This is a genomic window from Acinetobacter sp. SH20PTE14, assembly GCF_021391555.1.
Classification (GTDB): domain Bacteria; phylum Pseudomonadota; class Gammaproteobacteria; order Pseudomonadales; family Moraxellaceae; genus Acinetobacter; species Acinetobacter amyesii.
In genome coordinates, this window is sequence record NZ_CP090067.1 from 3,281,171 (window position 1) to 3,338,841 (window position 57,671).

Sequence of the window (57,671 nt, forward strand, 5' to 3'; positions counted from 1 at the left end):
TTTTTACGTGACCACACAGAAATTATTCCACGCAATAAAGCGCGCATTGCTGAGTCCATGGGCCGCTTTGTTCAGGAAAATTTTCTTTCACCACAAGTGGTTGAAAAAAGTTTAGCGGAGACGGATCTCTCTCTTGCCGTCGGGAAATGGTTGGCCAATCCGCACAATAATGCGCAAGTGACTCAAGTCATTCAGCAAACGGTACCGAAAATTTTCGAATTTGTCGGTCAGGAACAAATTGGACGATTTATCCAAAATAACAGCGTGCAATGGGTACGCAATACGCAAGTCAACCATCTTGCCAGTGAAATGCTGCGAGCAGTTTTAGAAAATGATTTCCATCAAGATGTCCTGCAACGTGGATTAGATTTAGCCCATGACTGGATGTTACAGCACCCTGAACAAACCCGTGATTTATCACGTCAGTTGTTTAAAGAACTCGGTGTTTGGAAGCTCGCCAAAGGTGCAAGCTGGATCGGCATTGATGTACAACAACGCACCATTGATTCATTGGTGAGCCGTGTCGAATCTATGTTGGCCGATCCAGAACATCCTTGGCGTCGAAAAATTGAAGAAATGGCACAGCAGCTTATGCAGCAACTGGCAGACAATCAAAGTGTAGCCAGCCAACGCCTGAACAGTACCAAAGATGCCATGCTCGATAGTCCACAAATGTTGAATTTTATCAGTGGTGCAGTGGTGATTTTATGCGACGCGATTCGTTCTGATTTAGAAAAACCCGACTCTGGGATTGCACAAAACCTACGTGTCGCCATTCAACAAGTGGGCGAAAATATTGTCTCTAATGTCGCTGTACGCCAATTGCTGAATGAAAAAATGAGTGATATTGCCATCAATCTCTCCGATCAATATAGCGAAAAAGTCATTCGGTTTATCAGTGAACGTATACATGAATGGGATTCACGTGAAATGATCGATAAGATCGAAAACGAAGTCGGTGGCGACTTGCATATGATTCGAGTCAATGGTGTCGTGGTCGGTGGTTTTATTGGCCTCGCACTGGGGATTATTCGTGCCTGTGTAGAATGGCTGCTTTAGCCGCCTGCAGCAGTCCTCCTCAAAGGAGATTGGCCGCAGGTTTGAGCTTTATGCGTAGAACCGTTAAACTTTGCCGATCCGAAAATTTAATAGAACAATAAAATCTATGCATTTACCTGCCATCTATACACTACCATTCATTCTAATCATCAGTAGCTTAAGCGCTTGCCAGACCATTTCCAAAACCAGTAGCACAGTCAGCGACAAAGTGATGGGCATGCTCGGTAAAGAAAAAGCCCCTGAAATCGATAAAAAAGGCACAGTCGATATCAGCAAAAGTACCCAACAACAGTTAGAAACCCTACTAACCAATATGCCGAAAAATCAGTGGATCTATATTGAAAATGATCAACAAGGCACATCTACCCTCAAAAATAAATCGGCAGACAATTTCACCTTGAGCCTCAAATTGAATTGCAAAATCAGCACTCAGCGCCCAACTTTCAGTATAAGCAACGCGGATGGCCAAGAGATCCTAAAAGCACATGATACAAATGTGGGGCAAATTCAAATTCTGCTCGACAATAAAAACTTTGGAAATCCGTTTGAGACAGCCCATCAGCAAAAGTTCCAAAGCTTTAAAACCGCTGTCGCTCAGGCCAAAGTCATTAAAGTGTTTAATTCCTCAAAACTCTATACCTTCCAAAACAACAAAGCCGAGTTACTCTCTAAAGCAGTGAGTTGTCGCGATAGCCTATAAATATTTAAAGCGAAATGCAGTAAGTCACCATTTTACTCAACTGTGACTTACATGCAGGCTTATTTTGCAGGTGGCTGTGGCCCTGACATATCAACCAGCAGGCCTGTAAACTTTCGAACAAATGGCAATAAAATCAGTACAATGGGAAAAGCAATTGCCCATGAAATCATCCAATTATGCAGCCATAGAGTCACAAATCCCTCAAACCAGCCTAAATTTCTGAGCATATTAATAAACGAAATAATACCGCTCATGAGACAGGATAAAATAAACGGCACGATAATCAGCGCCCAGCGTGCAGCTAACTTCGGCACATTGCCAAAAATTTTAGGGGTGGGTTGTGACATGTCCATATACTCAAGCAGTGATCCTGAATCGCTAAACTACTTATATCGTTTTACTTCGATATAAGCAATGCTTCACTTTTATCGAATATTTTTTATTCGCAACAAATGGGTTCACCTAAAGAGCCTGAAATTTGCTATATTTACCGTTTTTCTGCGACATTTATTTTTCGACTGATTATGAATACGGCAATACAAGCAGCGCTCGATCATGCAGTGCAATCCCTTCAAGCTGAAGGTGTACTCCCAACTGACTGGAACAATACTAGCAATTTGACCCGAACCAAAGACCGAAGCCACGGTGACTTTGCGTCAAACATTGCCATGATTGCCTCTAAAGCTGCAGGTATGAAGCCGCGTGATTTAGCCGAAAAAATTCTGGCAAATCTTCCAGAAGTCGCAGATATCAGCAAAGCAGAAATTGCAGGTCCTGGCTTTATTAACTTCTTTTTAAATGCTGACCAACGTTTTGCTGTCTTAGACCAAATTCAAGCTCAGAAAGATCAGTTCGGTCGCACACAGGCCAATGCTGAAAAACGTGTTCAAGTGGAATTCGTTTCAGCCAACCCAACGTCTAGCCTACACGTTGGTCATGGTCGTGGCGCAGCTTACGGTATGACCGTTGCCAATCTTCTTGAAGCAACAGGTGCCAAAGTTGACCGTGAATACTATGTCAACGATGCTGGTCGTCAAATGGATATCTTGGCGACATCAACTTACTTGCGTTATTTAGAATTGACGGGTCAACAACTGGTCTTCCCTAAAAATGCATATCAAGGCGACTACGTTAAAGAAATCGCACAAAGTATTATCGACAAAGATGGCGATGCTTATGTACGCCCTGTTGCCGACATCTACAAAGATGTGCCAGAAGATGTGCAATATGCCGCTGAACTCGATAGCGAAGGCAATAAAGTCGTTGTTTCAGGCGATAAAGAAAAACACATTGATGGCCTAATTCATAATTCACAAAACCATTTGGCTGCGGGTTACCGTGTGTTCCATCAAGCTGCGCTGAAAGCCATTCTCGATGACATTAAAGATGACCTCGGTGAATTTGGCGTGACTTTCAATCAATGGTTCAGCGAAGCAACCTTGACTGAAAAAATTGATGAAGCATTACAAATGCTCGATCAACGTGGTTTCTTATACGAAAAAGATGGCAACATCTGGTTCAAATCAACTGAATTTGGTGATGAAAAAGACCGTGTTGTGAAACGTCGTAATGGTCAGACTACATACTTCGCATCCGACATTGCTTATCACTTAAATAAACTACAACGCGGCTATACAGATATCGTGGATATCTGGGGTTCAGACCACCACGGTTATATTGCACGTGTGAAAGCAGCGATTGATGCGCTTGGCTATGATTCTAAAAAATTGACGGTGCTTTTGGTTCAATTTGTGAGCCTATGGCGTGGCGGCGAGATGGTTCAAATGTCATCTCGTTCAGGTCAATTCGTAACTTTACGTGACTTACGTAAAGAAGTGGGCAACGATGCTGCTCGTTTCTACTACGTCATGCGTAAATCAGAACAACACATTGACTTCGACTTAGACCTTGCTGTGTCTCAAAGCAAAGACAATGCGGTGTACTACATTCAATATGCGCACGCACGTATCTGCCGTATGCTCGAAAAAGCCGCTGCGACAGACGTTCAATTCTCTGCTGAAGCTGCGCGTCAATTTGCAGCTAAACTTGAGTTAGAAGCTGAAACTGAAGTTCTTGCTAAACTTGCGGCTTATCCTGAAATTGTGGTGCGTGCTGCAAACAGCTATGAACCACACCAAGTGGGTAACTACTTGAAAGAGTTGGCGGCGTTGTTCCATGGTTGGTACAACGAAAATAAAGTCTTGGGTGATGATGCAGAACTGACTCAAGCGCGCTTATTACTGTCTGTAAACGTACAGCAAGTTTTACGCAATGGTCTTGAATTATTGGGTGTGAGTGCGCCTGAATCAATGTAAGCCATTATTAGCATACGTTAGAATCCGTCCATGTATGACCATATACATTGACGCCTATACAGGCTCTTTATGAGCCTGTATTTTCATGGATATTCAGTCATCTTTTAATGAAAACTTGAAGATGTTGAAATTGTGAAAATTAAACATAAACAGCATGACAGTCATGTAATATATAATAATCAGAACTTGGTTTTGGGTCAGTTCCTACTAGGTTCGTAACAATTACAATTAAAGAGGTTTCCTCGTGTTTGGAAAAACGCAACGCGGTATATCAGAGCGGCCGAATCAGCCTAAAAAACCATTGATTCCTGCATGGTTAGGTACACTTGTGATCATTTTAATCGTGTTGAGTTTCTTGGTGGCCTTGATGTTATGGAAACCATGGGAGCCGGTAAAACCGAAAGGTCAAATTACCTCTGAACACTACCAAGAAGAAACCAATAAAGATTACCGTTTTTATGATCTGTTGCCTCAGCAACAAGTCACCCCGATTCCAGATCAAGCTGTGCCTGAAACAGATACCAAAGAAACCGTGGTGATCGTTGAAGCACCTGAAACGGCTACCACTACACCGACTGAGCCGGGTATTGAAGCCACAGAAACAACACCTGCCCCTGCAAGCTATATTTTGCAAGTGCGTAGCTATGATGACCCTGACCAAGCCGATGCCCGTCGTGCAGAAATTATTTTAAATGGCTTATCTGCCGATGTGATCCAAAGTAATGAAAATGGCAAAGTTTGGTATCGCGTCGTGTCTGGCCCCTATGATTCACAAGAAGCTGCTGTGATTGCACAGCAAACTTTACGTCATAGCAGTATCGACTCGATTGTCGTAAAACGCTAAATTTTGCAATTAAAAAAAGCGCCTGATGGCGCTTTTTTTTATTCATTCCTTTAATAAAGGGAGGTTAGAAGGGATTCTTTTTTGAATACATCAGCTTAGCTCAAAAACCTCTCCCTAACCCTCTCCTAAAGGGACAGGGAATTCATTAAATGGTATGCCCTAAAGCTTCGCCCATCACCACAGTCGAGTTGGCTTTAAAGGTCGCATCCCATTGCATTTTGTTTTCTTCAAACAACACAACCGCTGTTGAACCTAAATAGAAACGGCCCAATTCTGCACCTTTTTCTAAGAATAAATCGTGTTGATTCAGTTCCAAACGCCCTGTCGGTTTAACTTTACCTGTAGCCACGGTTTCAATACCTGCCACGATCATTGCGCCCACCAATACAACCGCCATACGACCAACTTCTGTATCAAATAAGCAGACCATGCGTTCATTACGAGCGAATAAACCTGGAATATTTTCAGCAGTGGTTTGGTTTACAGAGAATAATTCACCCGGTACATACAAGGTTTCTGTCAATGTCCCTGCAAATGGCATATGTACACGGTGGTAGTCTTTTGGTGACAAATAAACCGTAGCAAACTGCCCATTTTTAAACGGCTCTGCCAATTGTGGATCGGCAATCAGGTTTTCAACGGTGAACTTCTGCCCTTTGGCCTGAAATACGTCACCATTTTCAATTTTACCTAGTTGTGAAATCGCACCATCTGCGGGTGAAACAACACTGTTGGCATTTGCATCAACTACACGTACGCCTTCTTTTAAAGAACGAGTGAAAAATTCATTGAATGATTTAAATTTCAGGGCATTACTTTGCTCAGCAATCGACATGTCGATGCCATACTGTGCTTTAAATGCGGTAATCACAGCATTTTTCACCACAGGGTTTTCGCTTGCAGCCAATTTACCGACGATACGTGATAATTTGTGCTGTGGAACAACACGCTGAGCTTGAATAAAAATTTGTTTTTTTAACTGAGATGTAAGGCTCAAGACGGCAACTCTCCGGTGATCACAGGACTATCGAGTCGGTTGCCCCACTCGCTCCACGCACCATCGTAAGCTCGAATATTCCAACCGAGTAAACGTCCTAGTATATAAGCTAGGCCCGACCGATGATGGGACTGACAATATACCACCACAGGTTCGTTTAAATTGAATCCCAATTGTTCTAAGCGTTGTTGTGTGCGTTCTAAAGGATGCAATTTTAAATGATTTTCTCGGTTAAGGGCAGTACTCCATTCGAAATGTCGTGCTCCCGGAATGTGACCGCCGCGTCGCGCAGCCAAACGTAGGCCTGTATATTCATCTTCGGTACGGCAGTCCCATACTTGGATCTGCTCCTGCTGCACACGAGCCAATAGCTCATCATAATTTGTTTGATACTGAGCACGCGCCTCTGCACTTACTTCAACCAATGGGCTCACGGGTTCAAATTTCTCAATTTCAGACGAGGTCGGTAAGCCTGCCCCAAGCCAAGCATGGATGCCACCATTGAGGAGACTGGTATTTTCAAAACCGAGGCAATGTAAGTTCCAAATCAGTCGACCAGCCCATGCCCCACCTTCATCGTCATACACTACTACATGATGTTCTGGACTGATATTCAGATAGCTGATGAGCTGTTCTAAACCGGCTTGGTCAGGTAAAAGCCCCATCGCTTGTTCTTCTTGGCGCACTAACAGTTTCGGCTGCACATGGAGTGCATGTGGAATATGCAATTGGTCATAAACCGAACGACGACTCAAATCGACGATCCGTAGTTTTTCATTACCAAGATGTGGAACCAATTCTTCCGCTTCAATCAGCAGACCAAAATTCAGTGTAGATGCTGTCATCGTTGTTCGTATTGTATTTTGTGCGATTAAATTCGATCTTAGCATAAGTCATTTTCACTATTATTCTGAATTTTTGCATTCCTTTAGCAATATTTTAGATATAAAAAAGCCGAATCATTGATTCGGCTTTTTTAGTTTTATCTAATGCTGTGTTTAAGCGCTAACTTCAGAGATGTCAAACACCTGACGTAGATACGCTAAGAAAGTATCATTATCCGTCATGGTTTTACCCGGACTATCTGAAATTTTTGCCACAGATTGACCATTACATTCAACCAGTTTCAGTACGATATTCAGCGCAGTTTGTCCCATATCATTGGTCAAGTTGGTGCCAATACCAAAGCTAACTTGGAAACGGTCTTTAAAGTAATTGTGTAAATCCCAAGCTTTTTCAATGTTCAAGCCATCACTGAAAGTCAGCATTTTGGTTTTACTGTCAATTTTAAGCTTTTTGTAATGTGCATAGGCTTTATCGCCCCATTCATACGGGTCGCCACTGTCATGACGTAAACCGTCGAATAGTTTGGCAAAGTACAAATCGAAGTCACGTAGGAACGCATCCATACCGACAACGTCCGTTAAGGCTATTCCTAAGTCACCGCGGTATTCCTGCACCCATGTTTCTAGCGCAGACTTCTGGAAGTTACGTAGACGAACATCAAGCGCTTGGAATGCTTGTAGGAACTCATGCGCCATCGTACCAATTGGAGTAATGTTCAAGTCTTTGGCAATCAGAACATTACTTGTACCGCGGAAAATATACGGTGAAGCCTGATTTAATTCTTCAATTACATGCTTTTGCCATGCATAACTATAACGACGACGCGTGCCAAAATCAGAGACCAAGAATGGTGGATCATTTGGATTTTGCCGTGCTTCATACTGCTTCAGCAAGGCAACCTTATGTTGTAAACGGCGCTCACCTTCGGCTAAAACTTCTGGTGTACGAATACGTTGGAAATATAATTCATTGACGATGGCTAAAACAAAGATTTCAAACATCATCGCTTGAACCATTGGGCCTTCTACCCAAATGTCGAGTCGACCTTCATCATCAATACCCGCTTTAATAAAACGGCGTTTAAGCTGAAATAATTCAAGATAATCAACAAAATCGCTTTTAATAAAACGTAAACTGCGTAAATACTGCAATTCATCTTCTTTAAACTTCAACTGACAAAGCATGTCGAGCTGCATGTTTAAATCATCCAAAATTTCAACCAGTGGATAGGCTGTATCGTCCAAGTTACGGCAGCGAAAGTGATACACACTATGGGTTTGCGGAAATTTGTGTAACACCACCTGAAGCATGGTGAATTTATACAGATCTGTGTCTAATAAGGATTGGATGATTGGAGACATAAAGACTTTCAGTTTTTATCAACTCTTTGCATTAAAGCATACTTTATTGATAAAAAGCCGATTGATTTAGTGGAATAACTTATAAATCACCGCGATTCATCGACTTTTTTCAATTTTTTTGCTGAAGCTGAGCGCGATCAAGCTCACTATTTTTTGAGTAACTGTCGATATTTTTCTTCTTGACCAAATTCACGCGCAAACTGTTCTGCAGTCTTTTGCCCCGTTTTTTTGGCATTTGCATCGCAATCCACTTGGCGTAATTGTTTTGCAATCGCCCATTCTAATTTAAACATGGCACCCATCAATGCGGTGTTGCCTCTATTGTCACGTGCGCAGCGGTCTGCACCGTGTTCCAGCAAACGAGTCACAATATTTTGATGACCATAATAGGTCGCCATCATCAGTGGTGTAAAACCCGAAGCATTGCGCACATCGACCGGAAAACCGTGCTTAAGAAATTCATTGATGACTTCTTCATTGCCAGTTTTGGCTGCAGCAAAGAAGATTGCGATCAATTCCTGTTGTGGGGTCATCTGATCGCTTGCAGTTGCTTTAGCGGGGGAGATATCTTCCGCGATTGCCACGTTTGTAAATGCGGAACCAAACGCTAGAAGACTGGCTAAAGTCAAATGTTGCATAACTTTCATGATGAACTCCAACAGAAATCGAATGTAGAATTGAATTAGAAATAATTCATTTCATAAAAATGAATATTTAAGGAGTGCCTATGAAACTCCCCCTAGGGTGCAGGAAAGGTATGGAGCTTCATAGGACTTTTTTGAGGTAACGTTCTAGACCCTAGTTACCAATCCTTCAGACTGATCGAAATTAGTCTTTCAGTTGTGCTGCTTTAGCTTTTACAGTTGCAAGGTTACCGTTTACTGCTTTAGTCATACGCATACCGTAGTCTGCATCTGCTTTGTAGAAGTAAGACAACATGATGTGCTTGGTTTCAGAATCTTTTACGTTGCCAAGATCCGCAGCCAAGTTCATGATTAAATCGTCTTTTTCTTTAGCAGAGTATGAACGGTAAAGCTCACCCGCTTGCTTGAAGTTTTGCTCTTTGGTACAGATCTGTTGAACTGTGCCTGTCAGCGGAGTTTGAACAGCGCGTGCTTTCTCAGTGGCAGCTTTAGGCACTTTACGGCTTGGCTCGTAGTTCACGTCAGAATCACGCTCGTTAACATTCATGTAGCCATCTTGGTTGTTGTTGTTAACAGCAACAAGCGGACGGTTGACTGGAATTTGCTGGTGGTTCGCGCCTAAACGGTACATTTGAGTATCTGAGTAAGAGAAGATACGACCTTGTAATAGACGGTCTTCTGAAGGCTCGATACCTGGAACTAAGTTACCTGGAGCCAATGCCACTTGTTCAGTTTCATTGAAGAAGTTTTTCGGCATACGGTTCAGCGTTAACGTACCGACTTTAGTTTCTGGAACTAGGTTCGTCGGCCAGATTTTTGTTGGATCAAGCGGGTCAAAATCAAAGCTGTTTAAATCTTTAGGATCTAACACTTGGATATAAAGATCCCATTTCGGGAATTTACCAGCGTTGATGTTGTTATAAAGATCGTTAGTCAAGTGATTAAAATCTTTACCTTGTTGCTCAGCAGCTTCTTTAACGTTCAGACCTTTCACGCCTTGTTTAGAGCGGAAGTTGAATTTAACGTATTTGTATTCGCCTTTGTCGTTATAAAGCTTGTACGCATGTACACCAAAGCCGTCTTGTTCGCGGTAGCTGGTAGGCACGCCTTGGTTACCATACACATAAGTCAACATGTTGGTTGCCCATGGCTGGCTAGACAAGAAATCAAATACGCGGTTTGCGTCTTGAACGTTGTTGATTGGGCTAGGCTTCATGGCATGGATGAAGTCTGGGAATTTGATCGCATCACGGATGAAGAATACTGGAGTTTGGTTACCCACTAAGTCCCAGTTGCCTTCTTGTGTATAGAACTTGATCGCAAAACCGTGCGGGTCACGTAAAGTTTCTGGAGAACCTTTACCGTGAATTACAGTCGAGAAACGTAAGAAAACTGGAGTCTTAGTACCTGCTTTGAACAATGAAGCAATGGTGAGATCAGATAAATCTTTAGTTGCAACGAATTCACCATAAGCACCTGTACCACGGGCATGTACCACACGCTCAGGAATACGCTCACGACCAAAACGTTGTAATTTTTGAACCAATTGTACGTCTTGAAGTAGAACTGAACCATTTGGACCCGCAGTAATCGAGTTTTGGTTATCGCCTACTGGTGCACCATTGTCTTTAGTTAATGGCGCTGCTTGAGTTGCCGCTGTTGCTGTTGCTAACATCGCAACCAATAAAGAACGCTTAAACATCGTCTTAATCTCTCTGTTAAATACCTTTCCTGCCCCGCAAAGATACTGATATTTAATAAATAGATAAAACAGATTATTTTTATAAATTCAATCGCATTATTAGATTTATAAAAAATATACATTTCATTTTCAAATGTTTGAGCCCAAAATTTTCTAAACATCGCTTCGAAAGAATGCTGTCTTTGCTACAATCCCTGCCCTATGTTCAATTTTCTACTCGGAAGAATTTATGCGGGCCTTGTTACAACGTGTTTTGGAAGCCAAAGTGGTAGTCGATGGTGAGATCACGGGTGAAATTAATCACGGTATTTTGGTGTTTTTAGGACTTGGCAAAGCTGACGATTTAGAAAAGGGCAAAAAACTGATCGATAAGATCTTGAAATACCGTTTTTTTGATGATGAACAAGGCAAGATGGGCTGGAATGTCAGTCAAGCTGGCGGCGGTATCCTCTTGGTGTCTCAATTTACTCTGATGGCACAAACGCAAAAAGGCCTGCGCCCTGATTTTGGCCCTGCCATGCCGCCAAGCGATGCCAAAGCACTGTATGAACAGCTGGTCGATTACACCAAGCGCCAATATGACCATGTACAAACAGGTATCTTTGCTGCCGACATGAAAGTGCATTTAGTTAATGATGGGCCGGTCACTTTTAATTTAGAAATTGAATAAAAACTAAGTAATAAAAAAGCCCTCAAAAGAGGGCTTTTTTTTAATCCTCCCGCTTAAGGAGGAGAACAAGGCGTAAATCTTACTTACCTGTTTTTTCTTTAATAAACGCACGTGCGATTTTGATTTTTTCTTTAACCGGTTTTGGAAGTTTAGGTGGAATTAACTTCGCCACTTGGTTAAACCAAACCAGTAAACCAAAATCACCTTCCATTTTAATACTGCCATTTTGCATACCCGTCATGAATGCAGTGGGGTCACCTTTCATTAGGGTTTTCACGCCCTGTTCACTGTCCGCAAATTGCAAAATAAAGTCTGCTTTTTCAGCATCGCCTGAAACAGTATCAATCTGTCCATTATTTACAATAATTTGACGTGCAACACCCAAATCTGTACCGATTTGAATACGGAATTGACGTTCATGAACCAATTCAATGAATTTAGGGCTAGTACGTGCAAGCTGTTTCATACGAAGCGCTAAACCTGCCACGAGTAAATCAAGTGGATCCGTACTGACATCAACTAAAGGTAGTTTTACGACAGGAATTGATGATAGTTTCATGACTTAAAGCCTATTGTAATTGTTGGAAAATTGACTGGTTTCATCCTACCATAACTTGGCTTTTGAGAAGTAAGGCTTTGTATCTCAAATCGGACTAATACGTTCATAAAAAAATGCGCCCTCAGGCGCATTTTCATTGAAATTTTGTTCTGGCACTTATCGGCTCGAACATTGCTGTTCTTCATCATATACAGGCGTGTGCTCTATACATTGGCGCTTTGCCATCGCACGCTCTGCACGGCGGTCTTCACGTAACAATACTAAAGTGAATACCACCATTGCGGCCATTAATGCCGTTAAATAACTATAAGTCACTGATAATTCAAACATGGTTTGTGTACCAAATCGAATTACTTCAATGAGTCCCCACACCAGCATCCCCGCCAGCATAAAACTTAACCAGCGACGATAAGGCGAGAAGAAAACAGCAATCACAGCCGCCGATACCAAGCTCAGGCCAACGATTGTTGCTAAATTCGCTGTTAACATAAAAACCTCCGTCATTTGACAACTGACATCTCTTGTCTTACAGGATGCTGAGCCGTCTCACTACTGTATCTTCAGTAAATAGATTTGGTCGATCTCAATCTCTTGCAAGCATTATGCTGAGTTTTTTGCATAAAAAAAGTCTCGTTTTTTGTCCATGCGACACACCTTGTCGCAACATTATTTTGTCATTACATTTTTTCTTTTTAAAGAATTTCTAGAACAATGATGGCATCTCGTTTCGAGTGTCATTACAAAAAAAACAGCTGGTTTTAGGCTAAAAAAATTAATTTTTCGAATGCTGTTAATCGTTGTTTTTATCGACAATTTTCTTCTACCGTTCATCGGATGAGCTGAATTCTTGGCATAAAAAAACGCAGCCTTTTGGCTACGTTTTTGACTGTGCCTTAAATGGTTTTAAGCACGATTTAAATCTTTATCATGCACACCAAGCAGGTAAAGAACACCATCTAGACCCACGCTTGAAATGGCTTGATTGGCATTTTGACGCACTAAAGGTTTCGCACGGAAAGCAACGCCTAAGCCGGCTAAAGACAACATTGGCAAATCATTCGCACCATCACCGACTGCAATGGCTTGTTCTAATGAAATCCCCATTTCTTCAGCGATTTGTGTCAATAAGAAGGCTTTGCGAGCACCATCCACAATATGGCCTTTCACTTCACCCGTTACCGCGCCATCTTGGACGTCCAATACATTGGCATGGACTTCATCGATACCCAGTTTTGCTTGTAGATATTCAGCAAAATACTGAAAACCACCTGACAAAATAGCCGTGCGATAGCCCAGTGATTTAAGCGTTGAAATCAGACGTTCCGCACCTTCTGTAATGGTCAGACGTTCTGCAATCTTAGGCAATACCGAAGCATCCATACCTTTGAGTAATGCCACACGTGCACGGAAACTTTGTTGGAAATCAAGTTCACCTTGCATAGCACGTTCAGTGATTTCAGCCACTTGAGCGCCAACACCCGCTTCAATTGCCAATTCATCAATTACTTCTTGCTCAATCAGCGTCGAGTCCATATCAAAGCAGACCAAACGACGATTACGACGGTAAGCATTGTCCTCTTGAACGGCAACATCTACCCCAAGTTCAGTAGATAGACGTAAACATGCTGCACGCATCGCAGTGGCATCCAACATTTGGCCTTTTAAACCAAATTGAACGCAGGCACGGCGCGGACCTTCGCTCGATCCATCTAACTCTGGACGGCCAGATAAACGAGTCACAGTTTCGATATTGAAGCCTTGGCTCGACACAATATTTGTAACTGCCTGTAAATGAGACGCCTGTAATTCTGGCGCAAGTGCCGTAACGATATAGCGTGTGCGGCCTCCCTCATTTACCCATTGTTGATATTCTGTTGTAGAGATTGGTTTAAAGCGCACAGTTAAGCCAATATCATGTGCTAAAATCAACATCTCCTTCATGGCTAATGCTGTCGCAGTCTGGTCTTCCGACGAAACAACAATACCTAAAGTCAGCTGATTGTGGATGACTGCTTGTCCGACATCTAAAATCTGTAAGGAATGTGCGGACAAAACCTGCATTAATCGTGTAAATTGATTAGGTTGGTCAGGTCCTAAAAGTGATATAAGAATGATTTCTCGCATGAATTGACTCGGGTCTGAGCTACAACTAATGTAAGAATCATAATCTAAATTGAATAGAAATGCCTTGGAAGTTTACGTTGAATGCGCCTAGACAAGGGCTATTTGCTAGCCTATTAGTAGTTTGTTTTGCTTTGCATACCTTTTTATTGGTATTGGCAACAACCCACCAACTGAACGAAAACCGTGCCAGTCAGGGACAACTGATGACCAGTCAATTGGTTACAGACAGCCTATCTGAGCTTGAGCCGGCCAATACCGTATCATTAGCCTTACTTGCTGACCGCTATGCAACCAACCCGAGCGTGGCTTCCATCCGCATCTTAAATGCCAATAATCAAGTCTTGGCTACAGGCGGTTTGACCAAAACCCGTGACGGTGAAATCTTTGTTCGTGATGCGCTGCAAAACGAAAAGAAAGTCGGAACGGTTGAAATCACCTTAATTAAACCAAGTATTGGTGAAATCTTACGTACGCAATGGGCCGCGATTCTATTTTCATTATTCCTACATGGCTTGTTGTGGTTAGCGTATCGTGCCATTGCTCGCCCTAGTCGTACTGAATATTTAGCGCGAATCAACAATGAATCACGTCTAAAACATGAAATTCAAACGCTAGCGCAGGCTTTAGAACAAGAAAAACATAATGCCGCTGTGGCGATTGCTCAAGCGCAGCAAAATGCGCAAGCCAAAGCAAAACAGCATAAAGACATGAAACCAGTGGTTCTCGACAGCAACAGCTTGGCATTAAATATTCAATTTTATGATCCGAAACAGCTGCTCGATAGCGTCAACAAAACCGTGTCTGTGCCGTATTTTAATCTCTGCCAAATTTTCTTAAATAAAACCACAGAACTCTGTGTTCAACATTATAAATTGAACAGTTCTGACATCAGTACGGTACATAAGTTTGATGAACATGGCGCAACCATCAGCATGACCGCTGACACTCCAGATGCGCTGCGTTGCCTCACCATGATCAGCTCAGTATTCCAATTGCTTTCAGATGTTTTATATAAACGCTACCGTGAAGAAAAACGTTTCGTTTTACAAACCCGTAGCGCGATTTCAAGCTCTGTCGAAGCCATGCAATTGTCTTCTGTGCAAGCGGCTGAACGTTTAGTCCAACAATTGGTTGCTAAAGAAAGTGCCATTCATGTGCCGACAACTTTGCTCAAAGAGATTTCAGATCATTTCCAATTGGTCAGTTTGCCAAATCCGACCAATGTGCTCACTCGTCATGCATTTATGCTCAATGGGATGGACAGTGATGCCGCTGAATTGGCTCAAAACTTCAGAACTGAAATTTTAAAATCCAAACAGTCAAAAGCCTCGTAAAGGTTTGAGCGAAATCAAAAATCCCGACTTAAGTCGGGATTTTTTGTCTTAAACAGTCGAAATTTTCTGTGCAATCAAATATTTTTGCGCATTATGCGGTTCGGCACCTGCTTCAACCGCGACTTTCTCCCATTGCCCATTCGACTGCATTTCCCATGCATTTTGATTATCTTCCAAATAGTTAAGTAAACAATCTTTCATAATGCGTTTTTTCAAACGGCTTTCCAAAATGGGAAAACAGGTTTCGACCCGTGAAAATAAGTTACGTCCCATCCAATCAGCACTGGCACAGTACAATCGTTTTTCGCCTGCATGCTCAAAATAATACACTCGAGTATGCTCTAAGAAGCGTCCGACGATAGATCTCACATGAATATTCTCAGACATGCCTTTGACCTGAGGAATCAAACAACAAATCGAACGGATAATTAAATCTACAGATACCCCTGCTTGCGATGCACGATACAAAGCAGCAATCAGTTGCGGTTCCGTGAGTGCATTGACCTTCACAATAATTCGTGCGTATTTTCCCGCTTGTGCGGCAACAATTTCCTGTTCAATCAGTTTCAGTAATTCAGTATGCAGAGTAAATGGTGCATGCAGTAAGGCTTTCAGCTTCGCCATCTTGCCCATACCGGTCAATTCCTGAAACATGCGATGCACATCTTCGCAAATATCGGGATGCGTCGTCATCAGGCCATAATCGGTATACATCCGCGCATTGCCTGCGTGGTAGTTACCTGTTCCCAAATGGGCGTAGCGTAACAGCTGATTATTTTCACGGCGTACAATCAAAATCATCTTGGCATGGGTTTTATAGCCCACAATGCCATACACCACGACAGCGCCCGCTTCTTGCAATAAGTTGGCCACGGTAATATTGGATTCTTCATCAAACCGCGCCCGAAGTTCGATGACGGCGGTTACTTCCTTGCCGTTGCGTGCCGCCTCCGCTAAAACTTGTACGATGTCCGAATCTGGCCCACTACGATAGAGCGTTTGCTTAATGGCTAATACCTGAGGGTCTTTTGCAGCTTCACGTAATAAGTTGATGACCGGTTGAAAGGAGTCAAACGGATGATGTAACAACACATCTTGTGTTTTTAATACATCAAAAATCGCGGTTTGTTTACGAAAAACTTTAGGAATAATCGGTGTATAGACCGGATATTTCAGTTCAGGTCGATTAAAACTGGTACTGAGACGCGATAAATTGATCGGGCCGTCAATGCGATAGAGCTCCTGCTCACTCAAATCAAATTCATCTAACAAATAATCAATAATGCTTTGCGGACAATCATCTTCAATTTCTAAGCGAACTGCCCGACCAAAACGCCGTGAAGACAATTCATCTTTTAATGCCACCGCCAAGTCATCCACATCTTCAGCCAGAACTAAATCTGCATTGCGTGTCACTCGAAAGGCATAACAGCCCGTCGCTTTCATCCCCGGAAATAGGTCATTGATGTGTTGCTGAATAATGGCGGTCAGGAAAATTTGTGTCTCTGCACTGCCTTCAACCTCGGCGGGCATTTTGATTAAACGCGGCAATGAGCGTGGCGCAGGCACAATTGCCATTTCAATGGCACGACCAAAGGCATCTTTGCCTTCTAGACTCACAATAAAGTTGAGGCTTTTATTGACCAAGCGTGGAAACGGATGCGATGGATCTAAGCTAATTGGTGTTAAAACTGGTTGAACTTCTTTACTAAAATAATGGCTAATCCACGCCCGATGTTTTTCTAAAATATCTTTAAATTGAATAAAGCGAATGCCTTCACTTTGTAATGCAGGCAATACAGCATGATTGAGGGTGTGGTATTGCTGTGCAACCGTGTCATGAATCACTTGGGAAAGTTCATCTAAGACCACTTCAGTCGGAATGGCATCTGGCGTCCGTGCAATCGCATTCAAATCTCGTTGTTTCATCAGCCCCGCAATGCGAATTTCAAAGAATTCATCTAAATTGCGTGAAAAAATGATGAGAAAATTCAAGCGTTCAAGTAATGGTAAACTTGAATCGAGTGCTTGAGCCAAGACCCGCCGATTAAAATCTAAAAGCGACAATTCACGATTATAATAGGTCTCTGATGAATGCTGAAAATGTTGCATACCCTCTCAATGCTGCTTGAAACAGTCTATATCTAAAGTGGTTGCCGGCATGTTAGGCATGCGGAGATGACACTTATGTTACAAATAGCATTAATCAATTAAAAAAGCATGCAATTCCCTAAAACACTGTTCATCAAATCGTAAAATTTATTTTCGACATAAAAAAAGAGGGAGATTACCCTCTTTTTTACTGAATTGTTTTTTATGCAGGCTTGTCTTGTTCCGATGCTTTGGGCTCACTCGTCCGTGCTGCCCAATAGGTTGCCAATGCAGGACCCGAGATATTGTGCCACAAACTAAAAATCGCACTCGGCACAGCGGTCAAAGGTGAAGCAGCAAAATGGGTCGCCGCCAATGCCACACCCAAACCTGAGTTTTGCATCCCGACTTCAATTGATACTGCTTTACAGTCTGCATAGGGCAATTTAAACAGTCGGCTGGCCCAAAAACCCAATAGATAGCCCAAGCCATTATGTAAGGCCACTACCCCAAGAATCAGTAAACCTGATTGCAAAATCTGTGTTCGACTACCCGCAATGATTGCCGCCACAATCGCCACAATTGCCACAACAGAAACCAATGGCATGACCTGTATATAGGCATCCACTCGGTGCTTAAATACAGTTCGAATCATTAACCCCACAATGATCGGAAATAAAACCACTTGTAAAATTGAAACCAACATCGATGCCGCATTAATTTCAATCCATTGGCTTGCCAGCAAATAGAAAATCGCAGGGGTTAAAACCGGTGCCAGTAATGTCGAAACAGAGGTACAGGCAACAGATAATGCGGTATTGCCTTTTGCCATATAGGTGATGACATTAGAGGCCGTTCCACCCGGACAGCAACCGACAAGAATGACCCCGATCGCGATTTCTGTCGGCAGTTGTAATAATTTACACAAGAAAAAAGCCAATCCCGGCATCACAATAAACTGTGCCAAAACCCCGATCATCACAGCTTTAGGGCTTTGCAATACACTTTTAAAATCTTGCAGTGTCATGGTCATGCCCATACCCAACATAATGATGCCTAGCATCCATGGAATATATGCTTTTAACCAAACAAATACATCGGGAAAAAACATGGCGAGCGCTGCAAACAGCACCACCCAAATCGCAAATGTTTTCTGCACAAATTGAGTGAATTTTAAGAAAGCCGACATAGGCATCTTCCATTTAAAAACAGGGACAAAAAAAGGCACACCCTTGTGCCTTTTCTCAACTGAGCCCACTGGGTCATGCCAAAGATAATGCCTGTGCATGCTGCTGCACAATATCTTTCAGGTAAATACGCTTCACCCCATTCGCCAACATGTCTTGCCATGCATGCTGTAAGGAACCCTGTAAATCGATCCCTTTGGTCAAATCAGCAATCACAAAAGTTTCAAAACCAAGCTTACGTGCATCCATTGCCGTCCATGCAACACAGAAATCCGTGGCAATGCCCACCACAAAGACTGTATCAATACCGCGTTCGCGCAAATAGCCCGCCAAACCTGTTGAGGTTTTCTGATCCGCTTCCATAAAAGCAGAGTAGCTGTCGATATGCTGATGAAAACCTTTACGGATAATCAGCTGCGCCGTTGGTAAATTTAAATCAGGATGCAATTCGGCATCCTGTGTACCTTGTACACAATGCGTCGGCCACAATACTTGCGTTCCATAATTCAGCTCTATGCTGTCATAAGGTGCATGCTCAGGATGATTTTCAGCAAAAGAGATATGGTCGGCTGGATGCCAATCTTGAGTCAGCACAATATTCGTAAAGTATTGCCCCAGTTGATTAATCCCTGGAATAATTTGATCGGCATTGGCAACAGCCAACTGACCACCTGGGGTAAAACCATTTTGTACATCAACCACAATCAGCGCTGTATTTTTTTGCATATCTCTCCATCCGTTGTCATGCATTTTCGGCGACTCTACTGATTCGCTCATATTTTAAAAGCCTTAGTATTCAGTCCTGTGCGTAAAAATAAAATGACTGTCCTTCCTGACAATACCGATACTTGGGCAAATGCTCAACCAAACGTTGTGCAAAGCGTGGGTAAATACGGGCTTTTCGCCGAGTCGAAGCATGAAAATAAAAATATCGCGGTTGATGTTGAAAGATATATTTTAATAAATGGCTGCGTGTCTGTTGCATGACCTCAAATGCATTAATATTTTCAGCAACATCTTCTAGGGTAGGTTCATCGGCAAAGGCTAACCACGCATTTTTTCTCGGCTGTTGGCGATGTCTTTGAAATACAGGTTTGAGTTCCAAGATCAGTTCGTATTGATGTAGATACAAACTGAATTCACGTTGATCAACTTTAAAAATTGCGATCAGTTTTCTTGCTGACATAGCCCCTCTACGTTGATTTTTTATTTTCTCATTCTGCTGCATTTTTACATAAAATACGTTTATTTATCTTGGCTTAAAGCATTAGTGCGACTTCTATTGTCGCCATAAAAAAGCCCGCATGATGCGGGCTTTTTTTGATATAACATGTTCCTTATGATGGAATACGACGTACCAATAACAACATAAATATTGCAGAGATTGCGATACATGGAATTGCCGCGGTAATCACCCCTGCCGCACCAAAACCTGCTGCCAATAACTGACCCGCAATTGCAGGGCCTAACATTGCACCGACACGACCAACGGCTGAAGCTACACCAACACCCGTACCACGTAACTGTGTTGGATACACGATACCACCGAAGGCATACAATACACCTTGGCAACCAATCACGAATGCACCGACTAAAGCTGACGCCATGTACATTTGGGTCAATGAACCTGCACCATTCAGCGCAAATAGACCTGCCAAAATACCGCCGTACATCAAAATGATCACATAAGCTTTCTTCCAACGGTCAGTCAACATACCTAAAATGATCGTACCAATGGTTGCACTCACCATGAAGTAGAACTGCGCAGTTGCACCATCTTTACGAGTGAAACCGAGTTCGGTGAACAACGACGGTAACCAGCTCAACATGATGTACACCACCATCAAGGTGAAGAAGTAGCTCACCCAAATTGAGAAAGTACGTAAACGGTTTTCTGTGTTAAAGAGGTTTTTGAAAGCACCTTGTTGCACTTCGCCATTGGCGGTCGCTTGAACCGCTTGATCTTTGGCTTTCAAGAATTCACGCGATTCGGGCAGGAACCAAATCATCAATGGAATCACAACAATCGGTAATAAACCGCCTAAATAGAAAATATTTTTCCAGTTTGCACCGAAGTCCGTCATTGCAACTAATGACAAGATTGCCGCACCCACAGGCATACCACAGTACATCAAACCGACTGCACGACCACGATTTTGTGGCGTTACTGCTTCAGATGCCAAGGTAATTAAAATTGGCATTGCTGCACCTAAACCTGCACCTGCAAGAAAACGTACAGCGAGTAAGCTATGGAAGCTATTTACCCATACCGTACATAAGGTAAAGATGGCGAACATCCCCGTAGACCAAATTAATACTTTTTTACGGCCCATTCGGTCTGCAATCCGACCACCCAACAAAGCACCAGGTAATAATCCTAAAATACCGGCACTAAAAAACACCCCTAGCTGCGAGCTATCCAGCCCGAAATATTCACGAATCCCTGCTGCTGCAATACCTGCAGCCTGAATATCCAGACCTTCGATTACGGCAATAAGGAAGCAGATTGCTACCGTGACAATAGCATGCTTATTATCTGACTTTTCCATTGGAGAATCCTTGTTGTCATCAGCGTTCAAATTAAGTCGCATCATCGCTGAGCCTTATAAAGGATATAACTACCAATAAGTTGAAGCCTTTCGTCCAAAATTGGATTACGTGCATGGTGTAATAGTTTTTGTGCTTTAAGTCACAAAGTCGTAAAAACAATTAAAAATTTATAATAAAAAAATATGAATCGTGCAATGAACAGTCAAATCAAGCGATCTTTTTAAACACTCATAAAAACATGTCTATTTCTATTAGATATAAAAAAGATTATTACCCAAGTTTTTAACAATCATTTATAATAAAACCCGAGCGAATTGATATAGTTTTTAAATCTTTAGTCATTGTTATTTAATCTTAAATTCTGATTAAAAAGCACGGAATACACATAGATCAACCTTTTGCTGATGATTTAATCAATCCCATCAACCATGCCAACCCTCTCGATTGAATAACACATTTTCAAGATTCAGCCCTTGCTGAACAATTTTCAGGCTGCAAAAAAACCGCTATTTTACACTTGATTGTTTTAAGTTTGATTTGTATAAAGAATTTTATGGCTTTGACCAAAGCATATTGTTCTTATGCGTTTGATCAGTCATAATTTGCGTAAGCATTATTCAATTTGGGTATAGCCCAATGAACATGCTACAAATCAAAATTCGAAACCATCCAGAAATCAATATTTCATCTTGTCGGATGGACAAATAGGATAGCTTTTCAAAATGACTCAGCAAGCTCAGACCATTCAAGGTTCAATTGTCGCAATCGTCACCCCAATGTTTGAAGATGGCAGCGTAGATTGGAAGAGCCTCGAGAAGCTGGTTGAGTGGCATATAAAGCAAGGCACTAACAGTATTGTTGCTGTAGGGACTACAGGTGAAGCTTCTACCTTGAGCATGGCCGAACACACTCAGGTGATCAAAGAAATCATCCGTGTGGCGAACAAACGCATTCCAATTATTGCCGGCACAGGTGCAAACTCAACCCACGAAGCAATTGAACTCACCAAAGAAGCCAAAGAATTAGGTGCAGATGCGGCATTATTAGTTACACCATACTATAACAAACCGACCCAAGAAGGCCTGTATCAACACTACAAAGCGATTGCTGAAGCTGTTGATTTACCTCAAATTTTGTACAATGTACCTGGCCGAACCGGTGTAGACATGCACAACGACACCGTGATCCGTCTTGCTGATATTCCACAAATCGTGGGCATTAAAGACGCCACTGGCGATGTTCCTCGTGGTCAAGAACTCATTGAAGGCTTAAAAGGCAAAGATATGGTGGTGTACTCAGGTGATGATGCAACGGCTTATCAGTTAATGGGTTTAGGTGCTAAAGGCAACATTTCGGTTACTGCGAACGTGGCGCCAAAAGAAATGAGCGAAGTGTGTGCAAGCGCTTTGGCGGGTGACGCAGTCCAAGCCGAGCAACAAAACAATACTGTTGCAAATTTACATCAAATTTTATTTTGCGAATCGAACCCAATTCCTGTGAAATGGGCACTTCATGAGATGAACCTGATTGAAACAGGCATTCGCTTACCATTAACACCCCTTGCAGAACAATATCGTACTCCGCTTCGTGAAGCACTCATCACTGCGGGCGTTATCAAATAAAGAAGAGCAAACATCATGCAATTACGTTTAGGACTTAGCCTGGCACTTTCAGTATTTACATTAGCCGGTTGTAGTTCACTTGCCTTTAATAATGGCACACTGGACTATAAACAAACCACAGATGTTGAACCGCTGAAATACCCTGAAGGGTCGATGGTTCGTCCTGCAACGCCTTTGTATCCCGCTCCATCAGTTGACCCACTAGCAATTGAGCATGCACCAAAGCTTGAAAATAAGCGCGGCAATCGCTATGCCCTTCCGCGTCCAGCCGCGGAAAAAAATAATGTCGTTGCAGATTCCTCAACAGACAGTACAAATATTAGCCGCCCTCAACTATTGGTGGATGGAAATCAAAATCCACTGATCAAAGTTGAAGGAAATTCTGCTACAATTTGGCAATACACACTTGCTACCCTCAGCAGCCTTAACCATACCATTGTTGGTCAGAGCAAAAACCGTTACGAAGTAACTGTCAAGGTCGATCAGCAGACCTATGTCTTAAGACTTTCTTCTGTAGGTTCAAGCAATAACATCGCTGTGTTCAATGCCGATAACAGTTTTGCAGACAAAGAAAAAGCTGCAGATCTGTTAGCTCAGATTTACCAAAATTGGCCAGCCTAGTCGTACTAGGCATTTTTTCTCGAAAAAGGTTCCCTCATGTTAAAACAAACCTTGCTCTATACTGGTAAAGCGAAATCTGTTTATGAAACAGATAGTTCTGACCACCTCATCCTAGTTTTCCGTGACGATGCTTCTGCATTCAACGGTGAAAAAATTGAACAACTGGATCGCAAAGGTAAGGTGAACAACCGTTTTAACGCCTTTATCATGGAAAAATTGGCTGCGGCTGGTATCGAAACTCATTTCGAAAAACTTCTTTCTCCAACTGAAGTTTTAGTGAAAAAATTGACTATGGTTCCTGTAGAGTGCGTAATTCGTAACTATGCAGCAGGTTCACTTTGCCGTCGTTTAGGCGTTGAAGAAGGTAAAGAACTTACTCCGCCAACTTTCGAATTGTTCTTCAAAGACGATGCGTTAGGCGACCCAATGGTGAATGAATCACAAGCGATTGCATTAGGTTGGGCGACTGCAGAACAACTCGCTCAAATGAAAGAATTGACTTATAAAGTAAACGAAGTACTTAAAGGTCTATTCGATGCAGGCAACATGCTGCTTGTTGACTTTAAACTTGAATTTGGCGTGTTCCACGACCGTATCGTACTAGGTGACGAATTCTCTCCAGACGGCTGCCGTCTATGGGACAAAGACACTAAGAAAAAACTCGACAAAGACCGTTTCCGTCAAGGTTTAGGCGGTGTAGTTGAAGCTTATGAAGAAGTTGCTGCACGTTTAGGTATCGACCTTTCTGATATCTAAATCGTCCATCGATTATAAAAACCGAGCTCTTTAGCTCGGTTTTTTAATGAAATATTACTCGATTAATCTATGATCGAAAAAACAAATGTTAACGATAAAAATCCTCTGTTTCACATTTAGCCATGTTCACACTAAGATACCTACATACCAGGCAGCACCAGGATCTATAAGTTTCCAATGTGTATGCCGACCAGATTTTCCATCTACCCTCTAGGATGTATCTCCCCAAAGACATCCTATTTTTTCAGCCCAGCTCGCCTTGAGTTGGGCTTTTTTTTGCATGAAATAGACATAAAAAAAGGGCGCCGAAGCGCCTTCCCATTATGATCATTCAAATTATTACTGCTGTTGCATCCAACGTCGTTGCTGCAAACGCTCACCTTCGACTTCACGTTTATTGCGTGCAGACTCATACAGCTTAGTGCCTTTTAGTTCAGGCGGCATATAGTCCTGCATGACAAAATGTTCAGGATAATTATGTGGATATAAATAGTCCACGCCATAGCCTTGCTCTTTCATCAATTTGGTTGGTGCATTTCTCAAATGCAATGGCACGGGTAAATTCGAGGTTTTTTCTGCCAAATCTAAGGCTTTGTTGATGGCCAAATAAGTACTGTTACTTTTAGCACTGGTTGCCAAATACACCGCACATTGCCCCAAAATGATTCGACATTCAGGCATACCAATTGCCTGCACAGATCGGAAACATTCTCCAGCCAACAGTAAAGCATTTGGATTTGAGTTGCCAATATCTTCAGATGCCGCAATCAACATACGACGGGCAATAAAAACAGGATCTTCACCACCTTTGAGCATTCGAGCCATCCAATACAAAGCGGCATCTGGATCACTGCCTCGAATCGACTTAATAAAAGCCGAAACTAGATCATAATGCTGTTCGCCCGATTTGTCATAGCGTGCAATATTTTGCTGCGCAACTTTGACTACCACCGCATTGTTAATGATATTCTCTAAGTCTGGCTCAAACGTACTGGCGATTAAATCTAAAAGATTTAATGCTTTACGAGCATCACCTGCGGCAAATTGAAATAAAGCTTCATATTCTTCGATTTGAATATAACGCTCTTTTAAAAACGAATCTTGCTGAATGGCTTGATCCAATAAGCGCTGAATTGCGTCATTATCCAGAGCATTTAAGGTATACACCTGACAACGCGACAATAAGGCATTATTAACTTCAAATGAAGGGTTTTCTGTGGTTGCACCGATCAGAGTAATTTTGCCCTTTTCAACTGCATTCAGTAAGGCATCTTGTTGTGACTTATTAAAACGATGAATTTCATCAATAAACACCACAGGTGTCAATAAATCTCCACCATCGGCGATGATTTCACGTAACTCTTTCACCCCAGTATTGAGCGCAGATAAACTAATAAATGGTCGGTCAACGGCTTGCGCTAACAATAATGCAATTGTGGTTTTACCTACACCCGGAGGTCCCCAAAAAATAATCGATGGCAAATGCCCTTGGTCAATCATCTGGCGTAACGGTGCATCTTCACCCAAAAGGTGATCTTGTCCAATAATTTGAGATAAATCATGAGGACGCATGCGTTCAGGAAGAGGAATTTGGCTGTCTGACATCTTATTATTTCGTTTCCGGCAATTGGGGACGTTTTTTCTATTCTAACACTGCCTTGGCAGAATCTTTGCTTTATTCGGTATTCAATTTAGGAGGGTGGTTTAATGTCGTTATTTAAGTATCTTGCATGTAAAAAAGCTTAGGCGAATGTTAACTATAATGTAACAAGACATCCTAGCCCTTATTGATCAAATTAAAGTATCATCGGCAAGATATCCCATTTTAGACTTGCCTGACCCAATTGGACAGATTGTATGAAGCAATCAATAAAGCAAAAGCGAATCGTTCAAGTTCAACAAGGCATTGATCTACCTATAAATTTATTTCAAAAAATGCCCCAAGCCAAGAATATACAATTACAAGATAATCAATGCGCTGAATTACGAGAAAAACTGAATAGTCGTAATCAAATGTTAGATGCTAGTGTCGACTGTATAAAATTATTAAGTCTAGACGGTCATGTTCTGCATATGAACCGCGCGGGATGTTTAGCTCTGGGTGTACCTCCAACTGAAACTGAGTTTGGTATGTCTTGGCATAAATTACTGCCTGAAGAAGTCCGTGACGCGTGTTTGAATGCTTTTGCCGAAGCCAAAGAAGGTAAAATATCTCGCTTTGTCGGCATGAGCCAAGTAGCAGATGAACCCTTGGCTTATTGGGATAATATGCTCAGCCCAGTATTCAACGAATATGGCCAAGTCAAAGAAATCCTCTGTGTATCACGTGATATTACGATACAGCGACTTGCAGAAAATAAACTTCAACGCATCATTGAACGAGATGATTTAACAGGTTTATTAAACCGCCGTGCGTTTAGTCGAGTATTTAAAAGCCAATTAAAAGTGGCGCGAGAACATCAGCAACAACTGGGTTTGTTATTAATCGATCTAGATTATTTTAAGCATATTAACGACACCTTAGGTCATAGTGCAGGAGACCATTTACTGCATACCCTTGGGCAGCGTTTTCAGCAATGTTTTGATACAAATATTGTAGTTTCACGTTTAGGTGGCGATGAATTTGCCATTTCTATTCCAAATTTAAAATCGCAACAACAATTACAGAATTTTGCCAGCATCGCCTGTCAGCAAATGGACATGCCCATTTTCTATAATGGGCAAAGTATCAATATTGGTATGAGTATTGGCTGTGCGATCTACCCACGCGATGCACAAAATACCTCCAATTTACTTAAATGTGCTGATATTGCGCTAAATGATTTAAAAAGCAGTGGTCGTGGTGGTGTACGAATGTTCAACCATACTATGTTCAAAACCCTTGAAAATACTACTCGCCAATTAACGCTTGCACGCAGCTTGATTAAGTCCAATCAAATTATTCCGTTTTATCAACCCAAAGTTCGTCTTTCTGACAGTCAAGTTATCGGCTTTGAAGCCTTGTTACGTTGGTATGATAAAGACCAACAATTACAATTACCTTCTCAGATTTTTGCTGCATTTCAAGATTATGAATTGGCTTCACGCATTAGTGAAACAATGCAAATTAAAATCTTTCAAGATATTCAAAAATGGATTGAACTTGGACTGCAACCGCTACCGATTTCAATAAATGCTGCACCTGTCGAATTTTTACGTGATGATTATGCGGAAAAACTACTGAATCGCTTAAAGCAGTTTGGTATATCACCAGATATTATTGAGGTCGAAATTACCGAGCAAAGCCTGTCAGAACGTGGCTCAAATTATGTGATTCGCGCTCTCCATTTATTAAAAGAGCATGGCATACACATTTCTTTAGATGATTTTGGTACAGGTCATTCATCATTAACACGTTTGAGTAATTACCCTGTCGACTGTATTAAGATAGACCGTAATTTTGTGGAACGCATGCATACCGACTGTTCAGCACTTGCCATTGTCAAAGCGATTACCCAAATTGGTGCGAGTGTTTCCCTGAATATACTAGTCGAAGGTATAGAGAATCCGGAACAGGTCGATACCTTAAAAGAATGTAATTGTCATACTGGACAAGGTTTTTACTTTTATCGCCCGCTCAGTTATGACCATGCGATGGAACTTTTGAGTCACTAAAACTTGTGGAGCATGACACGATGACACTGAAGTATTTAGTCAGTGCCTGTCTGGCAGGCCAACCCGTTCGTTATGATGCCAAATCAAATACACAACAAGCGATTTGCCAACTGATGCAGACTCACCAAGTCATTACGGCCTGCCCAGAAATGATGGGCGGCCTGAGCTGTCCACGTTTTCCTGCAGAAATTCAAAATGGTCAAGCCACTGATGTGCTCAATGGTACAGCTCAAGTTAAAGATGTTTTGGGGACAGACGTTAGTGCTGAATTTATTGCGGGTGCTCAACGAATGTTAGAATTGGCCCAATTTCACAAAGTTGATGTTGTTGTCTTGAAAGATCGCAGCCCGTCTTGCGGCAGCCATTATATTTATGACGGCAGCTTTACCCGTACGAAAATTGAAGGCTATGGGGTAACCACAGCACTCCTCAAACAGCACGGTTTTCAGGTTCTGTCAGAACAAGACTTTCTGGCTATGATACAAGATCAACTCTAGATCCAAAATTGAGCGTATCTGTGTCCTTTAGCGTACCCAACGCACAATATAATCTTCAATATCGTCAGGGTTGACGTCTTCTTCACTGATGCAACGCCCTGCGGCAGACTTTCGTGCCTTCAAAATACTGTCACGATTTCCCGTCACTAGATGATGCCAACGTGGTAAATCTTTACCCTCAGAAATTCTACGATAAGCACAGCTCGGTGGTAGCCAATGAAATTGGTGAATCTGATGTGGCGTCAGCTGTATACAGTCTGGAACATGTGATTGACGATTTGGATAATTGGAGCAAGATGCCTTTTCACAATCTAAAAGTTTGCATGCCACTTTGGTGTAGGCAACCTCATGAGTATCTTCATCTTCAAGCTTAATTAAACAGCAAAGTCCGCAACCATCACAGAGTGACTCCCACTCCAAATGGGTGAGTTCAGTCAAAGCATGCTTTTTCCAAAAATGTGGGCGTAGAGTATCGGTCATCTTCTCGCTCGCAACAAAGGTGGCAGGCATATTAACTGAACCTGCACATTAATTCTTTGTTTAAGTTACCGAATATTGAACATTAAATAAACAAAAGACTACATAGTAGGTTTTTTTAGCCTCTTATAATGGGCATACAGAATAAAAAATCACATGGAGATAAAACTATGTTCCGTTGGGCTATTATTTTCGCTGTAATTGCATTGATTGCTAGTCTGCTAGGTTTTGGTGGTGTGGCAGGCTTATCCAAAGACTTTGCTGTTATTCTTTTGGTTATTGCAGTCATCCTTGCAATTGTTGGTTTCCTCTCTCGAGGAAAAGTTTAGGCGACGGATTGTATGTCGTTTTAAACTACAAATTACCCCCTTAGACTCATGGATAAGAAACATACGTTTTTATCATCTTGAGCGTCAATGAAAAAAATAAGAGCCTATGGGCTCTTATTTTTTTACATCCAAGTAAACTTACTACGTTGTATGGTTTTAGCTTTATGGTTTTAAATGACGTGGTCTAAAGCCTGTTGCAATTAAGGCAATACCATAAGCAGCAACACCAATCACACATAAGATGATCACTTCCGCGACACGCATCCACGCAGCTACATCACCGTTGTACCATGTTAAGCCATACCACAGAGCAGCAATCATCACAGCATTGGCTATCGCAAACTGAATCACCAACTTTTTCCAATGCGCACCAAAACGGAAAATATTGCGCTTATGTAAATAAAAATACAGCATCCCTGCATTTACTAATGCGGAACCAGAGGATGCCAATGCCAAGGCCATATGCTCAGCATGCCAATCAATCAGTTTAAAGAATCCAATAAACACCACATTAAGAATGGCATTGGTTGCGACCGCCATTAAACCTACACGTACTGGAGTTTTGGTATCTTGTTGCGCATAAAACCCTGGTGCAAACACTTTAATGAGCATGAATGAAATCACACCGGCACTCATACATTGCAATGCCAATGCGGTCATCTGTGTATCTTCAAAGCTAAATTGACCACGTTCAAATAAGGCCTGAATAATAGGTGTAGAGAGCATGAAAAGCGCAATACTTGCAGGCACACCCACCAAGATAATGACCTTAGCTGCCCAATCTATCATACGGCGGAATTTGTCCTGATCTTGTTCAGCATGGCGTGCAGACAATGACGGTAAAATCACGGTACCAATAGCTACCCCAATCAAACCTAAAGGTAGCTCGGTCATACGTTCAGCACTATATAGCCATGATACTGAACCATCTTGCATAAAAGACGCCCAAATGGTGTTCAACAGTAGGTTGATCTGCGTCACTGAGACACCAAACAGTGCTGGCAGCATCAACTTCATGATCCGATCAACACCTTCGTGTTTGAAGTCTACTTTGGGTGGAATCAGTAATTTTTTACGCCACAGCTCTGGAATCTGAATCGCCAATTGCAAGAATCCTGCCGCGACAACAGACCAACCCAAAGCCATAATTGGCTCAGCCATATAAGGGGTTAACCACAGCGCACCGGCAATCATCGCGACATTGAGTAACACTGGAGCGAACGCAGGTGTACTGAATGAGCCATAACTATTCAAAATACTGCTGGCAAATGCCGTTAGGGACATAAACAGTAAGTAAGGAATCGTTAGGCGGAACATATCGGTAGCTAACGCAAACTTGTCTGCATCACCATGGAAACCCGGTGCATAGATATAAATAATCGCGGGTGCCGCCACCATCGCGATGAACGTCAAACTAGTCATCACCAGACCTAAACAGCCAAAAACACGGCTAATCAGAATCTGGACTTCGGCATGGGTTCGACTGGTTTTATATTCAGTCAATACAGGAATAAAGGCTTGTGAAAATGCCCCTTCTGCGAATAAGCGCCTAAAAAAGTTAGGAATACGAAAGGCAACCACGAAGGTATCGAAGTCTTTACCTGCACCAAATACATTTAACAGGACAATATCCCGTACCAGTCCCAATACACGGGACAACATAGTCATTGCACTGACAATGACTGTCGAACGCCAAAGCGCCATCGGTATTTCTCACTTTTGAAAGTGCGCCTATTGTAATGAAACTCGTCAAGGAATTTCATTGGTTTATTAAACGCAGTATGTATTGTTTATTTGTTTTTAAAATGATGTAGCTGTTGACGAAAAGCGTTCCACTCAAAAAATGGACCCGGATCAGTTTTACGTCCCGGTGCAATATCTGAATGCCCTGCAATATGTTGTTGAATTTTAGGATAAGCCTGTTGTAAACACGCCACGATCTCGGTCAGCACGGCATATTGTGCAGCTTCAAAAGGTAAATCATCACTTCCTTCGAGTTCAATGCCTATCGAATAATCATTACATTCTTTTTGTGCTAAATAGGTTGAGCGACCTGCATGCCAAGCTCGATCATTAAAATTGACAAACTGTAGAACTTCGCCTGTGCGCAGGATCAATAAATGTGTCGATACTTGCATCCCTTCAATAGTTTGAAAATAAGGATGTTTCGACCAATCCAACTGATTTTGGAAAAATTGTTCGATATAACCACCGCCGAACTGAGAAGGTGGCAAACTAATATTATGAATGACGACAAGCTGAATTTCGGTATCTTCAGGACGCTGGTTAAAATTCGGTGATGGAATTTGACGCGCACCTAGCAATTGCCCATCCTGCACCTGAAATGTTGTTGCTTGTGACATAAAAAAAATCCTGTGTCTAAGCCGGCCTGCAATGCTGCAGATCAAAACGCCGAGCCCTACTTGAAAGTTTTAATGCTAAAACTTTCACATTGAAATCTCAATTCAAGTCTGTGAAAGGAGTTAAAAATCGCTCATTTTTAAGGAACAATGCTAATATAACGCGCACATTTTCCTGGGTTAAAAAGATACGGAACTTCTTATGAGCATATCGCAATCTTTGCTTGAACAATCAATCCAAATCAATATTCAACACGCACTACAAGAAGATATTGGCGAAGGCGATATCACTGCCCTGTTAACTCCAGAAGATGAACAAGCCACTGCAACGATTATCAGCCGTGAAGAGATGATCTTGGCGGGTCAGCCTTGGGTCAATGCACTCATTCAGGCTTATGATGCCGCTGTCCAAGTCACTTGGTTGAAACATGATGGTGACCGTGTTGCCGCAGGCGAAGCCTTTTTAAAACTCGCAGGTTCTGCGCGTAGCTTACTGACGGTTGAGCGTCCAGCCTTAAATTTTATACAAACATTATCTGCAGTAGCGACCAAAACTGCTGCCTATGTCCAGCAGCTTGAAGGTTTGCATACTCGTCTACTCGATACCCGTAAAACCTTACCAGGCCTACGTATTGCACAAAAATATGCAGTTGCTGTTGGTGGCGGTCAAAACCATCGCTTAGGTTTATTTGATGCATTTTTAATTAAAGAAAATCACATCATGGCAGCAGGCGGAATCCAACAAGCGATTGCCAAAGCACACCAGATTGCACCGGGTAAACCTGTGGAAGTTGAAGTCGAAACTTGGGATGAACTCAACCAAGCGTTGGAAGCAGGTGCGGATATTGTGATGTTGGATAACTTTAGTCAGCAACAAATGATTGATGCCGTCAAACATGTGAATGGTCGCTGCAAACTTGAAGCCTCAGGCAATATCACCATTGCAAACTTACGTGAAGTGGCAACGACAGGGGTCGATTATATTTCGATGGGTGTTTTAACCAAAGATGTGAAAGCAATTGACCTATCTATGCGCTTTAATGCTTAAACGTTACCTAAATTAAATCCATTTAAAGAAGGGTGCTCATCAGCATCCTTTTTAATACAATTCCTTTTAATCATCATCTTTGTCTTTTGAATCCTCTTCTCGGTCTTCATCCTGATCATCACGATCGTGATCAGCTTTAGCATCCCGATCATCATCATTTTGCTCATTGTCATGATCACGATCTGATGACAAAACAGAGCGCTCTTTATCCTGATCCTTTGAATTAGAACCATCACAAGCACTTATCGCTAAAAGTCCCAATAATGAAAAACCGATCAATAACGCTTTCATTATTTCTCCTTGTTATTGTGTTCTTCACACTGTGCTGAAACTTTGCTGTCAACAATAGCGCTTTTTAGTTTTAATTTGTCAGTTGAAATTACTCATCCGACTTAAAAATAAAAAAAGCACCCGAAGGTGCTTTTATCAACTTAAGCTTTAGTCATATTACCAACCCAAAGCTTCTTGTTGTTTCTTAATTAACTCTTGAATGCCTTTTTCAGCCAATTCAAGCATTTCATTACACTGTGCACGCGTAAATGGTTTGTCTTCAGCTGTGCCTTGAAGTTCAATGAACTCACCTGCTTGTGTCATGACCACATTTAAGTCAGTTTGGCAGTTCGAATCTTCTTCATAGCAAAGATCAAGTAATGCTTCATCTTGATACATACCTACAGAAACTGCTGCAACTAAGCCTTTAAGCGGATCTTGTTTGATTTTTTTATTTTCAAGCAAGACATTCATCGCATCGACCAAGGCAACTGCTGCACCTGTGATCGATGCTGTGCGTGTACCGCCATCTGCTTGAATCACATCACAGTCGATGCTAATTGTATTTTCACCCAATTTTTTCAAATCAACCATGGCACGTAAGCTACGACCAATCAGACGTTGGATTTCTTGTGTACGGCCACTTTGTTTACCACGTGCTGCTTCACGGTCACTACGGGTATGTGTAGAACGTGGAAGCATGCCGTATTCCGCAGTTACCCAGCCTTGACCTTTCCCTTTAAGGAAACGTGGCACTGAGTTGTCGACACTTGCAGTACAAAGAACTTTTGTATGACCAAATTCAACCAATACAGAACCTTCCGCATAACGTGTGTAGTTACGGGTAATTTTTACTTCACGTAATTGATCTAATGCTCGTTGGTCGATACGCATGATGAGTCCTTAATCTGACAAAATTGATTGCGGTACATTATAACAGAAGGTACAGCCAGATTCGGGACGCATTCGTGTGCATTTACAAAATCCATTCAACCAAGTTTTGATAGGCCCGTCGTACGTCATCAGGAAATTTGTTAGACTGAAGCCACGCAATATTCAGGACGAATTGCATGTCGATACGGGAAGAACGTAAGCAACAAAGTCGTAAAGCTATCCTTGATGCAGCGCTTGCATTAAGTACCACAGGCCGTTCTTTTAGCAGTCTGAGCTTACGCGAAATTTCCCGTCATGTCGGCTTGGTTCCTGCTGCGTTTTATCGCCATTTTCAGGACATGGATGAGCTCGGTTTGGAACTAGTCGACCAAATGGCCCTGCACCTTCGGAATGTCCTCAATCAACTGAGTCAGCAATGCTTTCAAGCGCCAGATGCACGAACACGACAGAGTCTGGATTATTTATTTCATGCCGTTGAGCAATTTCCTGAGGCATGGATGTTTCTTATTGCTGAACGTTGGGGTGGTTCAGCATTCTTAAGACAAGCCATTACTCGTGAGTTTAATTTTCTCAGTACCGATTTGGCCCATGCACTAGCTCAAGTTGAAGCGACTCAACATATTCAATCCGAACAAGACCTCAAAGTATTGGGACAAATTTTGTTTGAATTGGCCTTGAGTTGGGCAATGCAATGGATTGACTTACATCGACATGTTGAGCTTCCACAACGTACGGATGCGCTGCAACAATTTCGCCGCCAAGCTCAGACCCAAGTTCAGCTCTTATTTCGTGGCATCTTGCACTGGGATCGATCTTTGGCTCAAATCGCTGATCCGCAAAATTTATCGACCTAAAACGCAAAATGTACCGTCATAAAAAAAGCCGCATCGAGTGCGGCTTTTTTATGACATCTGTTATTTCGCTTTGCGTTCTTTATCAACAAGGAATTTCACGATTTCAACAGTACGTGCATCTTCACCTTGTACGATGTATTTACCATTGACGGTAATCGCAGGCACGCCGCTCAATTGATATTGAGCCGCTAAGTTTTTCGCTTGAGCAATTTTTGAAGACACAGCAAATGATTTAAATGTGCTGTTAAATTTCGCTTCAGGAACACCATAACGGGTGTAGAACTTAGCAAATGCGCCTTGTTCTAAGATATTTTTCTGACCCACATGAATGTCATGGAACAATTGTAAATGTGCTTTTTGACGAACACCCAATGCTTCCGATGCATAGTAAGCACGTGCGCCTTGTTCCCAAAGTGGGTTCATTGCTGCAGGTGTACGGACAAAACGTACATCTTTAGGCAATTGCTTTAACCACGTTTGCATATGCGGTTCTAATGTAAAACAATGTGGGCAGCCATACCAAAAGAACTCACGGACTTCGATTTTACCCGGACGTTCGACTTTAATCGGTTTTGGAATAACTGTGTAATCAGTCCCCGCGACAAATTGCGCTGCCATCGCACTGCCAGAAAAAGCCAAAATAGCTGTTGTAATCGTGCCTAAAAGGAATTTTTTCATTGAACTTATCGTCCTCAAAATCATTATGATTAGTTTATGGCAACACTATAAATCAAATCTGTCGATTTCGTTTTCATTCTGTGAACTTTTTTAAGGCTTTTATCGCTTTTTTTTCAGGACGCGCTACACTAACTCCCATAAACTTTTTTCTAAAATATAAAGACTTGATTGAGGTGCAACCGATGTCGCAATTGAATGTTGATCCACAAGAAATTGCCAAATTTGAAGCTTTCGCAGCCATATGGTGGGATCAGCATTCTGAGTTCCGCCCTTTGCACATGATTAATCCTCTGCGTTTGAACTGGATTGATGAGCATTCAAATGGTATCACTGGCAAGAAAGTATTAGATGTGGGCTGTGGCGGCGGTATTTTAGCTGAAAGCATGGCACGTCGCGGTGCGCAAGTATTGGGTATCGACATGGGCGAAGCGCCATTAAATGTTGCACGCCTACATGCCGAACAAGAAAATGTGCAAAATATTGAATATCGCCAAGTGCCTGTAGAGCAATTGGCAGAAGAACAAGCAGGTCAATATGACGTCGTTACCTGTATGGAAATGCTCGAACATGTACCTGATCCAGCATCAATTATTTTAGCGTGTCAAAAACTGGTAAAACCGGGTGGTCATGTATTCTTCTCGACCATTAACCGTAATCCTAAAGCCTATTTGTTTGCGATTATTGGTGCGGAATATGTTTTACGCATGTTGGCGAAAGGCACTCATGATTATTCAAAGTTTATTAAACCTTCAGAATTAGCTCATGATATTCGTCAAGCCGAGTTAAAACTCAAAGATATGACAGGTTTACATTATAACCCGATCACCAAACGCTATTGGCTCGCACCGAATGTGGATGTGAACTACATGGTTCATACGGTGAAAGAAGCCTAATGAAAGCTGTACTCTTTGATCTTGACGGTACACTGATTGATACCGCGGCTGATTTTATTCGTATTATTCAAGACATGTGCCGTGACAAAGGCATTGCGGTGGTCAGTGCAGAAGATATTCGTGTACAAGTATCTGAAGGCGCGCGTGCGATGGTCAAACTGGTCTATCCAGAGTTAGACGTTGAAGATCCTGTCTTTCTGGCACATCGTCAACGCTTTTTAGATCTGTATGGTGCTGATATTGCAGTTGATACCGATCTGTTTGAAGGCATGTATCCACTACTCGATGAACTTGAACAGTATCAAATTCCGTGGGGTATTGTCACCAATAAGCCGCGTTCACTCAGTGAAGCGTTGCTCAAAGCGTTGAATTTGACTGAGCGCTGCTCGGTATTGGTTTGCCCAGACGATGTCAGTAAAACCAAGCCAGACCCAGAGCCGATGTATTTAGCAGCCAAGCACATTCATCTAGATGCTCAAGACTGTATCTATGTCGGTGATCATCCACGTGATATCGATGCCGGTCGTAATGCGCAGATGTACACAATTCTTGCGGCTTATGGCTATTTACCTTTACAACACAAAGATGACTTAACAGCTTGGCATGCAGATTGTATAGTGAAGACTGTTGCTGAATTGCATGAAGTCATTCATGATTTGGTCATCAAACCGAAAACGCTAAACACAGCGACTTTATAACGATAGAACACAACACAATAAAACGAGGAGGTACGGATGAAATATTCAGAATATCAACCTCGCCCCGATCTGCTCAAAGATCGCATTATCCTGATTACAGGTGCGGGCGATGGTATTGGCCGTGCGGCTGCCCTCAGCTATGCCTTGCATGGCGCAACCGTGGTTTTACATGGACGCACACTGAATAAACTAGAAGTGATTTACGATGAAATTGAAGGATTGGGTGCCCCCCAACCGGCTATTTTACCGCTACAACTGTCTAGTGCCTCTCCTCGTGATTATGAGCTATTGGTCGACACCTTAGAAAAGCAATTTGGTCGCCTAGACGGCATTTTGCATAATGCAGGGATTTTGGGTGAGCGAACTGAACTAGAACATTATCCTGTGGATGTTTGGGATGATGTTATGGCGGTGAACCTTCGTGCGCCCTTTGTACTGACTCAAGAGCTAATGCCATTACTGCAAAAATCTGAGCATGCCTCAGTGGTCTTTGCCAGTTCGGGTGTGGGACGTGAAGCCCGTGAACGTTGGGGTGCGTACTCGGTCTCAAAAATTGCCATTGAAGCCGTGAGTACATTGTTCGCCAAAGAAAATGAACACCCCAATATTCGTTTTAACTGCATTAATCCCGGTGCGACACGTACTGCCATGCGTGCAAAGGCGTATCCAGACGAAGATCCAAAAACTTTGCCTACGCCTGAAAGCATCATGCCTGCATATTTATATTTAATGGGTGACGACAGCTTGCATTTAACCGGTGCCAGCATAGATGCCCAAGATGAATAAGCTGAAAGCCAATTTAAAAAAGGAAGCGCGAGCTTCCTTTTTTATGTATTGAATGCCTACAAGACATCATTAACCAACTGATTTCGCGGTGTCCTCGCGAAAGTCGACTTGAGTTTTTAGCAAATTTGCCGATACTTGGGGCATTCTTTAAAAACATTGGATTGATACATGTCTGACTTTAGCAATATTACAGTGACTCCAACTGAGGATGGCATGGTTAACCTACTGGTCGATGGTCAACCGATTTCAGCAAAATATGGCATGAAATTCGACCCGAGTATCGTGGACGATTTAAAGGGCTTAGATGTCGGTCAAAATGCAAAATTATTTGAACAATTTATTTTTTCGCATACTGACTTAAACTTTGAGCATGCCTATTTCTATGTCACTTGCATTCAAAAGCAAGAAGCAGGCTTTCAAGTGATCACTAACTTTGTTTATCGCATCATTGCGCAAGATCAAGCACCGTTTGAGCATGTGATTACCAAACAAGGTGCAGCAATGACACCTGAAGATATTAATGAATTTATTCAAGCTCATATTCAAAAATCATTAACGGATTATACCGACCTGAAATACGCATACTAATTAAGTTCCAAGTGACACATTTAGAACTAAAAAGGGCCATTTGATGCCCTTTTTTTAACCTTGAAATTCAACAAGCTTTGATCAAAAGACAGTTTTATCACCCCACTTGCTATTAATCGTATTTTTAAATTATTTTTATAATAATATTCGGTTTTTCAAATTAAATATAAAAGCATAGACTGCTGGGCATGACATAGACCGACGGCAAGGAGACCCAAATGGCTGATCAAACACGTAAAATTGAAACCATTCGTTCAATTGAAACCTTACAACTGACTGAAAATTTGATCTCTGCAATGGACGATGCCGAGCAAGCTGAATATGTGGCTCAAGCAATTTATTCACTCCAATGCCTAAACGAGCAATGGTACTAAAACCCGAAGTTACTCAACATTTTCAGTCTTTCATCTCTCCCCTCATTTGCCTGTCAAGACTTGATGGGCTGTTTTGATCGTGCTTACAATAGACCTCAAATTTAATCAAAGCTGAATTGCAAGGATAAAAAGCGCGCATTATCGGACCATCGCTTTCAAGATGGAAAGATTGTTCTCGGCGCCAAATTTATCGCATAATATCCGCAATCTCTTCGTTTTATTTAAAGAAATATTCATCTTTCTTCACAGTTTCTCTGCATTTAATGCGTACAGTAGTGATATTGAAGATAAATTACTCATGAGGGTTGAACATGAAAAAGATTTTGCCAATTTTGGCTATTTCTTTCAGTGCTTTAATAGCAAGCAGCATCACGTCTGCAGCGCCTCACTTCAAGAACGATGAACGTGGCTTTGATGGCCCACGCGGCAATGCATATGGTCAAATGAAAAAAGATCGTGATTTCCGTGGTTATCAGGACGATGACGATCTTGAAGATCGACGCCGTATGCGTGAACAACGTGGAGTCAAACGTTTGCAACAACATAAATGGCAAACGGGCTATGTGATGCCACAGCATTATCGTGGTAATGGTTATAAAGTCGATTATAAAGACCATAACTTACCTAAACCATCGCGTAATCAGCAATGGTATAAAATCAATAATGACTACATATTGGTCAACTCAGATAGTAACAGTATTCTGAAAATTTTAGGTATGTAAGCCGTTTTGAATTTAATTTCGCCATATTTTTAAAGCCCAGATCAACTCTGGGCTTTTTTTATGAGGTTTTTTTAATGTTTAACCGCAAAAGCTGATGCTGCCTAGCGTTCAGATCATTTACACACCTTCAAATTTCCTCCATACATTTCACAATTCAACTATATTGCCCCCACGCTTTCTCTGAACTTTCTCGCTAATTTTGAATCATCGAAAAACAGATTAGAAATGTATAGAGGTGTCCCATGAACAAAATCGTATCGAGTTTAGTTCTTTCCGTATCGGCTTTGATGGCAACAACAGCAGCCATTGCTGCGCCAGACCATCGTCAAGATGACCGCCGTTACCATCCGTCATACCAACATCAAGACAACCGTTGGGACAAAGATCACCGTCCGAGCAATTGGAATAACAACAACCGTTATGACAATAATCGCTACGACCGTAATGACTTTCGTCGTGTAAATCCAAGCCGCGATTGGCGTGTTGGTCAAAGCTTTCCTCGTTATTTCGATTCAAGCCGCTACAAAGTGAGTGATCGTGAAGCGCGCCGCTTACCGAACACCGGTCGTTATCAACAATGGTACAAAATCAATGGTGACTATGTGTTAGTCAATGATCGTACCGATCGCATCATTCGCATTAAGAATGGCTAATCATTCGACGATCTCTTAAGTCCCTTTCCCAACACCTGAACACTGTTCAGGTGTTTTTTTATCAAATGGAGGGTAAAACTCTGTCCTTCAGGTCAGAGATATAAGCGACACGACATGAAGTGTCGTTTGATTTAACTAAGGACTATTTTCCTTGAGTTTTGATTGTTAATATAAGTACATGAAAACCCTTAAATTACGTATAAAAGACAAACATTGCAAGGTGTTAGACCAACTAGCATCAGAAGTGAACTTCGTCTGGAATTATGTCAATGATTTAGGGTTTAGGCATTTGAAGCGGAAAGGTGAATTTCTCTCTGCTTTTGATATTGCCAAATATACGAAAGGCACATCCAAAGAATGTAATTTACATAGTCAAACCATTCAGGCTGTAACTGAAGAATTAGTCACCCGAAGAAAGCAATTTAAAAAGGCAAAGCTGAAATGGCGTGTCAGCAATAAAAAATCAGCAAGGCGCTCTTTGGGATGGGTTCCCTTTAAAAAGGTGGCTATCAAATATGCCAATGGATATGTCCAGTATGGAAAACACCAATTTAAGCTTTGGGATAGCTACGGTTTAAGCAAATACACGTTAAAAACAGGTTCATTTGTAGAGGATAGCCGTGGGCGTTGGTATGTATGTCTTGTTGTTGAATCGCCTAAGCAAGATAAATCGACAGCAACCAAAGCGATTGGTATTGATCTAGGCTTAAAAGATATTGCCACCTGTTCTGATGGCACTGTAATTTCAAATCCAAAATTCTATCGAAAATATGAGCAGAAATTAGGTATTGCTCAGAGAGCCAGAAATAAGAAGCGTGTTCGTGCATTACACGCCAAGATTGCAAATAGTCGAAAAGATCATTTGCATAAAGCAAGCACCAAGCTTGTGAATGAAAATGCATTGATTATTGTAGGTGACTTGAGTGCTAAAAAATTAGTAAAAACCAAAATGGCAAAATCTGTTTTGGATACAGGATTTTCTGCACTAAAAACAATGCTCAAGTATAAATGCGAGAACGCAGGCGTATTGTTTGAAGAAGTCCAAGAAGCCTATACCACCCAAATCTGTTCGTGCTGCGGTGAGATCACCTCAAGTAGTCCAAAAGGTAAGACAGATCTTGGAATAAGAGAATGGGAGTGCATGAGCTGTGGTACAGCTCATGATCGAGATATAAACTCAGCTCTAAACATTCTTGCGCTTGGGCATAAGCGTCTAGCTGTAGGAATCACCCTCTTTTAAGGGGGTGAGGATGTCAAATTTGCTTTCCGCTGTCATATGTTTTTGTTTAGAATCATCCATACCAAAGCGAATAAACAGGCATAGGCATGCAAACGAATATCACTGAACCATCTTCTAGCACAACCTTACAGTATGTGCATTGGTTCCGTCATTCTGCACCCTATATTAATGCGCATCGCAACAAAACCTTTGTCATCATGTTTGATGGTGAAGCGCTGCAACATGAAAATTTTCAACACATTATTCACGATATTGCCTTATTACACTCGCTTGGTATTCGTCTAATTTTGGTGCATGGTGCCCGTCCGCAAATCAATCATAATTTACAAAGCAGCGGCATCCAGACACCATTTCATCATCATCGTCGCATCACCACTCGCGAATCCTTACCTGCTGTGATGAATGCCGTCGGCTCCATTCGTCTGCAAATTGAAGCCCTCCTGTCTGTGGGTTTAGCCAACTCACCGATGTACGGCGCGCGTATTGATGTGGTCTCAGGTAATTTAGTCACGGCAAAACCGTATGGCATTCGTGACGGTATCGATTTTCAACTGTCTGGTGAAGTTCGTTCCGTCGATATCGATGCAATTCAACGTCATTTAGAGAGCCAAAACATTGTAGTGCTTGGGCCGACAGGTTATTCCACTACAGGAGAAGTGTTTAATTTATTGGCTGAAGAAGTTGCGACCAAAACCGCCATAAGCTTAAAAGCGGATAAGTTGATTTTCTTGGGCAAACAACACGGTTTGCACAATGAACATGGGCAGCTACAACGTGAAATTACACCTCATCAACTTGATCAGCATATTTTGCAATATCAAGATTCTAATCCCGATATTGCCCTGCATTTAAGCGTTGCTAAAGATGCTTCTTTACAAGGCGTACACCGTGTTCATCTTATTTCATATGCCTATGATGGCGCATTGATCGAAGAATTGTTCACACGTGACGGTTCTGGCACCATGATCACGGATGCGCATTATGAAGAAGTGCGTACTGCCGATATTCAAGATGTTGGTGGCTTAATCAATCTCTTACGCCCTCTCGAACAAGAAGGTATCTTGGTTTATCGCTCACGCGAGCGTTTGGAAAATGAAATTGGACAATTTGCAGTGATTGAACGTGACGGTACGATTTTGGCTTGTGCTGCGTTGTACCCGATTCCTGTCACAGGGGATGAAAAACGTTCTGCTGAAATCGCGTGTGTGGCTGTGCATCCGGGGTATCGAAAATCAAATCGTGGTAGCCAAATTTTGCATTATTTAGAAGAAAAAGCGCGAGATTTAGGTATTGAACAATTGTTTATTTTGACCACCCGGACAGCGCATTGGTTCCTTGAACAAGGTTTTGAACAAGTCAGCGTCGATGACTTACCAAATGCCCGTCAAGCCTTATATAACTATCAAAGAAACTCGTTGGTTTGTAAAAAGTCACTTTAAAGTGACTTTTTCTATGCGCTGAATAGCATTATTTTGTATAAGGTTATGCCGAATCCCTTGTCTACACTCTCAAATCACTTTGCAAGCCACAGAATAACCATATCTATCATTTAAATAACTATAATAAACAAAATAATTTCAACAACTTAAAATAATACCTCTGTACATTATATTTTTTTCTAAAATCATAATTTTTCATAAGTTTTGCTGATTTTTATTTATCTTTTTTCCTGATTTTAAATTTAAGTTTTCTTATTTTTTTCGAAAAAGAAAACTCTTTAGCTTATGTGTTCATAAATCAACAGTTCTGCACATTTAGACCTTTATAGGAGCAACACATGCGTACGCACAAAGCAAAACTTTGGACAAAAACACTTGTACTGTCTACAGCGGTTGTGGGTGCCATGATGATGTCGGGCTGTGGCAAAAAAGAGGCTGAAGAAAATGTCACCTTAAATATCGGCTTCCAAAAATATGGCTTATTGCCAATTTTAAAAGAACGCGGAACCTTAGAAACAGCCTTAAAAAGCCAAGGTGTAAATATCAAATGGGTGGAATTTCCTGCGGGTCCACAGCTGCTTGAAGGCCTCAATGTGGGCAGCGTGTCATTTGGTGAAGTCGGTGAAGCACCGCCTATCTTTGCTCAAGCCGCTCAAACCGATTTGGTTTACATTGCCAACCAACCTGCTGTTCCAAAAGCTGAAGCTTTAATTGTGCAAAAAGATTCGGCTATTCACAGTATTCAGGACTTAAAAGGTAAACGTGTGGCCTTAAACAAAGGCTCAAACGTGCATTACCTGTTGCTCAAGTTGTTGGAAGCTAATCAGCTTAAATTTAGCGACATCAATGTCGTGTATTTACCGCCTGCCGATGCACGTGCTGCTTTTGAAAAAGGTGCCGTTGATGCATGGGTAATTTGGGACCCGTTCCTTTCTGCTGCTGAGCATCAACTTAATGCTCGCACCATTGCCAATGGCGAAAACTTGGTGAAGAACTACCAGTTCTATTTGGCCGATCGCAAATTTGCTCAGGAAAATCCAAAAGTCCTGCAAGCTGTGGTGAATGAGTTGAATTTGACCACGCAATGGGTCTCAAAAAATCAAGATGAAGCGGCCAAGTTACTCGAAGGCAAAACCGGCTTAGGTCTAGATGTACTTAAAACATCAATTTCTCGCTTAGGCAATCAAGTGACGCCGATTACTACACAAGTGGCACAAGAGCAGCAGCAAGTCGCTGATGCGTTTTATAACGAAAAATTAATTCCAAATAAATTAAATATTGAGTCGGCCATTATTAAATAAGCCGACCACAGCATAAGGGCGATGCCATGCGTATTCTAAGAACATTTTCCATACTGACTTTAGCCACTTTTGGCCTTGGACTCAGTGCGTGCCAAAAACAAGAAACAGCACAGCAGGATCGTGAAAAACCAACTGAAACAGCCGTAAAAACCTTGGTTATTGGTTTTCAAAAATCAGCCCTAAATTTGCTGGTTGCCCGTGAACAAAAACTCTTTGAACAACAATTTCCTGGCGCTCACATTGAGTGGAAGGAGTTCCCTGCTGGCCCACAAATGTTAGAAGCCCTTGCGGTCGGTGCGGTGGATTATGGCTATGTCGGCAACACCCCGCCTATTTTTGCCCAAGCTGCCAATAAAGACCTGAATTATATTGGCTATGAAGTGGTACCTGAACAGTCGCTCGCTGTCGTGATTCCAGCAGATAGCTCAATCAAAACCATTCAAGAATTACGTGGCAAACGCGTTGCTGTACAAAAAGGCTCGAGTGCGCATGAGTTATTAGCCAAAACTTTAGAAAAAGCCGGTTTGACTTGGAGCGATATCCAACCGATTTGGATTCCACCAGCAGATGCACGGGCCGCATTTGATAAAAAATCAATTGATGCATGGGCCATTTGGGACCCGTTTTTATCTGCAGCGGAGTTGGATGCTCAAGCTAAAGTGCTAATTCAATCTGGTGATTTTCCAAAGACCTATTCATTTTATGTGGCAAATCCAAAAGTCGTTCAAGCACACCCTGATGCCCCAGCTAAATTTTTGAAGGCCCTAGATGCTTCCGATCAGTGGATCGTGAAAAACCAAAATGTGGCTTTAGAGATTTATCAAAACAGCACTGGGCTGCAAAAGAACATTGCTGCACAAGCCTTTTCACGCCGATCTAAACCATCTCCTGTGCGCCCGCTGACACCTGAGGTCATACAAGCACAGCAAAATATTGCGGACTTATTTAAACAAGTCCAACTGATTCCAAACAACATTCAAGTCCAAAAGCAAGTTTGGACACCTTCATCACATTGATACCCGAGCCATCAAAAATACAAGGAACTGAACATGAAAATTTTCTGGTTTATCCCTACCCACGGTGACAGTCGCTACTTAGGAACAAGTAAAGGTGCACGCCAAGTCGATCATGCCTACATGAAGCAAATTGCAGTAGCGGTGGATAATCTTGGCTATGAAGGCGTTCTGATTCCGACAGGTCGTTCATGTGAAGATCCATGGCTTACAGCTGCAAGCTTGATTGATGCCACTAAAAATTTAAAATTTCTAGTCGCGCTACGTCCGGGGGTGACAACGCCTGCACTGACTGCACGAATGGCTGCAACATTTGACCGTTTATCTGGCGGCCGTATCTTACTGAACTTAGTCACAGGCGGTGATGAGCAAGAACTCAAGGGTGATGGTGTCTATGAAGATCATACGACGCGTTACCAAACTGCTGCTGAATACACCACCATTTGGCGTGAAATTTTAACCCGCTCACATACCGGTGAAAGCTATACCTTCCATGGCGAACGCCTGAGTGTGGACGACGCCAAATTACTTTATCCACCAGTGCAAAAACCGTATCCACCACTTTGGTTTGGCGGTTCTTCAGAGGCAGCTGTTGAACTCGCGACGGATCAAGTCGACACTTATTTGACTTGGGGTGAGCCACCTGCTGCGGTAAAAGAAAAAATTGCAGTGGTGCGTGAAAAAGCCAAAGCCAAAGGACGTGAACTGAATTATGGCATTCGTTTACATGTCATTGTGCGCGAAACCAATGAAGAGGCATGGAAAGCAGCAGAAGAGCTGATCCAATATGTCGACGATGCCACCATTGCAGCCGCGCAAGCCAAGTTCAAAACCATGGACTCTGTTGGTCAACGCCGTATGGCTGAACTGCACAACGGCGACCGTAGCAAATTAGAAGTATCGCCAAACTTATGGGCGGGTGTTGGCCTGGTTCGTGGTGGTGCAGGTACGGCACTCGTTGGTGATCCTGAAACGGTAGCCGCACGTATCCAAGAATATGCTGATCTAGGAATTAGCACCTTTATTTTCTCTGGTTACCCACACCTTGAAGAGTCGATCCGTTTCGCAGAATTAGTGTTCCCACTACTGCCATTGGAAACGCGTCAGAAATTGGTTCAACCTAACTTAACAGGCCCATTTGGTGAGATCGTCGCGAACAACTACACCCCAGATGAAAATAAAAAAGCTGGAAAGATTCAGGAGCCGGCCTAATGTCCAAAACTGTTTCTGTTGAAACCTTCAAAGCACCGAAGGTTTCACGTGGAACACAACTCGGGCAGCGTTTGCTGCCTTGGTTGTTTCCTATTGCATTAATTATTGTGTGGCAAATTGCCTCTGTTACAGGGCTGTTAGAAAGTCGTATTTTGCCTGCGCCAAGTGCGGTGGTGGTGGCCTTTTGGAACTTACTGATCAGTGGTGAACTGTGGAAGCATGTCCAAATCAGTGCGGGTCGTGCTTTGGTTGGGCTTTTAGTTGGGGGTGGATTAGGTCTTTTTTTAGGGCTACTAAATGGTTCATCTAAAACAGCATCAACGCTACTCGATACCACGCTGCAAATGATCCGTAACATTCCTGCTCTTGCCCTGATTCCATTGGTGATTTTATGGTTTGGGATCGATGAATCGGCCAAGCTTTTTTTAGTCGCTATTGGCGTATTCTTTCCTATTTATATCAATACCTATCATGGTATTCGCTCTGTAGATCCTCAACTGATTGAAATGGGCAAAAGCTACGGTTTGAGTGGCTGGCAACTGTATAAAGAAATCATTCTACCGGGGGCGATGCCGTCTATTTTAGTTGGTCTGCGTTTTTCACTCGGGCTCGTTTGGGTTTTGTTGATTGTGGCAGAAACCATTTCTGCACAAGCCGGCATCGGTTATATGACCATGAACGCACGCGAATTCCTGCAAACCGACATCGTCTTGGTCGGGATTTTATTGTATGCCCTACTCGGTAAATTGGCCGATGTACTGGCTGTTACCTTAGAAAAATATTTACTCCGTTGGCACTCGGGTTACCAAAAATAAGGAGCATATGATGACCGATTTAAGTATAAGCCGTCATGCAGACGACTCAACCCAACCTCAGCGTTCTTCTGTCGAGGATATCAACCCCCATGCTGTGTTGGGCGCAGAGATCCTGATTGAACAACTACACAAATTTTATGGCGATGTTAAAGTCCTTGAAGACCTTGACCTGCATATTCAACCCGGTGAATTCTTGGCGATTGTCGGTCGTAGTGGCTGTGGTAAAAGTACCCTGCTTCGCCTCATCGCCGACTTAGAAAAACCGAGTTATGGCGAAATTAAATTTAAGTCTGCTCGTCATATGCGTGAAGGCATCACCAGTGATGATATTCGTGTGATGTTCCAAGACCCTCGCCTCCTGCCTTGGCGTAGCATTGAGAAAAATGTGCAACTCGGTTTAAGCAAAGACCAACATGCCAATGCCACAGCACTCCTCGAGAAAGTTGGTTTAAAAGACAAAGCGGGGCTTTGGCCAACACAGCTATCAGGGGGGCAACGTCAACGTACTGCACTGGCACGTGCTTTGTCACATAAACCACGCATTTTGCTGCTAGATGAACCACTGGGTGCGCTCGATGCCTTAACACGTTTAGATATGCAGAATTTGATTGAAAAACTCTGGACTGAACAAGGGTTTACCGCGATTTTGGTCACGCATGATGTGAGTGAAGCCGTACAGTTGGCAGACCGTATAATCTTGCTTGATAAAGGCCATATTGCCAAAGAATTTAGTGTCGATTTGACCCGCCCACGAAAAAAAGGCATTGAATTTACTGAACTTGAACAACAAGTCTTACAAGCGGTCTTGGCCACTTAAGCTGTACTTGTGCAGGAAATCATCACTTAAACCGTGTGACTTCCTGTCCTATTCAAGAACAATATCGCAACAAAACCATGTTTAGCATTGAGGGGAGATTTATCGCCTATTGACAAATACATCACAAAAATTACGATAAATCATATAAATCCATGACTAAAAATAATGATTTATTTAAATTTCACCCTAAAATGATTATTTGAAATATTATGGCATTCGTCGTATTTATTTGACCGTTGAACAGAATAAACTGCCAAAATTCATAAAATTAAAAACGATGATTGTGCACAAATCTGTTGATTTGCCGTACAATTCAATATTCCCTTTTCATTTTCTTAAAAGAGCTAATGGAACAAAAAAAGAGTACCCAGAAACGCCACCAGTTGCTTAATGCAGCACTGGATGTCTTTTCCCTGTATGGCTTCAATGGCGCCAGCTTGGATGAGATCGCACAGATTGCAGAAATGCATAAATCGAATATTTTCTATTACTATGAAAATAAAGAAGCGCTTTATGTTGAAGTTCTGACAACGGTTCTACAAAAGTGGCTTGCTCCGCTACAAATGTTGGAAGCAGACCTTGAGCCTGAAGAAGCGATCACCAATTATCTATTGCAGAAAATTGAAGTATCTCGTACGCAACCGAAAGCCTCACGTTTGTTCGCACTTGAAGTCATTCAGGGCGCACCACACATTCTTGAAATTTTAAAAGGCCCACTAAAAAAATTAGTGAAACGCAAAGCCAAAGTCATTAGCAACTGGCAAGAACAAGGCAAAATTTCAAAAGATATTGATCCAGAACTTTTAATTCTGAACATTTGGGCAATCACGCAAAACTATGCTGACTTTGCAACCCAAATGGAAATGGTCACTGGAAAAACCTTACGTAATCGCAGTATGCAACAACGGATTATTCAACATACCGTTCATATGATGCTTTACGGTGTAATTCCACGCCCAGAAAAGTAAATTGAATTGGGTCGAATTGGCATACGACCATAGCATTCTATGGTCGCCGACCGAAATTAGCTGAATGCCTTATTTTACTGTTTGATATAATTCCAATAATTTCTTTGCGCCGAATAATAAATTTTCTTCCCAATCCAGATGTGCTGTGTCATTCGCACCATCGGTAATATATTTTACCGACACAAAGCGAACACCCAGTTTTTTACATACTTTAGCGATTGCGTAGCCTTCCATATCGACAAGATTACACGGTACTTTCGGCAGCCCAGTTTCAAAGCTGTCGCCTGTACCACAAATTCCTTTAGGTAAATGACTAAACATGCTCTCTGGCTGAATTTCAGCAGGATGATCGGTATCCATCGGGGTCACCCCGACATCAAAACCCAAAGGCGATACATCCATATCCCGTTGTACAAATTGAGCTACTTCAACCAAAGCATGTGCATCAAAATGTGAACTTCCCGCAGTGCCCAAATTCAGCAAAGTATGACATCCGGTTTTTTGAATCACATCAAAGGCTTTAAATGCGGCATTGATTTTACCAATACCACTGTAATGCACTTCAATGCCTGCAGCTTCAAATAAGCCTTTAGATTCACTCGGCAGTGCCATAATTAAAGCGATTTGCTGACGCATAGCGGTCTCCTCAAATTGATGCCTTCATATAGCATACATTTGCACGTGCGCAGAAAAAATCATCTTCAAAAATCACATTGCTCAGAAAAATAAACTCCTCAAGCAGATTCAACTGCTATCAAATTTGAAATTGCATCGGACGTTTGCCAATAAAAGATGGTGCCAATTGTTGGTCGTGACGTAAGGCATCTAAAATCTTCTCTAAGGCAATATGTGCCATATCCCCTCGTACACTATGCGAATGGGTCATCGGCATATGCTCGATGCCAGCTCTTCGCGCTGACAAAATTTTAATGTCTTGTTTGTTGACCACCCAAGTATAGGCATTCACAGCCGGAATCAATGCCTTAGACAACAATTTTGGAATCGGAAATTTATAACTAACACAGGTATAAACCCTTGACTCATACGGTCCCACAGGGCTAATCAGACTATTAAACACCATGCCCGACGGCTCTCCCCAATGGTATTCCACCAAGGTAATATTCGGTGCGATAAAACTGTCGCGGTGAACCTGTTCAGCACCATGCGGATTGGTCAGCCATGGCATCATGCCAACATCTGCATCATGGTCATGATAGTCAACGACTACTTTGCGCGGCCCGACATCTATGGTGGCATCTACGGCTTTTCCGGACTCTGAACGAAACCAGCCTTCATGGACAAATATAGTATGGGTCACATCCATAATATTTTGTGCAACAGCGCCCATCTCGCCATCATAACTGCCAACCATGTAGTAGCTGACCCAACCGGCTTGATCATAAAATGGTAATTTAAATATTTCTGGGCGTTCCTGTTTGGGCTTTTCACCGAGATAAATCCATACCACCCCATCTTGCTCACACACATCAAAACTACGCTGTTTAAAAGGATGCGGTTTTTCTGGAAAAAATTGTCCATTGACACTAGGAATATGCGCCACATGCCCATCGCCCTGATACGACCAGCCATGATATGGACACGTCACGCAGCCATCAGTCATTTTACCCTGAGACAAAGGCACGCCACGATGCACACATTGATCGAGCAATGCTGCGGCAGTTCCATCTTTTTGTCGGAACAGGACAATTTTTTTACCATACAGGGTGGCTGAAAAAGGCTGATCTTTTTTGAGTTCTTTAGAGGTACAAGCGACATACCATTCTTCTAATAATCCTTTGGCATCATCCCAAAAACTGGTTTGATTACACATAATTCGATCCTTATTTTTATCTTTTTGTTTTAATCCATATGCCTTGCTCTAGTTCCTAAATTTCAAGCAAGTTTATATCTCGAAGCCAGTTGATCTCTCGAAAATACGCGCAAATTTTATACATGAATGTTTTGCTTGGATAGCAAAATAACGTAACTGCATCACACGCTTGCACAAGCTCTATATTTGTTTGCTGAAATCCGTCAAAGCCAACGCGCTATATTTTTCTTCAACGGATTTACATTCACCCGACATCATTTAAGATGCGCGCTGAGCATCACAATACGCTTTTAAACACGGAGAAAAAAATAAGCTACCGCGATAAAACCCTTGTATGGTTTTCAGCATCACCAATAACCAAAGCGTACAGAGCAAAACTGCAAAAAAGGTGCCGCACTGTTGGATAGCATTTAATTGCGTATGTTCCGCCAAATGGATGACCGCCAAACTAAAAACGCCGAATGGAAATGTCATCGCCCACCACCCGAGATTAAAGGGTAAATCTCGCAAATGTTTTAGCGTGATGAGTATAGCGATTCCAAACCACCATACACCAAATCCAAGCAGAACAAGGGCTGCGAACACGCCGCCTTGAAGCAACACCTGTCCTAAATCAGCCAAGTCTACCGCTGTCAAAATACGTGGGGCTTGCTCGCCCAAAACTAACAGCGCTAAAGCCCCTGTCCCAATCGGTCCTAAGGCCAACCAACTGCTGATCGCCATATCCTTGCTTGGCAATTGATGTAAAGCCAGACGCAGCAACAAAATGCTTAAGATGGCAAATGCTGGAAATACTGAGATCCCCCAAAGCAGATAACTCCCCAGCAAAATATGGACAGCATGGGCCTGTGCAGGTAAATGCGCCAACAATAAACCGCCTGAACTGGCAGCCACCTCGCAAGCCACTATCGGCAATAACCATACTGCAGTCATGCCTTGCAGCGCATGTTGCTGACGACTAAACATCAGAAATGGAACACACCATGCAATCGCAATTGCCATCAACACATCGACATACCATAAATATTCAGCCCATGTGATGATGCTTACGCCCAAAAACTCAGTGTACAGCGTGGCGCCAAATTTCAATGCGCCATTGATCAGGGTTGCCAGTGCCATGGGAATTGCCCCCAGAAATAAACTCATCACCGGATGCTGGAAAATCTGCTTGGCTTCTTGTGGGTACAAGATCCATCGGCTGAGATACATCCCACTAAACAATATGAACAACACGATGCTGATCTGCCACAACCCTGCTCCGATGGACCACATCCACTGCGGCGCCAACGGTATAGATGGTAAAATGAGGGCCACCACACCTGTGCCCATCACCACCGTAAACCAGTTTGGGGTGAAATGACGAATCAAGTCTTGTTTATGCTGGAGTTGATAAAATGGCATTTTCATCGCATGATGCTCATCAAAATGGAATGTCTATAGTTTAAGCACACCATTAAATAAGAAAAATTGATTAATATTTATTTTTATAATTTATTTTACTGATAATAAATTCATCTCTGCATAAAAAAACTTGAGTAAAAACACAACAACAAGACGAACGCAGAAGATTATGGCAATATATACCCTCAAACATTTTCAACAATTGATTCGCCCATGAAGCTGCTCCGTCTAAATGCTTTAGCGCCCCACTTAGAACTCCCCAAAACTGCCGTGACCATTGGCAATTTTGATGGCGTACATTTGGGTCATCAAGCGATGGTCAGCCAGCTCAAAGACATAGCACAGCAACAAAACTTAAAAACAGCTGTGATGATTTTTGAGCCACAACCACTTGAATTCTTTAAAGCTTATGACGCTCCACCTCGAATCAGTTCACTACGTGAAAAAGTCGAATATTTAACTGAACTGGGCGTCGACTATATTGTGGTGGCGAAATTTGACAATGCCTTTCGTAATCTCAGCGCTGAAGAATTTGCCGATATTTTAAAAAATAAACTCAATACACAAAGTTTAGTTTTGGGCGAAGATCATCACTTTGGCAAAAACCGTCAAGGCAATAGCGAATTTTTACGCCAATACGGCTTCCAAGTCACAGCCCTGCAGAATGTCGAAGTCGATGGCGAACGTGTCAGTTCGACACTGGTTCGTCAGACTTTACAAGCAGGTGACCTTGCCCATGCCGCAAAACTTTTAGGTCGTCCTTATAGCATCACCGGTCGTGTGCAATATGGTGATCAAATCGGTCGCACGATTAATTTTCCTACCATTAATGTGCGTTTAAACCGTCATAAACCTTGTTTAAATGGCATTTATGCAGTCGATGTCATTTGTGAAACCGAATCTTTAACAGATAAAGTAAAAAGCGAAAATGCTGACAAATTAGGGGTTGCAGGTTATGCACCCTCTGCCCTGTTTGGTGCAGGGCATGTTGGTACGCGTCCCGCGATTAAACAGGAACATCCTGAATGGCGATTAGAAGTACATTTTCCTGATGTTTCTGCTAATCTGTATGGCCTGTTAATGCGGGTGACGTTCTTGAACTTTTTACATGGCGAAAAGGACTACCCTTCGCTTGAAGCACTGAAAGCAGGAATTGATGACGACGTCGAAAAGCTCCTTGAGTTTCGAGGTCAGCACCCTCATTTCCCCTTTTAAACCCCGATTATTTATTGTAAAACGCGTCAGTCAACGGGCTGATAAATTTGGAAGACAACTTGCATGAGCGATAAGCAAACTCCTGAAAATGCAGTGGATTATAAAGCCACGCTAAACCTCCCAGGTACTGAATTTGCGATGAAAGCAAATCTCGTAGTACGTGAAGCGAAATGGTTAGAAGAGTGGTATGCCGACAACATTTATCAGCAGATTCGTGCATCGCGTATTGGCAAGAAAAAATATGTGCTTCATGACGGCCCTCCATACGCAAATGGCCAAATTCACTTAGGCCATGCGGTGAATAAAGTCCTGAAAGACATCATCATCAAAAGCCGTGTGATGGACGGTTTTGACGCACCGTATGTACCAGGCTGGGACTGTCACGGTCTTCCAATCGAACTGAAAGTTGAAGAAAAAGTCGGTAAAGTCGGCGTAAAAGTAGATGCCTCAACTTTCCGTAAAGCCTGCCGTGAATATGCTTACACCCAAGTCGAATTACAGAAAAAAGACTTCGTGCGTATGGGCGTATTTGGTGATTGGGACAATCCTTACCTCACCATGAACTTCAAACAAGAAGCCGACATCGTTCGTTCGCTCGGTGAAATTGCCAAAGCAGGCCATATTGAGCCGGGTCTTAAACCTGTGAACTGGTGTTTGGACTGTGGTTCTGCCTTAGCTGAAGCTGAAGTGGAATACGAAGACAAAAAATCAGATGCGATTGACGTTGGTTTTAGCGTTGTTGATTTAGCTGATTTATCTGCACGCCTAGGTGTTACAGTTAGCGATTCTACAGATATCGTGATCTGGACAACTACGCCTTGGACCATGCCTGCCAACCAAGCGGTTGCTCTACACGCTGAACTTGAATACCAATTGGTGAAAGCAACTGGCGAAGACAAAGCAGCGCAAAACTTCATCCTTGCAAAATCATTGGTTGAATCTGCAACTCAGCGTTATGGTTTTAACGCAGTAGAAGTGATTGCTGAATTTGCTGGTGCAAAACTTGAAAATCTAGTACTACAACATCCGTTAATTGCTGAACGCCAAGTGCCAGTGATTTTGGGTGAGCATGTCACAGACGGCAGTGGTACAGGTGCTGTACATACAGCGCCAGGCCATGGTGTGGACGACTATAAAGTTGGCTTACAGTACAACCTGAAAGTCGACAATCCAGTCGGCGGCAACGGTGTGTATTTACCAACTGCGCCAATTTTTGCAGGCGAACACATCTACAAAGCTAATCCAAAAATCATTGCTGCTTTAACCGAAGCAGGCAAACTTTGGGCACATGTGGTGATCAAACATAGCTATCCACATTGCTGGCGCCATAAAACACCGATTATCTTCCGTGCAACACCGCAATGGTTCATCAGCATGGATGCAAAAGGTTTACGCCAAGGTGCATTGAACGCGATTGAAAATGACATCAGCTTCGTACCGGATTGGGGTAAAAACCGTATCCAATCGATGATTGAAGGTCGTCCAGACTGGTGTATCTCACGTCAACGTACATGGGGCGTGCCAATTCCATTCTTCGTGCATAAAGACACCAACGAACTTCACCCGCGTACGCCTGAGCTGATCGAAGAAGTGGCGAAGCTGATTGAACAAGAAGGTATTGACGGCTGGTATAACCGTGATGCGTCTGAGTTTATCGGTGCAGATGCAGAGCAATACAATGCAGTTCGTGACACTCTAGACGTTTGGTTTGACTCTGGAACAACACACTTTGCAGTACTCCGTGAACGTGAAGAATTGCAAGACCCTGCTGACTTGTACCTTGAAGGTTCTGACCAACATCGTGGCTGGTTCCAGTCTTCATTGTTGACGTCTATGGCGATTAATAACCGCGCACCTTACAAAGGCTTATTGACTCACGGCTTCGTTGTTGACGAAAAAGGCCGCAAAATGTCGAAGTCGATCGGTAACGTGATCACTCCACAAGACATCATCAAAGACATGGGTGCAGATGGTCTACGTTTCTGGATCGCCTCTGCAGACTACCGTTATGAAATGACTGCGGGTAAAGAAATCTTCAGCCGTGCATCAGATGGTTACCGCCGTATCCGTAACACATTGCGTTTCTTGTTGGCTAACTTGAATGGCTTCAAACCATCGACGGATGCGTTGCCTGTTGATCAATTGATCGCACTGGATCAATACATCTTGCAACGTGCTGCGGAAGTACAGAAAACCATTCAGCAAGCCTATGAAGATATGAACTTCCATATCGTGACCAGCGCATTGACCAACTTCTGTATTAATGACTTGGGTGGTTTCTACTTAGACATCATCAAAGACCGTCAGTACACTACGAAAGCGGACTCTCAAGCACGCCATTCTGCGCAAACTGCGTTGTATCACTTGGTACAAGCATTTGTTCGTTGGATGTCACCAATCTTAAGCTTTACAGCACAAGAAGCTTGGCCATTGATCCCTGAGCAATCAGAGAAATATGTATTTACTGCTGAATGGTATGACATTCCAGTCGCATCTACAGCAAATTTAGTGACTGAAGCTGAATGGCAAACCTTGATCACCGTTAAATCTGCAGTGAACAAGTTTATTGAAGCTGCACGTACTGCAAAAACTGTGGGTTCAAACTTGTCTGCTAAAGTTGAACTTTGGGCCAATGCTGAGCTGAAAGCTGTTTTAGACAAATTCGGTGAAGAACTGCGTTTTGTCCTCATCACTTCTCAAGTGATTGTCAATGAGTTTGATGCAGCGCAAGGTGAAGCCTCTGACCTTGATGGTTTAAATGTCAAAGTCTCTGCTGCTGATGGTGAAAAATGTGCACGCTGCTGGCATGTACTGCCAGATGTGAATACACATCACGAACATCCAGGTCTTTGTTCTCGTTGTATTATTAACCTTCCTACAGGTCAAGGCGAAGAGAGAAAATATGCCTAATCCACAAGAAAAAAAGGGCTTCTTTCAATTCTACCCACACAATTTAGTGTGGGTGGGCTTATCCATTGTTGCCATTATTTTAGATCAATGGACCAAATGGATTGCAAGTACACATCTGAACTACGCAGATCCTGTACCTGTCATGCCCTTTTTAAATTGGACATTACTACATAACTATGGCGCTGCCTTTAGTTTCTTGTCCGATGCCGGTGGATGGCAACGTTATTTCTTTACTTCACTCGCAGGACTTGTGTCTGTCATTTTTGTATTTTGGCTCATGCGTATGCCAAAAAACGTGAAAGTCCTTCCAATTGCCATTGCCCTGATTTTAGGCGGCGCAATCGGCAACTTAATTGACCGCGTATCTTTAGGCTATGTGGTGGATTTCATTCACGTGTATTACAACAACAGCCACTTTCCTGCATTTAATATTGCAGACAGTGCCATTACTTTAGGCACGATTCTGCTTCTTATCGATACGTTTTTCTTAGAAAAACACCGAATTCAACGTGCGGAAGCGCAAAATGACTGATTTTATCAATCCTAACGAGGAAACTCGTATTGAAGAAGGCTCTAAAGTAGACCTTCACTTTTCTGTTGCTATTGAAAATGGCGTAGAAATTGACAATACCCGTAGCCGTGCTGAACCTGTCAGCCTTGTCATGGGTGATGGCAGCTTATTACCGGGTTTTGAGAAAGCTTTATTCGGTTTACGTGCAGGTGACCGTCGTACCGTGAGCCTTCCTCCAGAAGATGCATTTGGTCCATGGAACCCTGAAAACGTACAAAAATTCGATACCGTCAAATTTGAGCAACGTCCTGTCGAAGGCCATATGATTGAGTTTGAAGATAAAGCCAAACAAAGTCTGTATGGGGTGATCAAAACCGTCGGTGAAGACATTACCGAAGTGGATTTCAACCATCCTCTAGCTGGTAAAAATATCACCTTTGAAGTTGAAATTTTCAAAGTGACCCCTGCCGGTCAACAAGGCGTAAAACTGATCTAAGTTTCAGCAAATAAAAAGCTCCTTCGGGAGCTTTTTTTATCACTATTTTTATAACTATCAATCGACTCGATACATTTTCTGTATATGCAACGGACCGTTTTCATATTAATTTAATGCAAGACTTTAAAACAAGACAGGAAATACGATGAAACTTCATATTATTGTCGGCAGTGTCCGCGAAGGCCGTACGGCAATTAAGATTGCCAACTGGCTTCTTTCAGAAATCGAAAGCTATGACTACAGTACCGTAGAAACTGAAATTGTCGATTTAAAAGAATGGGATCTGCCTATTTTTGCAGGCGCACATCCACCATTAACCGGGATTTATGACCAACCCAAACAACAAGCATGGGCAGATAAAATCGCACAAGGTGACGCATTTATTTTCATTAGCCCTGAATATAACCACGGCTACAGCCCTGCGCTCAAAAATGCATTGGATTACCTCGGTAAAGAATGGGCCGGAAAACCTGCGGCATACGTTAGCTATGGTGGCACCAATGGTTCACGTTCGATTGATCAAATTCGCCAAGTGGCAACCCAATTGGGCTTAATTGACAGTAATGCTGTGGTTGAAATTCGTGACATTTTCACGCGCAATCAAACAGATAAATTCGAACCGAATGATTTTGACAACAAAGCGGTTAAGGGGATTTTCAAAAAATTACTGCAATATGTGAGTGCTTAATTCTTGCCGTTCGCGTGATAGATGCCGCCTTTTGTAGGTTCAGGCTTAGATTATTTT

General features: G+C 42.4%; 58 protein-coding genes (1 of these 58 cut by a window edge). 34 read left to right on the plus strand and 24 right to left on the minus strand.

All coding sequences use genetic code 11. The annotated features are described in order from the left end of the window. On the plus strand, positions 1-1,059 hold the 3' portion of the coding sequence (locus LXF01_RS15985) for a DUF445 domain-containing protein (protein WP_180156457.1). Its footprint begins 252 nt before the window's first position; only the last 1,059 of its 1,311 coding nucleotides appear in the window; the start codon falls outside the window, past its left edge; it ends in the stop codon at positions 1,057-1,059. A gap of 106 nt (positions 1,060-1,165) precedes the next feature. Next, positions 1,166-1,759 carry a hypothetical protein gene (locus LXF01_RS15990; protein WP_180132816.1) on the plus strand — a complete coding sequence of 198 codons (594 nt, stop codon included), beginning with the start codon at positions 1,166-1,168 and terminating at the stop codon, positions 1,757-1,759. Between the two features lie 59 nt (positions 1,760-1,818). Here the strand turns inward: LXF01_RS15990 and LXF01_RS15995 are convergent, their stop codons facing one another. After that, entirely contained in the window at positions 1,819-2,106 is a 288-nt protein-coding gene (locus LXF01_RS15995) for a DUF2798 domain-containing protein (protein WP_373684219.1), read from the minus strand. A 177-nt stretch (positions 2,107-2,283) separates the two neighbouring features. Between LXF01_RS15995 and argS the strand changes: the two genes are divergently transcribed. Next, complete coding sequence (gene argS, locus LXF01_RS16000; protein WP_078190674.1) at positions 2,284-4,074, plus strand: arginine--tRNA ligase; 1,791 nt, start codon at positions 2,284-2,286, stop codon at positions 4,072-4,074. Between the two features lie 244 nt (positions 4,075-4,318). Further along, on the plus strand, positions 4,319-4,918 hold the full coding sequence (locus LXF01_RS16005) for an SPOR domain-containing protein (RefSeq protein ID WP_233944711.1): 600 nt from the start codon (positions 4,319-4,321) through the stop codon (positions 4,916-4,918). Between the two features lie 145 nt (positions 4,919-5,063). On the opposite strand, the gene asd is transcribed toward LXF01_RS16005, so the two are convergent. The 5 genes from asd to LXF01_RS16030 all read right to left on the minus strand — a co-directional run bounded on the left by asd (position 5,064) and on the right by LXF01_RS16030 (position 10,468). Beyond that, positions 5,064-5,915: an archaetidylserine decarboxylase gene (gene asd, locus LXF01_RS16010; protein ID WP_078193251.1), complete on the minus strand. Its 852-nt coding sequence runs from the start codon at positions 5,913-5,915 to the stop codon at positions 5,064-5,066. Then, complete coding sequence (locus LXF01_RS16015) at positions 5,912-6,760, minus strand: sulfurtransferase (protein WP_233944712.1); 849 nt, start codon at positions 6,758-6,760, stop codon at positions 5,912-5,914. Before LXF01_RS16015 ends, asd begins: the two co-directional genes overlap by 4 nt. A gap of 153 nt (positions 6,761-6,913) precedes the next feature. Further along, entirely contained in the window at positions 6,914-8,122 is a 1,209-nt protein-coding gene (gene pncB, locus LXF01_RS16020) for a nicotinate phosphoribosyltransferase (protein WP_180036025.1), read from the minus strand. Between the two features lie 146 nt (positions 8,123-8,268). Then, entirely contained in the window at positions 8,269-8,769 is a 501-nt protein-coding gene (locus LXF01_RS16025) for an ankyrin repeat domain-containing protein (RefSeq protein ID WP_233944713.1), read from the minus strand. Between the two features lie 181 nt (positions 8,770-8,950). After that, positions 8,951-10,468, minus strand: coding sequence for a catalase (locus LXF01_RS16030; protein WP_233944714.1), 1,518 nt, complete (start codon positions 10,466-10,468; stop codon positions 8,951-8,953). 229 nt (positions 10,469-10,697) lie between these two features. On the opposite strand from LXF01_RS16030, the gene dtd reads away from it, so the two are divergent. Beyond that, a complete protein-coding gene (gene dtd, locus LXF01_RS16035; RefSeq protein ID WP_180101690.1) occupies positions 10,698-11,138 on the plus strand; it encodes a D-aminoacyl-tRNA deacylase in 441 nt (146 codons plus the stop codon). 79 nt (positions 11,139-11,217) lie between these two features. On the opposite strand, the gene LXF01_RS16040 is transcribed toward dtd, so the two are convergent. The 3 genes from LXF01_RS16040 to serB form a co-directional block, all read right to left on the minus strand. Then, the gene (locus tag LXF01_RS16040) at positions 11,218-11,697 is read right to left on the minus strand and encodes an SCP2 sterol-binding domain-containing protein (protein WP_078190615.1); all 480 of its coding nucleotides are present in this window, start codon (positions 11,695-11,697) and stop codon (positions 11,218-11,220) included. A gap of 156 nt (positions 11,698-11,853) precedes the next feature. Further along, on the minus strand, positions 11,854-12,186 hold the full coding sequence (gene aciT / locus LXF01_RS16045; RefSeq protein WP_078190616.1) for an AciT family ciprofloxacin tolerance protein: 333 nt from the start codon (positions 12,184-12,186) through the stop codon (positions 11,854-11,856). Between the two features lie 414 nt (positions 12,187-12,600). Beyond that, positions 12,601-13,821 (minus strand): phosphoserine phosphatase SerB, encoded by a 1,221-nt coding sequence (gene serB, locus LXF01_RS16050; protein WP_111885109.1) that lies wholly within the window; start codon positions 13,819-13,821, stop codon positions 12,601-12,603. A gap of 77 nt (positions 13,822-13,898) precedes the next feature. On the opposite strand from serB, the gene LXF01_RS16055 reads away from it, so the two are divergent. After that, positions 13,899-15,155, plus strand: a complete 1,257-nt coding sequence (locus tag LXF01_RS16055; protein ID WP_078190618.1) for a hypothetical protein — start codon at positions 13,899-13,901, stop codon at positions 15,153-15,155. Between the two features lie 48 nt (positions 15,156-15,203). Here LXF01_RS16055 and ppk1 read toward each other — a convergent pair whose 3' ends face one another. The 5 genes from ppk1 to mhpT form a co-directional block, all read right to left on the minus strand. Next, positions 15,204-17,267: a polyphosphate kinase 1 gene (ppk1, locus tag LXF01_RS16060; RefSeq protein WP_233944715.1), complete on the minus strand. Its 2,064-nt coding sequence runs from the start codon at positions 17,265-17,267 to the stop codon at positions 15,204-15,206. 202 nt (positions 17,268-17,469) lie between these two features. Beyond that, positions 17,470-18,435: a bile acid:sodium symporter family protein gene (locus tag LXF01_RS16065; protein ID WP_233944716.1), complete on the minus strand. Its 966-nt coding sequence runs from the start codon at positions 18,433-18,435 to the stop codon at positions 17,470-17,472. Between the two features lie 73 nt (positions 18,436-18,508). Further along, positions 18,509-19,159 carry a bifunctional nicotinamidase/pyrazinamidase gene (gene pncA, locus LXF01_RS16070; protein WP_180022346.1) on the minus strand — a complete coding sequence of 217 codons (651 nt, stop codon included), beginning with the start codon at positions 19,157-19,159 and terminating at the stop codon, positions 18,509-18,511. A 70-nt stretch (positions 19,160-19,229) separates the two neighbouring features. Beyond that, positions 19,230-19,619 carry a hypothetical protein gene (locus tag LXF01_RS16075; RefSeq protein WP_233944717.1) on the minus strand — a complete coding sequence of 130 codons (390 nt, stop codon included), beginning with the start codon at positions 19,617-19,619 and terminating at the stop codon, positions 19,230-19,232. A gap of 151 nt (positions 19,620-19,770) precedes the next feature. Continuing rightward, positions 19,771-20,982: a 3-(3-hydroxy-phenyl)propionate transporter MhpT gene (gene mhpT, locus LXF01_RS16080; RefSeq protein ID WP_078193261.1), complete on the minus strand. Its 1,212-nt coding sequence runs from the start codon at positions 20,980-20,982 to the stop codon at positions 19,771-19,773. Positions 20,983-21,705: 723 nt separating this feature from the next. On the opposite strand from mhpT, the gene dapA reads away from it, so the two are divergent. Genes dapA through purC form a run of 3 tightly spaced genes read left to right on the plus strand, consistent with a single transcriptional unit; the run spans position 21,706 to position 23,982 of the window. After that, a complete protein-coding gene (gene dapA / locus LXF01_RS16085) occupies positions 21,706-22,605 on the plus strand; it encodes a 4-hydroxy-tetrahydrodipicolinate synthase (RefSeq protein WP_078193262.1) in 900 nt (299 codons plus the stop codon). Between the two features lie 15 nt (positions 22,606-22,620). After that, positions 22,621-23,226 (plus strand): lipoprotein-34 precursor (NlpB), encoded by a 606-nt coding sequence (locus LXF01_RS16090; protein ID WP_078193263.1) that lies wholly within the window; start codon positions 22,621-22,623, stop codon positions 23,224-23,226. Positions 23,227-23,262: 36 nt separating this feature from the next. Next, positions 23,263-23,982 carry a phosphoribosylaminoimidazolesuccinocarboxamide synthase gene (purC, locus tag LXF01_RS16095; RefSeq protein ID WP_078190626.1) on the plus strand — a complete coding sequence of 240 codons (720 nt, stop codon included), beginning with the start codon at positions 23,263-23,265 and terminating at the stop codon, positions 23,980-23,982. A gap of 339 nt (positions 23,983-24,321) precedes the next feature. Here the strand turns inward: purC and LXF01_RS16100 are convergent, their stop codons facing one another. Beyond that, the gene (locus LXF01_RS16100; protein WP_233944718.1) at positions 24,322-25,587 is read right to left on the minus strand and encodes a replication-associated recombination protein A; all 1,266 of its coding nucleotides are present in this window, start codon (positions 25,585-25,587) and stop codon (positions 24,322-24,324) included. A 252-nt stretch (positions 25,588-25,839) separates the two neighbouring features. Here LXF01_RS16100 and LXF01_RS16105 point away from each other — a divergent pair, with 252 nt between their 5' ends. Beyond that, positions 25,840-27,636 carry a sensor domain-containing protein gene (locus tag LXF01_RS16105; protein WP_233944719.1) on the plus strand — a complete coding sequence of 599 codons (1,797 nt, stop codon included), beginning with the start codon at positions 25,840-25,842 and terminating at the stop codon, positions 27,634-27,636. Positions 27,637-27,656: 20 nt separating this feature from the next. After that, complete coding sequence (locus LXF01_RS16110) at positions 27,657-28,133, plus strand: DUF523 domain-containing protein (protein WP_180116175.1); 477 nt, start codon at positions 27,657-27,659, stop codon at positions 28,131-28,133. A gap of 27 nt (positions 28,134-28,160) precedes the next feature. Here LXF01_RS16110 and LXF01_RS16115 read toward each other — a convergent pair whose 3' ends face one another. Continuing rightward, complete coding sequence (locus LXF01_RS16115) at positions 28,161-28,613, minus strand: YcgN family cysteine cluster protein (RefSeq protein ID WP_180054337.1); 453 nt, start codon at positions 28,611-28,613, stop codon at positions 28,161-28,163. A 167-nt stretch (positions 28,614-28,780) separates the two neighbouring features. On the opposite strand from LXF01_RS16115, the gene LXF01_RS16120 reads away from it, so the two are divergent. Then, entirely contained in the window at positions 28,781-28,939 is a 159-nt protein-coding gene (locus tag LXF01_RS16120; protein WP_005006601.1) for a DUF1328 domain-containing protein, read from the plus strand. Positions 28,940-29,101: 162 nt separating this feature from the next. Here the strand turns inward: LXF01_RS16120 and murJ are convergent, their stop codons facing one another. Both murJ and ampD read right to left on the minus strand, forming a co-directional pair. Beyond that, positions 29,102-30,643, minus strand: a complete 1,542-nt coding sequence (gene murJ / locus LXF01_RS16125; RefSeq protein ID WP_233944720.1) for a murein biosynthesis integral membrane protein MurJ — start codon at positions 30,641-30,643, stop codon at positions 29,102-29,104. Between the two features lie 86 nt (positions 30,644-30,729). After that, on the minus strand, positions 30,730-31,302 hold the full coding sequence (gene ampD, locus LXF01_RS16130; protein ID WP_233944721.1) for a 1,6-anhydro-N-acetylmuramyl-L-alanine amidase AmpD: 573 nt from the start codon (positions 31,300-31,302) through the stop codon (positions 30,730-30,732). A gap of 199 nt (positions 31,303-31,501) precedes the next feature. Between ampD and nadC the strand changes: the two genes are divergently transcribed. Further along, positions 31,502-32,347 (plus strand): carboxylating nicotinate-nucleotide diphosphorylase, encoded by an 846-nt coding sequence (gene nadC, locus LXF01_RS16135; RefSeq protein WP_233944722.1) that lies wholly within the window; start codon positions 31,502-31,504, stop codon positions 32,345-32,347. A gap of 66 nt (positions 32,348-32,413) precedes the next feature. On the opposite strand, the gene LXF01_RS16140 is transcribed toward nadC, so the two are convergent. Both LXF01_RS16140 and rph read right to left on the minus strand, forming a co-directional pair. Next, positions 32,414-32,638, minus strand: coding sequence for a hypothetical protein (locus tag LXF01_RS16140; protein ID WP_233944723.1), 225 nt, complete (start codon positions 32,636-32,638; stop codon positions 32,414-32,416). Between the two features lie 156 nt (positions 32,639-32,794). After that, entirely contained in the window at positions 32,795-33,511 is a 717-nt protein-coding gene (gene rph, locus LXF01_RS16145; RefSeq protein WP_111885099.1) for a ribonuclease PH, read from the minus strand. A 176-nt stretch (positions 33,512-33,687) separates the two neighbouring features. Between rph and LXF01_RS16150 the strand changes: the two genes are divergently transcribed. Continuing rightward, positions 33,688-34,365 carry a TetR family transcriptional regulator gene (locus LXF01_RS16150; protein WP_233944724.1) on the plus strand — a complete coding sequence of 226 codons (678 nt, stop codon included), beginning with the start codon at positions 33,688-33,690 and terminating at the stop codon, positions 34,363-34,365. A 60-nt stretch (positions 34,366-34,425) separates the two neighbouring features. On the opposite strand, the gene LXF01_RS16155 is transcribed toward LXF01_RS16150, so the two are convergent. Next, positions 34,426-35,043, minus strand: a complete 618-nt coding sequence (locus LXF01_RS16155; RefSeq protein WP_078193271.1) for a thiol:disulfide interchange protein DsbA/DsbL — start codon at positions 35,041-35,043, stop codon at positions 34,426-34,428. A 182-nt stretch (positions 35,044-35,225) separates the two neighbouring features. On the opposite strand from LXF01_RS16155, the gene ubiG reads away from it, so the two are divergent. The 15 genes from ubiG (at position 35,226) to LXF01_RS16230 (ending at position 48,562) form a co-directional block, all read left to right on the plus strand. Then, the gene (gene ubiG / locus LXF01_RS16160; RefSeq protein WP_078190637.1) at positions 35,226-35,936 is read left to right on the plus strand and encodes a bifunctional 2-polyprenyl-6-hydroxyphenol methylase/3-demethylubiquinol 3-O-methyltransferase UbiG; all 711 of its coding nucleotides are present in this window, start codon (positions 35,226-35,228) and stop codon (positions 35,934-35,936) included. Beyond that, positions 35,936-36,634: an HAD family hydrolase gene (locus LXF01_RS16165; RefSeq protein ID WP_111885095.1), complete on the plus strand. Its 699-nt coding sequence runs from the start codon at positions 35,936-35,938 to the stop codon at positions 36,632-36,634. Before ubiG ends, LXF01_RS16165 begins: the two co-directional genes overlap by 1 nt. A 36-nt stretch (positions 36,635-36,670) precedes the next feature. Then, entirely contained in the window at positions 36,671-37,420 is a 750-nt protein-coding gene (locus LXF01_RS16170; protein WP_078190639.1) for a YciK family oxidoreductase, read from the plus strand. A 168-nt stretch (positions 37,421-37,588) separates the two neighbouring features. Beyond that, positions 37,589-38,008 (plus strand): hypothetical protein, encoded by a 420-nt coding sequence (locus LXF01_RS16175; RefSeq protein WP_111885093.1) that lies wholly within the window; start codon positions 37,589-37,591, stop codon positions 38,006-38,008. Positions 38,009-38,226: 218 nt separating this feature from the next. Continuing rightward, entirely contained in the window at positions 38,227-38,382 is a 156-nt protein-coding gene (locus tag LXF01_RS16180) for a hypothetical protein (protein ID WP_180101700.1), read from the plus strand. 311 nt (positions 38,383-38,693) lie between these two features. Further along, complete coding sequence (locus LXF01_RS16185; protein WP_078193274.1) at positions 38,694-39,104, plus strand: RcnB family protein; 411 nt, start codon at positions 38,694-38,696, stop codon at positions 39,102-39,104. A gap of 242 nt (positions 39,105-39,346) precedes the next feature. Continuing rightward, positions 39,347-39,757, plus strand: coding sequence for an RcnB family protein (locus LXF01_RS16190; protein ID WP_168379728.1), 411 nt, complete (start codon positions 39,347-39,349; stop codon positions 39,755-39,757). A 178-nt stretch (positions 39,758-39,935) separates the two neighbouring features. Continuing rightward, positions 39,936-40,997 carry an RNA-guided endonuclease InsQ/TnpB family protein gene (locus LXF01_RS16195; protein ID WP_180082742.1) on the plus strand — a complete coding sequence of 354 codons (1,062 nt, stop codon included), beginning with the start codon at positions 39,936-39,938 and terminating at the stop codon, positions 40,995-40,997. Positions 40,998-41,083: 86 nt separating this feature from the next. After that, positions 41,084-42,436 carry an amino-acid N-acetyltransferase gene (argA, locus tag LXF01_RS16200; protein ID WP_233944725.1) on the plus strand — a complete coding sequence of 451 codons (1,353 nt, stop codon included), beginning with the start codon at positions 41,084-41,086 and terminating at the stop codon, positions 42,434-42,436. Between the two features lie 338 nt (positions 42,437-42,774). Next, positions 42,775-43,737 carry a sulfonate ABC transporter substrate-binding protein gene (locus LXF01_RS16205; protein ID WP_180127488.1) on the plus strand — a complete coding sequence of 321 codons (963 nt, stop codon included), beginning with the start codon at positions 42,775-42,777 and terminating at the stop codon, positions 43,735-43,737. Between the two features lie 26 nt (positions 43,738-43,763). Next, positions 43,764-44,753 (plus strand): aliphatic sulfonate ABC transporter substrate-binding protein, encoded by a 990-nt coding sequence (locus LXF01_RS16210; RefSeq protein WP_233944726.1) that lies wholly within the window; start codon positions 43,764-43,766, stop codon positions 44,751-44,753. A 33-nt stretch (positions 44,754-44,786) separates the two neighbouring features. Beyond that, on the plus strand, positions 44,787-45,962 hold the full coding sequence (gene ssuD / locus LXF01_RS16215; RefSeq protein ID WP_233944727.1) for an FMNH2-dependent alkanesulfonate monooxygenase: 1,176 nt from the start codon (positions 44,787-44,789) through the stop codon (positions 45,960-45,962). Beyond that, positions 45,962-46,777: an aliphatic sulfonate ABC transporter permease SsuC gene (ssuC, locus tag LXF01_RS16220; protein WP_180084476.1), complete on the plus strand. Its 816-nt coding sequence runs from the start codon at positions 45,962-45,964 to the stop codon at positions 46,775-46,777. Before ssuD ends, ssuC begins: the two co-directional genes overlap by 1 nt. Before the next feature lie 10 nt (positions 46,778-46,787). Next, positions 46,788-47,594, plus strand: coding sequence for an ABC transporter ATP-binding protein (locus tag LXF01_RS16225; protein ID WP_233945497.1), 807 nt, complete (start codon positions 46,788-46,790; stop codon positions 47,592-47,594). A 347-nt stretch (positions 47,595-47,941) separates the two neighbouring features. Further along, positions 47,942-48,562: a TetR/AcrR family transcriptional regulator gene (locus LXF01_RS16230; RefSeq protein ID WP_078190649.1), complete on the plus strand. Its 621-nt coding sequence runs from the start codon at positions 47,942-47,944 to the stop codon at positions 48,560-48,562. Between the two features lie 69 nt (positions 48,563-48,631). Here LXF01_RS16230 and LXF01_RS16235 read toward each other — a convergent pair whose 3' ends face one another. The 3 genes from LXF01_RS16235 to LXF01_RS16245 form a co-directional block, all read right to left on the minus strand. Beyond that, positions 48,632-49,198: a 5'-methylthioadenosine/S-adenosylhomocysteine nucleosidase family protein gene (locus tag LXF01_RS16235; RefSeq protein ID WP_233944728.1), complete on the minus strand. Its 567-nt coding sequence runs from the start codon at positions 49,196-49,198 to the stop codon at positions 48,632-48,634. Positions 49,199-49,316: 118 nt separating this feature from the next. Continuing rightward, positions 49,317-50,393 (minus strand): aromatic ring-hydroxylating oxygenase subunit alpha, encoded by a 1,077-nt coding sequence (locus tag LXF01_RS16240; RefSeq protein WP_233944729.1) that lies wholly within the window; start codon positions 50,391-50,393, stop codon positions 49,317-49,319. A gap of 258 nt (positions 50,394-50,651) precedes the next feature. Then, the gene (locus LXF01_RS16245; RefSeq protein ID WP_180132832.1) at positions 50,652-51,800 is read right to left on the minus strand and encodes a TDT family transporter; all 1,149 of its coding nucleotides are present in this window, start codon (positions 51,798-51,800) and stop codon (positions 50,652-50,654) included. Between the two features lie 207 nt (positions 51,801-52,007). On the opposite strand from LXF01_RS16245, the gene ribF reads away from it, so the two are divergent. The 5 genes from ribF (at position 52,008) to LXF01_RS16270 (ending at position 57,614) form a co-directional block, all read left to right on the plus strand. Continuing rightward, positions 52,008-53,009: a riboflavin biosynthesis protein RibF gene (gene ribF / locus LXF01_RS16250; protein ID WP_111886018.1), complete on the plus strand. Its 1,002-nt coding sequence runs from the start codon at positions 52,008-52,010 to the stop codon at positions 53,007-53,009. A 63-nt stretch (positions 53,010-53,072) separates the two neighbouring features. Continuing rightward, entirely contained in the window at positions 53,073-55,919 is a 2,847-nt protein-coding gene (gene ileS / locus LXF01_RS16255; protein WP_233944730.1) for an isoleucine--tRNA ligase, read from the plus strand. Beyond that, positions 55,912-56,451, plus strand: coding sequence for a signal peptidase II (gene lspA, locus LXF01_RS16260; protein ID WP_078190655.1), 540 nt, complete (start codon positions 55,912-55,914; stop codon positions 56,449-56,451). The genes ileS and lspA overlap by 8 nt, the downstream gene beginning before the upstream one ends. Then, entirely contained in the window at positions 56,444-56,926 is a 483-nt protein-coding gene (locus LXF01_RS16265) for an FKBP-type peptidyl-prolyl cis-trans isomerase (RefSeq protein WP_078190656.1), read from the plus strand. The genes lspA and LXF01_RS16265 overlap by 8 nt, the downstream gene beginning before the upstream one ends. 145 nt (positions 56,927-57,071) lie before the next feature. Continuing rightward, on the plus strand, positions 57,072-57,614 hold the full coding sequence (locus LXF01_RS16270; protein WP_233944731.1) for an NADPH-dependent FMN reductase: 543 nt from the start codon (positions 57,072-57,074) through the stop codon (positions 57,612-57,614). The last annotated feature ends 57 nt before the right edge of the window (positions 57,615-57,671 follow it).

Coding starts and splice junctions, on each gene's coding strand:
- LXF01_RS16245 (WP_180132832.1), bottom strand. CDS start 51,800: ATGAAAATGCCATTTTATCAACTCCAGCATAAACAAGACTTGATTCGT.
- LXF01_RS16155 (WP_078193271.1), bottom strand. CDS start 35,043: ATGAAAAAATTCCTTTTAGGCACGATTACAACAGCTATTTTGGCTTTT.
- lspA (WP_078190655.1), top strand. CDS start 55,912: ATGCCTAATCCACAAGAAAAAAAGGGCTTCTTTCAATTCTACCCACAC.
- ssuD (WP_233944727.1), top strand. CDS start 44,787: ATGAAAATTTTCTGGTTTATCCCTACCCACGGTGACAGTCGCTACTTA.
- mhpT (WP_078193261.1), bottom strand. CDS start 20,982: ATGGAAAAGTCAGATAATAAGCATGCTATTGTCACGGTAGCAATCTGC.
- LXF01_RS16115 (WP_180054337.1), bottom strand. CDS start 28,613: ATGACCGATACTCTACGCCCACATTTTTGGAAAAAGCATGCTTTGACT.
- LXF01_RS16185 (WP_078193274.1), top strand. CDS start 38,694: ATGAAAAAGATTTTGCCAATTTTGGCTATTTCTTTCAGTGCTTTAATA.
- LXF01_RS15995 (WP_373684219.1), bottom strand. CDS start 2,106: ATGTCACAACCCACCCCTAAAATTTTTGGCAATGTGCCGAAGTTAGCT.
- dapA (WP_078193262.1), top strand. CDS start 21,706: ATGACTCAGCAAGCTCAGACCATTCAAGGTTCAATTGTCGCAATCGTC.
- purC (WP_078190626.1), top strand. CDS start 23,263: ATGTTAAAACAAACCTTGCTCTATACTGGTAAAGCGAAATCTGTTTAT.
- LXF01_RS16240 (WP_233944729.1), bottom strand. CDS start 50,393: ATGTGTAATCAAACCAGTTTTTGGGATGATGCCAAAGGATTATTAGAA.
- LXF01_RS16175 (WP_111885093.1), top strand. CDS start 37,589: ATGTCTGACTTTAGCAATATTACAGTGACTCCAACTGAGGATGGCATG.
- LXF01_RS16120 (WP_005006601.1), top strand. CDS start 28,781: ATGTTCCGTTGGGCTATTATTTTCGCTGTAATTGCATTGATTGCTAGT.
- LXF01_RS16075 (WP_233944717.1), bottom strand. CDS start 19,619: ATGTCAGCAAGAAAACTGATCGCAATTTTTAAAGTTGATCAACGTGAA.
- ribF (WP_111886018.1), top strand. CDS start 52,008: ATGAAGCTGCTCCGTCTAAATGCTTTAGCGCCCCACTTAGAACTCCCC.
- ppk1 (WP_233944715.1), bottom strand. CDS start 17,267: ATGCAACATTTTCAGCATTCATCAGAGACCTATTATAATCGTGAATTG.
- LXF01_RS16105 (WP_233944719.1), top strand. CDS start 25,840: ATGAAGCAATCAATAAAGCAAAAGCGAATCGTTCAAGTTCAACAAGGC.
- LXF01_RS16210 (WP_233944726.1), top strand. CDS start 43,764: ATGCGTATTCTAAGAACATTTTCCATACTGACTTTAGCCACTTTTGGC.
- LXF01_RS16195 (WP_180082742.1), top strand. CDS start 39,936: ATGAAAACCCTTAAATTACGTATAAAAGACAAACATTGCAAGGTGTTA.
- LXF01_RS16180 (WP_180101700.1), top strand. CDS start 38,227: ATGGCTGATCAAACACGTAAAATTGAAACCATTCGTTCAATTGAAACC.
- LXF01_RS16170 (WP_078190639.1), top strand. CDS start 36,671: ATGAAATATTCAGAATATCAACCTCGCCCCGATCTGCTCAAAGATCGC.
- ileS (WP_233944730.1), top strand. CDS start 53,073: ATGAGCGATAAGCAAACTCCTGAAAATGCAGTGGATTATAAAGCCACG.
- LXF01_RS16100 (WP_233944718.1), bottom strand. CDS start 25,587: ATGTCAGACAGCCAAATTCCTCTTCCTGAACGCATGCGTCCTCATGAT.
- LXF01_RS16015 (WP_233944712.1), bottom strand. CDS start 6,760: ATGACAGCATCTACACTGAATTTTGGTCTGCTGATTGAAGCGGAAGAA.
- dtd (WP_180101690.1), top strand. CDS start 10,698: ATGCGGGCCTTGTTACAACGTGTTTTGGAAGCCAAAGTGGTAGTCGAT.
- LXF01_RS16230 (WP_078190649.1), top strand. CDS start 47,942: ATGGAACAAAAAAAGAGTACCCAGAAACGCCACCAGTTGCTTAATGCA.
- LXF01_RS16265 (WP_078190656.1), top strand. CDS start 56,444: ATGACTGATTTTATCAATCCTAACGAGGAAACTCGTATTGAAGAAGGC.
- LXF01_RS16110 (WP_180116175.1), top strand. CDS start 27,657: ATGACACTGAAGTATTTAGTCAGTGCCTGTCTGGCAGGCCAACCCGTT.
- rph (WP_111885099.1), bottom strand. CDS start 33,511: ATGCGTATCGACCAACGAGCATTAGATCAATTACGTGAAGTAAAAATT.
- argA (WP_233944725.1), top strand. CDS start 41,084: ATGCAAACGAATATCACTGAACCATCTTCTAGCACAACCTTACAGTAT.
- pncA (WP_180022346.1), bottom strand. CDS start 19,159: ATGCAAAAAAATACAGCGCTGATTGTGGTTGATGTACAAAATGGTTTT.
- LXF01_RS16205 (WP_180127488.1), top strand. CDS start 42,775: ATGCGTACGCACAAAGCAAAACTTTGGACAAAAACACTTGTACTGTCT.
- LXF01_RS16065 (WP_233944716.1), bottom strand. CDS start 18,435: ATGTCGGCTTTCTTAAAATTCACTCAATTTGTGCAGAAAACATTTGCG.
- LXF01_RS16235 (WP_233944728.1), bottom strand. CDS start 49,198: ATGCGTCAGCAAATCGCTTTAATTATGGCACTGCCGAGTGAATCTAAA.
- LXF01_RS16150 (WP_233944724.1), top strand. CDS start 33,688: ATGTCGATACGGGAAGAACGTAAGCAACAAAGTCGTAAAGCTATCCTT.
- LXF01_RS16040 (WP_078190615.1), bottom strand. CDS start 11,697: ATGAAACTATCATCAATTCCTGTCGTAAAACTACCTTTAGTTGATGTC.
- LXF01_RS16190 (WP_168379728.1), top strand. CDS start 39,347: ATGAACAAAATCGTATCGAGTTTAGTTCTTTCCGTATCGGCTTTGATG.
- ampD (WP_233944721.1), bottom strand. CDS start 31,302: ATGTCACAAGCAACAACATTTCAGGTGCAGGATGGGCAATTGCTAGGT.
- nadC (WP_233944722.1), top strand. CDS start 31,502: ATGAGCATATCGCAATCTTTGCTTGAACAATCAATCCAAATCAATATT.
- LXF01_RS16225 (WP_233945497.1), top strand. CDS start 46,788: ATGACCGATTTAAGTATAAGCCGTCATGCAGACGACTCAACCCAACCT.
- LXF01_RS16270 (WP_233944731.1), top strand. CDS start 57,072: ATGAAACTTCATATTATTGTCGGCAGTGTCCGCGAAGGCCGTACGGCA.
- ubiG (WP_078190637.1), top strand. CDS start 35,226: ATGTCGCAATTGAATGTTGATCCACAAGAAATTGCCAAATTTGAAGCT.
- serB (WP_111885109.1), bottom strand. CDS start 13,821: ATGCGAGAAATCATTCTTATATCACTTTTAGGACCTGACCAACCTAAT.
- argS (WP_078190674.1), top strand. CDS start 2,284: ATGAATACGGCAATACAAGCAGCGCTCGATCATGCAGTGCAATCCCTT.
- ssuC (WP_180084476.1), top strand. CDS start 45,962: ATGTCCAAAACTGTTTCTGTTGAAACCTTCAAAGCACCGAAGGTTTCA.
- pncB (WP_180036025.1), bottom strand. CDS start 8,122: ATGTCTCCAATCATCCAATCCTTATTAGACACAGATCTGTATAAATTC.
- LXF01_RS15990 (WP_180132816.1), top strand. CDS start 1,166: ATGCATTTACCTGCCATCTATACACTACCATTCATTCTAATCATCAGT.
- aciT (WP_078190616.1), bottom strand. CDS start 12,186: ATGTTAACAGCGAATTTAGCAACAATCGTTGGCCTGAGCTTGGTATCG.
- LXF01_RS16030 (WP_233944714.1), bottom strand. CDS start 10,468: ATGTTTAAGCGTTCTTTATTGGTTGCGATGTTAGCAACAGCAACAGCG.
- LXF01_RS16140 (WP_233944723.1), bottom strand. CDS start 32,638: ATGAAAGCGTTATTGATCGGTTTTTCATTATTGGGACTTTTAGCGATA.
- LXF01_RS16090 (WP_078193263.1), top strand. CDS start 22,621: ATGCAATTACGTTTAGGACTTAGCCTGGCACTTTCAGTATTTACATTA.
- LXF01_RS16165 (WP_111885095.1), top strand. CDS start 35,936: ATGAAAGCTGTACTCTTTGATCTTGACGGTACACTGATTGATACCGCG.
- LXF01_RS16025 (WP_233944713.1), bottom strand. CDS start 8,769: ATGAAAGTTATGCAACATTTGACTTTAGCCAGTCTTCTAGCGTTTGGT.
- murJ (WP_233944720.1), bottom strand. CDS start 30,643: ATGGCGCTTTGGCGTTCGACAGTCATTGTCAGTGCAATGACTATGTTG.